The organism is Paracoccaceae bacterium (assembly GCA_033344815.1).
Lineage (GTDB): Bacteria > Pseudomonadota > Alphaproteobacteria > Rhodobacterales > Rhodobacteraceae > Roseobacter.
On the sequence record JAWPMR010000001.1, the window covers coordinates 3,455,610 to 3,512,839 of the forward strand.

The window sequence follows — 57,230 nt, forward strand, 5'->3', positions numbered from 1 at the left end:
GCACGGCGGATGGCACGTCGGTGCTGGAGGAAAAGATCTTTGAAAACCGCTTCATGCATGCGCCGGAACTGATGCGCATGGGTGCGGATATCGACGTACAGGGGGGCACTGCGACCGTAAAAGGCGTGGGTAAACTCAAGGGCGCGCCGGTCATGGCCACCGACCTGCGCGCGTCTGTCTCGTTGATCCTTGCGGGCCTCGCGGCAGAAGGGGAAACGCGCGTGGGTCGCGTCTATCACCTGGATCGCGGATATGAACATGTCGTCGCCAAGTTGCGCGGCGTCGGGGCGGATATCGAACGGATACAAGAAAAATGACGGACGCAAGTTTTGAAGACGGCCATGAGGCCCCGCTGAACCTTGGCGCGCTGGATGGTGAGGACCTGACCGTCATCTCCGCTCTGGTGCAGGACGCGGTCTTTCCGGCAACGGAAATGCGCTGGGACCGGGGGGCAAACCGGTTTGCCCTGCTGATCAACCGTTTCCGCTGGGAAGAGGGCCCGGCGCGCGCCCTGTCCCCGGAACGGGTGCAATCCCTCTTGGTATTTGAGGGCGTGCGCGGGGTGGCCAGCAACGGAATTGACCGCAAGGATGGCGATACTGTCTTGTCCATCCTGTCGGTTGCCTTTGAAGAGGTTGACGCCCCCGGTGGTCACATGATTTTGACCTTGGCCGGGGACGGTGCCATCCGCCTGTCCGTCGAAGCCCTTGAGGTGGCATTGAAAGATGTGACAAAGCCCTATGTTGCGCCTTCCAAGAAAACCCCCGGTCACCCGGAATAAAACGGTTTGGCGCGCCGTAACACTCATGTGATCTGCCAAAGGTACCGGTATGCCCGTCTTTTTAAACGCCACTGACACAGATTTCGAAACAGCCTTTCAATCCCTGCTGAGTGCCAAGCGCGAAGACAGCCCGGATGTTGATGCGACGGTGGCCCAGATCATCGCGGATGTGCGCGCACGTGGCGATGCCGCAGTGCTTGACCTCACGCAAAAATTCGACCGTTTGACCCTGACGCCTGAGAGCTTGCGCATTACGCAGGCCGAGATTGATGAGGCCACCGCGCAAGTATCGCAAGAAGAACACGCCGCCCTTGCCTTGGCCGCTGACCGCATTCGCGCCTATCACGAACGCCAGCGCCCCACGGATGCCGAATGGCAGGATGACACCGGTGCGACATTGGGTTGGCGCTGGACGCCGGTGGCCGCTGCGGGGCTTTATGTCCCGGGCGGGCTCGCCTCATACCCCTCATCGGTTTTGATGAATGCGATACCCGCAAAAGTCGCAGGCGTGCCGCGTCTGGCGATGGTGGTTCCGGCGCCCGATGGGGTGCTGAACCCGCTGGTGCTGGTGGCGGCAACGCTTGCGGGGGTTGATGAAATCTACCGGATTGGCGGCGCGCAGGCGATTGCGGCCCTCGCCTATGGCACCGAGACGATTGCGCCCGTGGATAAAATCACCGGACCGGGCAATGCCTTTGTCGCGGCGGCCAAACGGCGGGTTTTTGGCAAAGTCGGGATCGATATGATCGCCGGACCATCGGAAATTCTGGTGATCGCGGATGGGGACAATGATCCCGATTGGATCGCGCTTGACCTGCTCAGTCAGGCGGAACATGACGAAAGCGCGCAGTCTATCTTGATCACGACGGATGCCGATTTTGGCCGTGCTGTCGCGGATGCTGTGGAAAAACGCCTCGAAACTCTGAAGCGCCGGGTCATTGCGGGGCCCAGCTGGCGCGATTTCGGCGCGGTGATCAGCGTGCCCGATCTTGCAACCGCTGCCGCGCTGAGCGACCGGATCGCGCCGGAACACCTTGAGCTTTGCGTCGCGGATCCTGATAGCCTAAGCGCGCAGATCACTCACGCCGGTGCGATATTTCTGGGGCAATGGACGCCCGAAGCTATTGGCGACTATATCGGGGGGCCAAACCATGTGCTGCCGACGGCGCGTTCGGCGCGGTTTTCATCCGGGCTCTCTGTGCTCGATTTTGTCAAACGCACCACAATGGCGCGTATGACGCCACAGGCTCTGAAGACCATTGGTCCTGCGGCAGAAACCCTTGCGCACTCCGAGAGCCTTGAAGCACACGGTCTGTCGGTAACGGCACGGTTGCGTAAACTCAACGACAGCTAGAGCATTGCCCTTTTGCGCGGACCTGCGCTAAGACTTGTCAGCTTGCTGTTTTGTGTAAAGAACCTGACCCATGTCCCGTATATCCGAGATTTTCCTTGACGATTCTGCTCTGCCCCCGGCCACGCCCGAAATTGAGCAGGAACGCCGCGTTGCGATGTTTGACCTTCTGGAGGAAAACACCTTTGTGCTTCCCGAACGGGATGGGCGGACGGTGCCGGAGGGTCCCTATCATGTGGGGCTTGCGATCCGCGAAAAGCGGCTGGTCTTTGACGTCACAACTGAAAGCGCGGAAAAGGCTGCGGAGTTTCATCTGTCGCTGGGGCCCTTTCGTCAGGTGGTGAAGGACTATTTTCAGATCTGCGAAAGCTATTTCGAGGCGGTGAAAAAGCTGCCGCCCAGCCAGATTGAAACCATCGACATGGCCCGGCGCGGTATCCACAACGAAGGCTCGCGCGTGTTGCAGGAACGGCTTGAAGGCAAGGCGGAGGTGGATACCGATACCGCCCGGCGCCTGTTCACCTTGATTTGTGTTCTGCATTTCGGGGGCTGAATGGAGCACGACCTTCCTCAATCGGTTCTGTTTTGTTGCGATCATAACGCAGTGCGCTCACCGATGGCCGAAGGGATCATGAAAAAGCTATACGGCACAGGGACCTATGTGCAGTCGGCGGGCGTCACAAATGATATGGAAATAGACGGGTTTTCCATCGCCGTCTGTCAGGAAATGAATGTGGAACTGTCGCGTCATCGCAGCCGCAGTTTTGATGAAATGGAAAACTGGGGGGATGATCTGGGCTCCTTTGATCTGGTAATTGCGCTCAGCCCGGCTTCGCAACGGCGCGCGCTGGATCTGACGCGGTTTTACCATCTGGACGTCGAATACTGGCCTATTCTGGACCCCACGGGTCTGGGCGAGACCCGGGAGGCCAAACTGGTGAGCTACCGTCAGGCGCGGGACCAGATCATGGAACGCCTGATTGCTCGTTTCGGGCCGCCGACAGAAGCAATTTGAGAGGGTCTGTGAAGCACATCATCAAGCAGTATTTTGACGCCTTCAACGCCAAAGATATGACGGGCATGCTGGACTGTCTGTCACAGGATGTGGCGCATCACGTGAACGAAGGCACCGTCCGGATCGGCAAAGAGGCATTTGCTGAATTTTGCGCCCATATGAGTCGATGCTATGATGAAACACTGGTGGATATGGTGATTTTTGAAGCCCCGGATCACGGTCGTGCGGCGGCTGAATACAATGTTCAGGGCCGTTATCTCGAAACAGACGCGGGACTGCCCGAGGCAAGGGGTCAATCCTACAAGCTGTCAGCCGGTTCGTTTTTTGATGTCACCGGGGGAAAGATTACGCGGGTGACAACACGGTATAATCTGAACGACTGGATTGCGCAGGTGTCCTGAGACGATGGCGGTGAGGTTGCAACGTTTGACGGGGCGCGCTCTGTCTGAAACCCTGGACGAGATTGCCGCACTCAGGATAGCGGTGTTTCGGGAGTGGCCTTATCTCTATGATGGTGACACCGAGTACGAACGCGGTTATCTGAAACGCTATCTCGAAAGCCCGCGCGCGATTGTGGTGGGGGCGTATCGGGAGGATCGGCTGGTGGGGGTCACGACCGGCACGCCTCTGGCGGATCATGCCGGGGATTTCGGACAGGCTTTTGCAAGCACCGGGCTGGCGATTTCGGACATTTTTTATTGTGCGGAGAGTGTTTTGCTACCTGCGTTTCGCGGGCAGGGCGTGGGACATGCGTTTTTTGATGCGCGCGAAACACATGCGCAGGAGTCTGGTTTCAAGACGGTTTGCTTTTGTTCGGTCTTGCGTCCAGAGGATCACTCTGAACGCCCGCTACAGTACCGCCCGTTGGACGCATTCTGGCGTAAACGGGGATATGAACCCCTGCCGGATGTGATCGCGTCGTTTTCGTGGAAAGACCTTGGCGAGGAGGCCGAGACCAGGAAGCCGCTGCAGTTCTGGATGCGCCGTTTGTAAGGGTCCGCAAAAGGTGGCCTGAAGCCCACCCTACCCGCATGTTTCAGGATTTGGCGCAGACCGCCTGGGAGGTTTCCGCAAATCTTTGCCAGGCTTCCCAGAACCGGACATTGGAGGGGGCGCTTGACTGGCGCACGTCTTGCAACAGTGAAGGTTCGTTAAAGAACCGGGTGCTGCGGGCTTGTTGAGAGGAGGTGAGGGTGCGGTTGGCAACTTCCTGGATGCAACCGCAGCGTTGTTGCGTGGCGCTGCGACGGTTTTGCGCCAAACAAGCGGATCCGATCGGCCCGATGGCAAACCCGGCCGCAGTGTTGGTGACGACCTGGCGAACCTGCGGGTCAGACCCACGGGACCCACAAGCCGTGACCAGCAAGAAAATACTCACTGCAAAAAACCACTTTACCATTCAACTCCCCCGCCCAACGCACAGTCCCGGTCAGGCGACAATGTAGCAGGCGGGGGCGGTTTTCAATTGCATGGGCTTATGTTTTCACTGCAGGCGGCAGGGGCGTCAGAATTTCCAGCGTGCACCGATGACCATCACGTCAATGTCCTCAACCGGTGTTGTGGCTTCCTGGAACTCATAGGTCCGGTAGGCCGCATAAACCTCGAGGTTCTGATCATCAAACCGTTGCACCACGCCCAGGCCGACCGAAGAGCTTTCCGACCCGATGATGGCAAAATCATTGCCCTCATAGACGTCGATTGAAATGGCGGTCGAGCCAAAAGGCAACCAGTCGCGGATCACGCCCAGTTTCAGATAGACGAAATCGTCATCACCGCCGTCCTGCTGTGCGCCCGTGGAAAAGGCCGCATTCACGCCGGTGGGTTCGTGCAAGACGGCCAGTGAGCCAATGGCCTTCTCATCGCCGCCGCTGACCCATGCATAGCCCAGACGACCGTCGACCTTGATGTCGCCGTAATCGCGCACGTATTTAAGGCCCAGGTCGTAAAATTCGCGGTCGTCGCCTTCCGTCAGGATTTCCTCACCGGCTGAAACACTGGCCACGAAGCCATTGAAATCAGGCGTGTCATAGCGAAGGCGGAAGCGGCGCGCGCCGTCCAGATCACTGAACGTGTCACCGATGTCAATGCCGGAGGATGCGCCGCCCAACGGACGGAACGCGATGTTGCCCGCCAGATCCGACAGGGAGGAATAGGTCACAACTGTCGTGCCTGACAGATCTGCCTCGGCATAGCCATCCGTGGCCGTGCTGCCCTGACCAAAGGAGAATGTCCCCAGTGTCGGCGTGTCATAGATCACTTCGAACTTGCGCAATTCGGTGCGGCGCCAGTCAAAATCCAGACCATTGTCGTCAATGGTGACCGAACTTGATCCGGTCAGGCCAAGTGCCGATTCAAAATGGAATTTCAGCGTCGCGCCATTGGCCAGACCGGTTTCCCAGATCGCGCCGACGCGCGTGTTGGAGTTGTCATTGTCCGAGATGTAACTTTCGCTTTGCGTGCCGTCATCGGCGCTGAAAAGACCGAAGTTGAGCTGCCCATAGAATGTGAACGTGTTGTCCTGCGCCACTGCCGTTTGCGGCAGCGCCAGAATGAGACCGCCAAAAGCAGAGGCCAGAATACGGGTGTTGGAAACTTGTCTCATTGGAAGACCTTATGTTCAGGGATGAAAGAGAAGTCTAAGCGGGTGGTCTGACCCAAGCCATTGCGTTTTTGTGCACATGATCTGTTCAACTATACGCCGGGCTCCTGCGAAAATCCAATAATTTCAACCCTAGGGCGTGCTTTTCAAGGCGGAGTGTTCGTCTCGCAGCGTTTAGACGTTTGGCGGGGGTGGATGGGGGGCGGTTTCTTTGCCTCGCAGGCGGCATTTAGTCACCATTGTCCTGGTGCACCTGCGATAGCCGGGATCACGACGCGGGTGCGCAACATGCGCTGCCCGGTCCCGAATGAGTTGAGCCACCGAAAGATGCGATTTTGAAGCAGGCGATACGTTTAGTTTGATACCCCGCGCGCGAACCGAGGGGTGGAAGCGAAGCGCCCGCGTCACGCTTTGGGCGTGCTATCAGCACGACGGGGGCGGTTCGGGCGCTGCCCAATCACTGATTGGTTCGCTTGCGAACTAGAATAGTGACGATAGCAGTTCCGTAATTTTGTCTAACCTGAGTAACAAGCCGGTCCCTTTATTAATTGCGGAACCGTCGGCCTTTTTGGTCGCTTCCGCCGCCCTTTCAGAAAGGGATATTCTCTGAGATCGACCGCCTGATCTCTTTACAGCGTCTGCCTGTGCCTTGACGCCTGTCGAGGATTCAAGTGTCACGGCATCCAGTACAAATTCGGTACTCAACCGCTCTTTACTGTGACCGGAAAGAGCTTTGAATTCGGTTGCGATTGCCAGTCGTTTCTCTTCATCCAATTCTCGCAGGCGTTGCTCAACAAAGGTTTCATGTGCCTTGCGTACTTCGGGGTGATCTGCCCTGAGTTGAATTTCGTGGCGCCCCAGCGCGGAGACCAAAGCAACTAGACTATCCTCGATTTGATATTCGCCAGTGTCCAGACGGCTTTCAAGGATCTCACGTGCCAACCTGATATGCATGTGTACCGCGTTTGGATCATCCCGACAGTTTAGACGGGTATGATTTAGGTATTGGTAAGCGGTGCACATATCGCTGAAACCGCTTGTATTGTGCGAGCGCAGGGCGAGGTTAAGCGAAAAATCTAACTGACGGAAAATTCGGTCAATAATTTTATCGGAATTATCAGTCGAAGCTACGACCGCATATGTACCTTCCAGATCGCGGGTGATGGTTTCTGCTTGCGGGAGTCTATTGGCGAAGAAATCAACTTGGATTTCCTTGATGCGTTCCGCAACAACTGTCTGCCCAGCGTCCCATTCTTCATCAGTGATTTCGGTGGCGATTTTGAAGATCATGTCCCAATCCATGGGCGAACCGTTGAGAATCCCTTCGTACCACGCGATCCAAAACGACCAGTCCGCTTCATCAGCGGCCCATTGTGCCTTTAGGGCATCCCAACCGGCTTTCAGGCCTTCTGGCTGAGCGATGTCTGACCAGAGCAGCACCCAGTTTCCCGGTGACACAGAATCGAAGGTGGCGGCGGAGAAGGCGGCGGAGAAGGCGGAGTCGGCGGCGGCGGCGGCGGAGAAGGCGGCGGAGAAGGCGGAGTCGGCGGCGGTGGCGATGGAGAAGGCGGCGGCGGCGGCGGAGTCGGCGGCGGCGGCGGCGGAGAAGGCGGCGGAGAAGGCGGCGGTGTCGGGGGCGGTGGCGGCGGAGAAGGCGGCGGCGGCGGGGCTTGATAATGCCATCATCTCTGCGGCCGGACATGTGGCCGCAGCCGCAGAGATGAGACTCGCACGGCAAGTTGTAAAAGCAAGCCGGCTTGTTGTCGCATCCTTCCTGGAGCCCAGTGCCGGAAGTGCGCGCAACGCGCATCTTGTCGCAAACCAAACCTGTGTCTGATGGTCCTGCGTCTCAAGCCAAGCCTTGGCGCATTTGTCATCCATTATCTCTACTGGCTCATCCACCTTGACCGCCCCGCAAAACCCCTACATATCCACAGCATGACACCGCTTTCACATATCCGCAATTTCTCCATCGTGGCGCATATCGACCACGGGAAATCCACGCTGGCTGACAGGCTCATCCAGTCCACCAATACGGTGGCTGACCGGGACATGAAGGAGCAGATGCTCGACTCCATGGACATCGAGCGCGAGCGGGGCATCACCATCAAGGCCCAGACTGTGCGGATCAACTACACCGCCCAGAACGGCGAGGATTACGTCCTCAACCTGATCGACACGCCGGGCCACGTCGATTTCGCCTATGAGGTCTCCCGCTCCATGCGTGCGGTCGAAGGCTCGCTGCTGGTGGTGGACTCTACGCAGGGCGTCGAGGCCCAGACCCTCGCCAACGTCTATCATGCCATCGACGCGGACCATGAAATCGTGCCCGTCCTGAATAAAATCGACCTGCCAGCCTCGGATTGTGACCGCGTCGCCGAACAGATCGAGGACGTCATTGGCATCGACGCCTCAGGCGCCATTCAGGTCTCTGCCAAAACCGGGCAGGGCATCATGGAAACGCTGGAATCCATCGTCCAGAACCTGCCCGCCCCCACTGGCACCCGCGACGCCCCCCTCAAGGCCATGCTGGTGGACAGCTGGTATGACAGCTACCTCGGCGTGATCGTCCTCGTGCGCATCATGGACGGTGTGCTGAAAAAGGGCGAACGCATCCGCATGCTCTCCAACAACTCCACGCACCACGTGGATCGCATCGGCGTCTTCCGCCCCGCCATGACCGTAATCGACGAATTGGGACCGGGCGAGATCGGCTTCCTCACCGCCTCGATCAAACAGGTGCGTGACACCCGCGTCGGCGACACCATCACCCACGAAAAGAAAGGCACCGAGGACGCACTCCCCGGCTTCCAACCCGCGCAACCCGTGGTGTTTTGTGGCCTCTTCCCGGTGGACAGCTCCGAATTCGAAGAACTGCGCGACAGCATCGAAAAACTCGCGCTCAACGACGCCTCGTTCTCCTACGAAATGGAAACCTCCGCCGCTCTCGGCTTTGGCTTCCGCTGTGGGTTCCTTGGCCTCTTGCACCTCGAGGTTATCCGCGACCGGATCGAGCGTGAATATGACATCGAACTGATCACCACCGCGCCCTCCGTCATCTACCACATCTACATGAAGGATGGGGTGATGATGGAACTGCACAACCCCGCCGACATGCCCGACCTGACCCTTGTCGATCACCTCGAAGAGCCGCGCATCAAGGCCACGATCCTTGTGCCCGATGACTACTTGGGGGACGTCCTGAAACTCTGTCAGGACCGCCGCGGCATCCAGATGGACCTCACCTATGCCGGTTCCCGCGCCATGGTCGTCTATGACCTGCCGCTCAACGAGGTGGTGTTTGACTTCTATGACCGCCTGAAATCCGTGACCAAGGGCTATGCGTCGTTTGATTATGCCATGATCGGCTATCGTCAGGACCAGCTGGTGAAAATGTCCATCCTCGTGAATGACGAGCCGGTGGATGCGCTCTCCACGATGGTCCACCGCGACCGCGCCGAACAACGCGGCCGCGCCATGGTCGAAAAGCTCAAGGACCTGATCCCCCGCCACATGTTCAAAATCCCGATCCAGGCCGCGATTGGCGGCAAGGTCATCGCCCGCGAAACCTTGTCTGCGATGCGCAAAGACGTGACGGCCAAGTGCTACGGCGGAGACGCCACGCGGAAGCGCAAGCTGCTGGACAAGCAGAAGGCGGGTAAAAAGAAGATGCGCCAGTTTGGTAAAGTGGATATTCCGCAAGAAGCTTTCATATCAGCCCTCAAGATGGACGGCTAAAAGCTGTTCATTCTGGGCTGATATGAAAGACGGCGGGAGGCAGCGTATTGCAAAGCAATGCGCGTTCCCGCACGGTTGTGTCGTTCGTAACCGTGGAGAAGATGGATGGGCAGGAGAAAGTCTTTTTGCGAAACGATTGGTGATTGGCCAGTAGAGCAACGCATTGACCGCGCGAAAGATTTAACAAATAAGCTGACTTACCGTATTCAAGATGTGATTCAAATTCACGCAGCAAATGAAATAGTTCTGTATTCAAGCGAACTAAGTAAACAGATTCCAAAATCTCTAGCTACGCATGCTTTCAATGTTTTTAGGGATTCACAGTTTAAATTCGAAATCATCAGATTAGTCGCGTTGTGGGACAAACCAGGTGATAACATCGTCTCTATTCCAACAGTTATTGCTTTGATAGATGATCCAGATGTAATTGAAAAACTAGTCACAGAGACATTTCAAGTACATGTTAATCGTAAGGTCGCCGACTTGAATCCACATCATGACCCAAAAATCGAAAAAACTGTTGATGAATTGATAGACGAAAATCAACGGGAGTTTGCCAAAAAACAGTGCGATAAATGCCGAGCAGTTCTAGGCATATGTATACAGACATTTCAGGACACACGCGAAGCAGAAAAGACACGATCAATACGGAACCTGAGAGATTATGCTGCCCACTCGTTTACGAAATCACGTCGAGACGCCGGCTCACCCTTTGCAAAGACAAAATATGGAGAAGAAACGCAGCTTTTTCACAAGACAATTAAGCTGATCGAAGACCTTTATTGCTGGGTAAATGGGACAAGTTTTGATATCTCTGGGGATTGCGTGGATCAGGCCAAAGGTCGTGCGGAAGAACTTTGGAATAACTGCCATTTTGATATCCCCAAGCGATAGTGGCTTGTCACAGGGCAAGTTTAACTTTTGATGGGATAAACCAATTGCAAATCCAAAGGATTTGCAGCGCCCGAACCGCCCCCACGGGGCGGGCGCTTCGCTTCCCACCCCTCGGTTCGGACGCGGTGGACCTAACTGATTGCATCGCTTGCATCCCCGGCCCGATCCTCGCGGATCGTGCGTTCGGCACTTAAAACAGTTCCCCGGACTGTTTGATCCGGCTGCGCCGGACCGTGCCTCACTCCCACACGATGCGGGCGCTTCGCTTAATCCTGCGCCTCGGTCCGGGCGCAGGTGGTTCCGATTGAGGGCAACGCGTTACGACTATGCCTCCCGGCGCATTTCTTGCGAAATCCGCGTTCGATACTTCAAAAGGTCCCCCGGACCTATTGATCGGGGCAAGCCTCGACCGTATCTCCCCCCCCCACACGATGCGGGCACGTAGGTGCGATAGCATCTGCGGAGTCGACGCGGCTCCAAGCTAAACGACCACCACCCAAATCCCAGACGCATTTCGCGCAAATTCCGCGTTCTACACTTTGACCCAAATCAAGGAAGCAACCGCAACCCGCGCCTACAACCTCCCCATCCCAATTTGGAGACATCTGATGCCGCGCCTCATGCTCGTTCTCATTTTACATATCTTCATCGGTTCGACCCTCGCAGGCTCCGCCGTGATTGCTGCTTTGTCGATCGGCTATGACACCCTGACCCCAATCCTGATCGCCGCCGCCGTTGGTTTCGTCGCGGCCTTCCCGATCAGTTGGTATGTCGTGAAACGGATCACCGGGGCGGCGTAAGCCATCGGCGTCCGCCAAACCCCGTTTCCCCCAAATCATACAAATCGGTGTACGGGCTGTGTACAGCCTGTGTACAGGTTGTGCACACCGCTTTTCCCTTCGAATTGGCCTTTTCGCGCCGCCAAAAGGATCACAGTCTCTACCCGGGGCCCCAGTTGTGAACCGCGCTCATGCACAGGGTGGAGTTGACCCATATCAAGGCTGGATTGTCGTGATTTGATATCCTGTTGGCACCAAAACAGGAGATGCGCTATGGATATCGCCATTCAAAAAGTAACTCTGTTGGCCCGTCGCAAAGATCTGATAGGCATGATGCAGAAAATTGAAAATAGCCTGGACGAAACGCCTTCAAAGGACTGGGAAGACCGTTCATCTGAGCGACAAGGTGATGAAGTTCTGGAGGTCATCGGGCTCGAGGATCAGGCAGAGCTTAAACGCATCGACGCAGCCTTGGATCGTATAGAAAAGGGCACTTACGGGTCCTGTATGACCTGCGGAGCGGAGATAGACAGCGCGCGTCTGTCACTTGTTCCAGCGACACCATTCTGCCGTTTTTGCATGACTTAACAAGCGCTTGACTGGTGTTGGCGGTCTAGGCGATCCAGCCAAAAACCTGGGCTGGATCGCAATTGGAAATGGTTCGGCTGCATTTGGCCAAAGCGGTGTTTTTATTCGACAGCGTTTTCCAAAGCTTCACCGGCGTTTTGGACATCACGGCCCACGCCTTTGGTTGTTTCACAGGCCGCCAGAGCCAACAGGACGGAGAGCAACGCAACAATTCTCAACATGAGTCTTCCTCTTGATTTTATTTCGATTGGTGATCCAAGCATCTGATGGGGTTGAATATCTTGAAAAGCCGGACCCACACAAGAGCAACGATATACACTCAATGCGGGGACGTCGATTGCTAAGGTGCGCGGTAAAAGAGATATCTTTCCGGGTCAATTGTGACCGGTCCTGTGACTTGCGTGAAGCCAACCAGGGGCTGTTGACTGACCACCAGACCACCCGACCGCATCAGTGGAAGGATCAAAGGTGACAAACGCTCGCCTTCTTCAACATCCAACGCCTTGATTCCAAAGCCAAAATCATAGTGAGCCAAGGCCATCTTTGCATCCTTTGAGGCCAGATCTACCAGCACTTGATCCGCTTCTCCCAACAGTAAATCATCTGCTGGCGGGACGCAGGAAGGATGCGATTGTAACACACGGTCAATTACCCAAATGCGACGCTGAGGCAGTTTTTCCCGCAAATGATCATAAGTGCGCCCATTCCCAAGTCCCAGTTCCAGGACATCCCCGGGTAAATCGGCAATGAAATCCGCAGCCCAATTCAGCCCATCGATCTGGGCAGAAAGACGGCGGCGCATTGACTCTAAACGGCTCATTCGATCTCCTTCAGTACGGATGCCAGAGACGTCGGTTTTGCAACGCCTTCCAGCAATTCATTGAGAAAAGCGCGGGAAAAGTCCCAGATGGGAGACGTGTGCACTAGATGGTGGGTCAAGTAGCCAAACGGTTCTGAATTGTCAGCCCGCCCTACACGCCGCGTCTTGAGCAGTTCAACCGCAGTTGCAATGATCTGATCGGGATCCAAAAGATCCCGTGTGCCGTGCCAATCGATCGGATCCAGATGTGTGTTTACTTGAAGCAACCCGGGTGCGGCCATTGCCGTGCGTCGTGGTTGAAAGGCAGATACCATTTGGTAACCCACATCCGAAAGAATTTGCAGGTTCGAAGAATGCAACCTGTTCCAGGGCGGAACAAACACGCGCACTAAACGCGTGTCAAAAACCGACAGCATTTTTGTAAGTGCCTGCTCCAATTCCGCTTTTGAACCGGAACGTTGATGGTCAAATTCAGATTTCTTTGCGCCGATGGGTGCGGTGTTGCGGTGTGCCCACCCGTGAATGATCGGAATGAATACCGATTGCGTACACACCGCATCGCGTAGTGAATTTTCGACAGCATCCGGGATCACTGCCAAATGAATCGGCAGACCCAAATCATCCGACAGCCTGGAGAGTTGCTCAAGCGCAGAGGTCGCGGCAATTGCGTCATCATCTCGCCACCACAGTGGCAGGGTTAGCCGATGCGCCCGCCATAAGGCGAGCTCGCGACGCAAAGGTGACCAGTCAGCGTTCATGCTTCAGGGCCTCCACTATTCCCACCGTTTTGGCCGCTCCATCCATGCCCTTTGTTTGGGGTAGCCTTGGGATGGCCCTGGTGACCTTTCTTACGTGCTCCAACAAGGCGGCCCCGGTTAAATCGGCGTTCGTTAAAACGCTTATGCCCGGCAATTTGGCAAGCGCTTGGGCGCGTAATGTCTGCTCGACCTCATTGCCCGCGTCAAAGGGGACCAAAACCGCGGGCGTACCTGTTTGCAGCACATCAAGGGCTGTGTTGTACCCTGCCATGGAAACGGATGCACAGGCTGTTTTCAACAACTCTCGAAAATCCGGGCGTGCAGGTTCAACGACAACATTTGCAGGCGCGCGCGCTTGTAAATCACTCACGTTTTCCCGTGCCTGACGGCCGCCAACCAGCAGGTGCCATCGTCGCATTGGATCAAGCGTTGCAGCCGTAAGTGCCGCACAAAAAAGCTCTGCGCCAACATCGCCTCCGCCAGCACTGATCAGCACAGTGTTTGATCTTTGTCGTTTTGATTCAGGTATCGGCGGGGCAACGAAACCGGTGTAGTGGAGCAGGGGCGCTAGACGTCTCGTGACGGGCCAGCTGATCTCCAGCGGTGTAACCTCCGGGTCCGAATGCACAAGCACCGCATCATAATAGGTCGTGATCATATTCTCGGTTGCCTGTGCTTTGGCAGGCTTGGACGGCGGCGCCAGAATGTCTCGGATGGAGGCACAGATGAGCGGCGGCATCGGCAATTTGCAGGCTAAATCGAGCAGATGGCGGAATTCTGTGGCCAGCACCCGTCGCCCAAATGGAAAGAGTTCCGTGATCAAGACGTCCGGTTGAATATCGCTCAAAGCGCGTTCTAGCATTTGTGCACGCGCGCTCATCGTATCCTGCCCGGCCTCGTCACCCTCCTCGGTCAAGAGACGTGTGAAGTTAACTCCATCCGAACGCAGAGAGGGCAACTGCAGAAGGTTCAATCCAGTGCTGCTCAGTTGAGGAGCAGGCGTACCGCCAGAGACGACGGTAGCGTTATGCCCGGCGGCTTTGAAGGCATTGGCGATTGTAAGCGCCCGCGACAGGTGGCCCGTGCCCAGCAAATGGGTGACAACGATCATGACCTTCATGAAGTGCGTTCCGATAATCGAACCGACGCATTCTCGGCGGACCAGTCTCGATCTGTAACGGTGATGACGAACAGGCGGTTGCGTTTGATCTGGAACGGGGCGGGTCCCGCAAAATCCCAGCCTGTGGCCTGTGCCATCAAGACCCGCATGATGCCGATATGGCAGACCACCACGACATCCCCGCTCAATGATTGGACCCATGGGCGCAACCGGGTGCGCAGATCGGCAGGGCTTTCGCCATTTGGCGGTCGATAGTGCCAGCCCCATTCCTCGATATCGCGAAATCCGGAATTCGGGTCAGCCCGAAGGATCGCGCCTTCTTTGCCTTCCCAGTCACCCCAATCCATTTCAATCAGAGCCGGATCTGTTTTCGGGCGTTGATCCGATACCAATTCGGCAGTTCGTATGGCGCGTTTTAGGGGACTGGACCAAAGGGTTGCTCCTTGCCATTGCTCGGGCAAAACCAACCGACTCAGTTGCTTCTCGGCGGCGTCATCCAATGCAATATCCGTGCGCCCCTGAATGCGGCCCTCACGGTTCCATGGCGTATGCCCGTGACGCAGCAAGGCCAGCCGTATCATGTGAGCGCCTCAGCAATGGCACCGCAAAGCACATCGCTGGCCCCGGTGATCAGGTGATGTGCCGCGATGTGCTCACGCGCAGCCTGACCGCGGCGGATCCGTTCGCAGCGATCCTTCAGGAGCAAATCCAATTCCACGGCAAGTGCCTCTGCGCCTTCTTCCGGAAGTGGATAGGTGCCCGGCGCCAACACATCAATCACGCCAGGTCGGTGTTGTGCAACGACGGGCAAACCGGCGGCCTGTGCCTCCAGATAGGTCACGCCAAAAGCTTCGTTCACGCCGGGCCAAAACAGCAAGCTGGCCTCGCCATATGCCGCAGACAGCGCCTCCGCGTTCAAAGAACCGCGCAGTTCCACCTGATCGCCAAATCGATGCATCATGGAAGCGACGGCACTCAGGGCTGGCCCATCACCTGCGATGACCAAGCGCCAGTCTGCGGTCTTGAGCAGATCGAGAGTATCAGCGATAAGTTCATAGGACGCAAATTTGTCGCCATGACGCAACATGCCGACGCTGAGCATCGCGCCATTGCTTGGACTGGCAGGCGGCAGTACTGCGCGGGCCAGGAAGGGCCGCAGATGAATGATCTTTTGATTTGGCCGTTTGTACGCATACAAGGCTTCTGCATCTCGGCGCGTCAGATGAAAAATTGCATCCGCCGCATCACTGGCGGCTTCGGCGGCCTGCGCAAATGCCGCCCATGGTCCGGTCAACCGCTTGCGCGCGCGCGTCGCTTCAATTTGGAAGTAGGGCAAGTTTAACCCCGCCGCGACTCTTGGGCCAACGAGATCAGGCGCTTTATAGTAACTGTGATAGGTGATCCAAACCTGCCAGTCTGAACGACGTCCCTGTTCGATCAAGCGTGATGCTTCGGCCTCTGCTGCGGCGAACAGGCGCTCTTGCGTTTGCGCGTTGCCCTGTTTGTCCACGGTTTGCAGCGTTGAAACCAGATCGGCCTGGATGTTGCCATACCTGAGGGCTTGCAGAATGGCCCGACCCATGGCGCGGTCCCCAGAAGGCACCGGGTGCGTCGGGGGTTTCATGGGCGCATAAAACGCGACATTTGTCATCGTGGGTTGTCCAGCATGTGCGTCAGTCGTTTTTTCAGATGCGCGATCCCCGGTGGCATCTGGAACTCGGAGATCAAACGCTCAAAGGCCGCATCAGCCATCTTTCCCGCCTTGTCCGGATCCTGCGCGAGCATCTCTATTTCGCGCGCGATACTGGCAGGATCGTCGTCACTCAAAACACCGTGGATCCCAGTGTCAATAAACTCCGGAATGGCAGAGACCGGTGTCGATAAAATGGCAAGTTTCTGACTCGCCGCCTCCATCAACACGTTAGGCAATCCGTCGCGGTCCCCATCAGACGCAATACGACTGGGGAGCACAAAGAGATCAGCTTCGCGCATCGCCGCAATGACTTCAGGCTGATCACTTGGTCCACGCCACGTGATGCGATCAGAAACACCAAGTTGTTGTGCCAGGGCCTGCAAGTCGTCTTTCAATGTTCCGCCACCAATGTGGGTCCAGTGCCAGATCAGCGTCTCGGGGAGAAGCGCAAAGGCCTTGATCAACCGGTCAAATCCCTTTTTCTCAACCAGACGGCCCACTGAAATGAGCGCAATGGGATCACCAGATTTGCGAGGCTCTCGCAAAGGTGGTTCGGGGAATCTGGTCAGGTCCAGACCGTGATAGACCAGATCGACGCGGTCCGGTGTATCCGCGAGTGATTGCAAATGTGCGGCGCCAAATGCCGTACAGGTTGCCCCAAACGTCGCCCCGTGACTTTTTGCACAGAGTTTTTCGCGCAACTCCCATTCTGGAGAGGTCCAAATGTCTTTGGCATGGGCCGAAAACGACCAGGGCAAATCGCGCAACATCGCAGCATATCGCGCCACAGAGGCAGGAGTATGCAGAAAATGGGCATAGAGCCCATCCGTTTGCGGCGGTAATTCCCGCGCAAGGACACAGGCCTGCCCAAACCGACGCGCTCGATTGGGGGTGCGGTCGCGCTTATAATCTGCTCTTATGGCGCGCCAAGCCTCCATGAACCCTGGGCGTTTTATCGCATACAGAAATCCTCGCAAAACCCGCACAGGCTCGTCTTTGAGGTATTCCGGTAGATAGTGTACCCGCGCACGCAGACGATCGTGCAAAGGATGGGTTTTTGTGTCCGTCGGATGGCGCAGAGACCAGATTTCAAACCCCACACCGGCCTCTTCAAGAGCAACAAGTTCCTGCGCGATAAAGGTTTCCGACAGGCGCGGCCAGCCTTTGACGACCACGCCGAGGCGCGCATGATTTGAGTTCATTTATCCGCCATCAAAAGCGCGGCGCGGGCCACCACCACATCCAACCCGTCCAGCAACCCATTTGCACCTGCATGTGAGGGTTTCTTCTGTGACGGCAAGGCGCGAATGAAATCGATCATGGTCTGCGCGGTCATGCCATCGCGATGCTCATCCAGCATCCGGATAAGCCCAAGTTCTTCGGCGCGCGCGGCGCGGATCCACTGTTCCATCCGCGGGACGGTGCGCGGCACGATCACGGCGCGTTTGTCAAAGGAGAGCACTTCACAAAACGTGTTGTACCCGCCCATGCAGATCACCCCTTCGGCCCCGGCAAAAAGCGCTTCGATCTTGGAATCAAATCCAAGTGCGGTAACGCGGCCGTTCAGCTTTGCCACGCGCGCATCAAAGGCCTCTCTGACTTCACCGGACAGGAAGGGGCCATAGACGAGCACGGCATCCGGCTTGAGCGTGGGATCGGTTTCATAGGCCTTGATGGCAAGGTTTACCATGGACTGCCCATCGCCCCCACCGCCGGGTGTGATCAAAACATAAGGCGTTTCCGGGATCTCGGCCGCATCCGTGACTTCACGGCGCAAGTACCCCGTCCAGTAAATCCGCGCACGCGTTGCATCAGAGAGGCGCAACCCTTCTGTCGGGTCATAAACCGCGCGGGGTCCATAGACCCAGATCTGATGGTAAAAGCGTTCTGTCGCTTCAACAGCGCCTTTGCGGTCCCATTCAGCGGCCAGCACCGCGGGTTCGTCCAACACATCGCGCAAACCCAGAACACATTGTGTTGTGCCGCGCTTTTCCAGCCATTCCAGAGTCGGGAGCAATTCGCCGCGAAATCCGGTGGGTTCTTTGTCTACGATCAACAGGTCGGGTTCGTATTGCTCGACGGCCGTTTGTATCAGACCGGAGCGCATCTTGGTGGTTTCATCGATATCCAATCCCAGCGTCTGACTGACATAGGAACCGTCGGGAAGCTTGGTGACGCCGGGCAGGCGCATGTGATCCACCCGCTCGGGGAAAGTGAACCGGCCCGCAACCGGAGAGCCGGTCAAGATGATCGCCGATGCGTTTGGATCAGCCGCAGTAAGCGCCGTTGCAAGAGCACGGGATCTGCGAAGATGCCCCAAACCGAATGTATCATGGCTGTAAAGCATAACCCGCAAAGAACGTTTGGGTTCTGTGCTTGCGTCCCGTTCGGACGGCGAATCCAATTCCCGAAACACGTTCATGATGGTCGTCCGCCTGTTCCACAGTTGTCGTCGGAAAAGGTGCCGGATGGTGTAATTAGTCGCATGTCAGCCGTCGCGCAAAGTAAAAATTCAGGCACATCGGCCAGTCCTTGGATTGGTCGAAAACTCGTGATTTCCCGTTCCCAGTGACTGTTTGGCATAAAAGTGAACCATGTGCAAAACACCAGTGCTCGCGCCGACGTGCTTGGATGTGCGATTGCAATGGACCATGCGGTCCCCTACCGTCAAACACCAATTGCGTTTTGTTTGGAATTTCCTCTATGCGTGCCTCTATTTTTGCCTTGTTGATGTGCTTTGCGACGCTTTTTATCTTTGGGTTTCAATCCACTGCACAGGCGCAGCCACTGGGGTCTCTGTTCGGACCAGCCGCGGATTCCAGTGATGCAGCTGACGATAATATTTCGGAAATTATGCGGCAGGCCTCCGAAAACGGCGTTGGTGTGATTGTCATAGACTCTCAAGGTACCGTTCTGAGCGAGCCTGCGCCCGCCACCGTACCCGCCTCGGAGGGTGTCGAGGGGTCGAGCCTGATGAAGGCGCAGGATTCGGTGGTTCGATTCAGAACCGCCTTGATTGATCGCATGCTTGATTTGCCCAATGCTTTCAACGAAGTGATCTATATTCTCCGCGCTACCAGTCCGGATGGCACGATCTGGGCCTTTGCGTGGGCGCTGATTATTTCCCTGTGGCTCTTTGCGATGGGTATGGTCTTTGAGACCCAGATCTATGGCAAGCGGATCGTCAAAAACTTTGTGGTTTCGCGGATCAAGGAAAATCCGGTCGGGTACGCTGAGAAAATGCCCTTTCTGGTGTTTCGGTTTTTCATGGGTGTGATCGGTATTCTGGTGTCGATGTTGGTTGCCTACCTGCTGGGCGCGTTGCTTTTTGGGCCCTTGGATGACAAGGCGATGCAATTCACCGTCAGCGTGATCAATACCGCCTACTTCGCCTGTCGCCTGGTGGCGAACCTGTGGCGCATGGTGCTGTCCCCTTACCTGGAGCAATACCGCCTTCCGGTTATGTCCTCGCGCGATGCCAAGCGATTACACGCGTGGCTCTGGACACTGGGGACGGTTGATGTCTGCGCCATTTTGTTTGGCATCTGGATCGGCGAACTTGGCCTGAACTATGACGTGTATGCGTTCTTGTCCTCCCTGATGTCGGCCATTGTCGTGTCCCTGAACATCCTGATGGTGCTGGTCAATCGCAGTGCGATTTCCAATGCCATGCGGCAGGGCAAATCCGCCACTGAGGTCAGCTGGAATCTGAAGGTCATGACAACCATCTGGGCGCCGCTGGTGATCGTCTATGTCATCTTTGCCTGGATGGAACTGACCTATGACCTGGTCCTTGGAAACCCCTCCTCGATCCCGCTGATCGCGGGCGCATATATGATCCTGATGTCGATCATCGTGGTTTACGGTGTGATAAACTTCACCATCGAGCGCAGCTTTCAACGCGCGCGGGCCTTGCGGGATCTGAATGCGACGCGGGCCTCGGATGAACCGCTTGAGCAGGCGGTGATGGACGCGGAAGATATGACGCTGGTGCGCCCGCGCCACGCGCTCAATTCCTTCGAGGCACTGGCACGACGCGTCGCCGGGATCCTCGCCTTTGTTGCTGGAATATATGCATTTTTCTACATCTGGGACAATAATTCAGCGCAGATGGTCGAGGGGTATGCCACGCAACTGCTCGACATCATGGTGATCTTTTTCCTTGGCTATATTGTCTATCACACCTTCCGGATCTGGATCGACAACAAGATCGCCGAAGAGCAGGGTGACCTTATCGAAGAGGAGGTTGGTGGTGACGGCGGTGGCACCGGGGCCACCCGGTTGGCAACGCTGCTGCCACTGTTTCGAAACTTCATCCTGATCGTTGTTCTGGTCACGATCTCCCTGATTGTGCTGCTGGAAATGGGCGTCAATGTCGGACCGCTTTTTGCAGGTGCGGGTGTGGTTGGTGTGGCCGTGGGCTTTGGCTCTCAGGCGCTGGTGCGTGACATCTTTTCGGGCGGGTTTTTCCTGTTTGATGATGCATTTCGAAAGGGCGAATACCTCGACATTGGCGGGGTCAAAGGCACCGTTGAAAAGATCTCTGTGCGTTCTTTTCAACTGCGTCACCACCTTGGCGCGCTGCACACTATTCCGTTCGGTGAAATTCAGGTCATGACCAATTACTCACGCGACTGGGTGATCATGAAACTGCCCTTGCGGGTGACCTATGACACCGATGTGGAGAAGGTGCGCAAGCTGATCAAGAACCTCGGCGTGGCGCTGCTTGATGACCCGGTGATCGGGGAGAATTTCATCCAGCCGCTGAAGTCACAAGGCGTCATTGAAATGCAGGATTCCGCGATGATCATCCGCGTGAAGTTCATGACCAAACCGGGGGATCAGTGGCTCGTGCGCAAGCGTGTCTATGAAGAAATCCGCATCCTCTTTGAAAGCGAAGGCATCCATTTCGCACATAAGGAAGTCACGGTACGTCTGAAGGATGGCAAGGTCGATGAACTCTCAGAGGATGACAAGAAAGCGGTCACGGCAGCCGCCCAAGCCTCCATTGAAGACGACCTTCTGGACGGTGAAGAGGCGGGCGGGGACGACCGTTAGCAATCGGTGCTCGCAACGCGCGGTGACTGTGCACAGCGTCGCGATTGCCGCGGGACCGGACCCGCGCCGTTAACCCCTGTGTGCCATGAAAAATCCGGATTGTGACATCCGTACACATCCCGTACACAACCTGTACACCGGGTGGCGTACAATTTGGGTTGGCGGGCAGGGTTAACAGCGCGGTCGGGGTGAAAAAGTTAAGGGTTTGCACCGCCTGCGCGCGTAAATCCCGTGTCCATTCAAGGCCCCGATCAGACATTCATTTTTGAAGGCCTGCGACAGCAGATAACGAAACCCACATTCGTTTTTGGATGTCTGTCTTAGGGGCACAATACGCAAGCCTTCCTTTTGGCGCTGCCAAGGAGAAAAGATCCGCCCGGGAGCAAATAACGCCCGGGGTGCTTCAGGCCAAAAAAGGACGCGGTATGCTATGCGGGTTGAATGTCTTTTTGATCACTCCACGGCGGCAAGCACGTCATTGCGATCCCGTACAGGGCCGCAAAACTCGCGCAGCCAATCCTCTGACAGGTTTCCCTGCTGAATGCCGCAGGCAGGGAAGCGGGTCTGCGCGTTGGCGACTGCTGGAGTGATCAACAGAGTGTGCAGGCGCTTCGCCCAGGCATCAGGTGAGAGATCGCTCTGCAAGTGGATCAACCCACCGGCTTGTTCCGCAAGACCATCAACACCTGAAACCAACACGTTCCGGCCTGCTGCCTGAGCCTCCTGAGCGACAAGCCCGAAGGCTTCCCACCGGGATGGCATCGCGACGATATTTGTTTCGGCATAGGCGCTTGGCAGGTCCGTGCAATGACCGCGGAATGAAATGCGGTTGTCGTATCGGGCCAGAGCCCCAAGCCGGGCCCGTTCGCTGCCCTCGCCGAAAATGACCAGCCGCGCGTCGCGAAGTGGACAGAGGTGGAAGGCTTCGATCAGAATATCAAAGCCTTTTTGCGGCTCCAGACGTCCAAAAGCACCGATGACATTCCGCGTCGGTTCAGGAGGTGCGATGGCCTCAAATTGAGAAAGGTCGACATGTGGCCTGATCACGCTCAACGCCCGATCCGTTACCAGGTTGCGCTGTAACAGCCATTCAGCCTGACCTTTGCTCACAGCAATCACACCGTCAAACAACGCATAGGATGTGCGAAGCATCGTGTGAAAGCGTTTTTTGTTGGGTACGTTCAAGGCGGTGAAGGCACGGGTATAGCTGTGCTCTACATGCAAAACTCTGGTGTCCGGGTTCATGGCGCGCAGTGCCATCAGCGCGGGCAGAGACCGCCAGCTCAACGCAAGATGGGACACGATAACATCTGCATCATGCCGCCCGATCGACCATTCGGACTTTTTCACAAGGCAAACAGACTGGTGCGTCCGCCCCAGAAGCCCGGGCAGTGACATGAGGTGGTCGAGCATGCGCATAACGCCACCGGGCGTGGTGTCGTCGACAAGATGAATAACACGAATGGACGTCATGGACGGATACTCTTTCAGCTGATTGCGCGTTTTGCGATGAGGTTGCGTAGGTGTTTGACAGGTGTCTCGCCACAGACCCGCAACAGGCCTGCCGCACAGAGTGTTGTCGCTGTTTTTGCAGGCTCGTGTATCAGCGGGTGACGCGAGCAGACCATGGACTTGACCACCATGTCCCAGGCTGTCCCACCATCCAGGCTGCTGACAGCGCGGCGCGCCAGATAGCGCAGCTGATACGCGCGTGCCGCGTTTTCGTGCCGCGCAAAAAATGCCGGACTGTAGGGGCGGAGTTTGGTCACCATGCGCTCCCAGGACATCAGTTGACGTTCGGTTGCCGCAGAAAGACCGCCACTGCTGATCCGATATCCCGTCAGCAGGCCGGGTACGCCTTCGATTTCCCAATCCGTGCAGAGAAGCAAACGCATCCAGCATTCAATATCCTCGGACTGACGGAAGGTTTCGTCGAAAACCCAATCGTGCGATTTTTCAAACCAGGGGCGTTGTGCAATGTCGCGCAGCGCGGCGCGCCGGATAACCGCGGCCGATCCGTTGCCAACCGGATTGCGACGCAACACGTCTGCTGCGGAGATTTTGCGCAGTTTGGGGCGCTGGTTCACCCCGGTCGGGCGCGAGGCTTCGTCGATCAGCCGGGATCCTGCAAAGCTCAACCCGACGGTCTGTGCCGTCTCAAGATGATGGACGTGAGCGGCGAGTTTTTCGGGCATCCAGATATCATCAGCGTCACAAAATCCGATGAAATCGCCGCGTGCAGCATGGATACCTGCATTGCGGGCACCGGCAAGGCCACGGTTGCTCTGGCTGACGATACGGACGCGCGCGTCTGATGCATAGCCGCGAGCCACTGTCAGCGTGCCGTCTGTGGAGCCATCATTTACAATGATGACTTCGAAGTTGCGACAGGTCTGGGACAACAGTGCATCCAGAGTTTCGGGCAGCGTCTTTTCCGAATTGAAGGCGGGAACAACGACAGAAGCGGTTGGCATGTTGGAGATCCTGTTTTAGCGGGCAAAAAGTGAGTGGCGCATCGCGAGGGGCAAGATCGGTGCGATGAAAGCGGCAAGTGTGGTGAGGCCGCCACGGCGAAGCGGATGCATGAAGGCGCGCGGATCACGGGCAAGCCCGGCTTTGGTGAAGTGCAGCGCATCTCGCGGATCATGGCCAAGGCGCAATGACCGACGCGCCAGATAACGCATGTAGATCGCCTCCTGCGCAGGGGTGGTCTCGACGCCATAAGCGCGTGCAGCGGTGATCGCGCATTCGCGGCCGGTGAACATGGCGGCCAGATTTGACGACAATCCACGTTGGCTTGTGCGGTACCAGACATGCAGCCTGTCCAAACCCTCGATACGATGCCCGGTGCCAATAAAACGGATCAGAAACTCCAGATCTTCATTGTGGATCATGCTCGGGTCGAGCCCACCACTGCGCTGGAATCCTGCTGCCGAGACTGTGAGGTTTGACATTGTGCAAACCGGATTTTCGCCAAGCAGGTCTGAGATCGTCAGGCATTTGCCCGGAACCGTTGACTGACTTGTGGCGTCGTCGGGGCGGTCGCGAAAAAAGGCGACGCGCCCAAAAAGCCCGTCTGCCCGCGTCTCGCGAAAGGCCGCGTTGAGATCGGACAGACGGTGCGGCGTCCAAAGATCATCCGCATCGCAAAATGACAGATAGGTGCCAGTGGCATTCTGCGCTGCAACGTTTCGGGCATTGCTCGGACCGACGCCCACATTTTTGCGCAGCACGATCCGGTGATCGCATGCGGCATACCGGCTGACGATCCGGTCGGAGCCATCGGTGGAACGGTCATCAACGCATATGGCCTCCCAGTCGTCAAAGGACTGTTCCTGCAGGCTTTGCAAGGTGGCATCCAGCGTGTCTGCGGCATTATGAAAAGGGATGATTACCGAAAAACGCGGCATTTCAGGTACTCCTGCGCAAGGAAAACGTTTGAGCTGGCAGCAACCAGAGGCTCGCGCCCAGCATGATCACCGTCGAGATGACGAGATATCCGGAGGCAACCGCCATGAGGCCGAATGGGGCGAGCACTGCGGCGTTCAGTGTCAGTGAGGCGGTCAGCAGGCAATTCACGCCAAGCTCGGTTGCCGGACGACCCTCGGCGCGGCACCACCCTGATGTCGCGGACCACAGGACGGCAGGCAGTGCGGCGAGACACAGCACCGAGACAACATGTGATACTGCCTGCCAGTCAGGACCCAGCAGCAATGGCACATAGAACGGGGCCAGAAGCGCCTGCAGCACAACGATCGGCGCAAGCAGAAGAATACAGTTGGCAAGCCCGTCGCGCAGCGCGCCGAGACGATCCTGGGCCGCACATAAGTAAGGGAAAAGCACGACGGAGAAAGCCTGGGCAAAGGAGGTGGCCAGACCGAGGCCCGCATTGAAGGCCATGAAGTAATACCCGAGCACTTCTGCGCCCAGCAGCGCGCCGACAACCAGTTTGTCAGCCTGAAGTCGGGCGACCTTCACGACTTCGATGCCAACGACGGCCCAACCGTAAGACCAGAAGGGCGCAACCCGGCAAAAGCCCTGGTCGGGTCGCGCATGCCAGGGGCGCAGGCGCCGCATCAGAACAAGCCAGACCGGGGCTGCAATAACGCGCGGCACAATCATCGCGAAGGGCGAGGCCCAGAGCAGCGCAAGGGCTGCGGTTGTCAGGTTTGCGCCAACAACCTGCGCGCCGCTGATCACAGCGGTCTGGTGCAGCTTGCCTTCGCGCATGGCCAATGCGGCCTGTACAAGACCGGCGGGCATGAACAGGTATTCCAGCGCCAGTATCGCGAGGAGCCACCCTGATGTTTCATAACCGCTGATCAGCAACTTGGCCGCGATGGCGGACTGGATTATGAAGAGGCCAAGGCACCAGCCCCAGAAAATTCTGTGCGCGGTATTGCACGTCTGCGCCAGTGTGTCCTCTGCCGCCAGAATGATGCGCTGTCCAGCACCGTTTTCCGTAAAGGACTTCAGTATGTCACCCGCGGCCAGAGCCGCCGCGGCGATGCCGATGGCTTCTGCATCCATCATGCGCGCCACAACCACAACGACAACCAGTCGCGACGCCTTCCCGGCAACCTCAGAAGCTGCATAGGATAGTAACTGTCCGACAAATCCGGTTTTTGGCAATGATCTCTTAAACATTCGGTCAACCTGTAGGAACTGGGGTTGCGGTCGTGTTTAGCGAGCTGCGCTGAGGGCGTCCTGCGCACGGCTGGACAGTTTTCCAGGGCGTTTGTGCGTTCGGCTATCCGAAAGGATGGGTTGTCATCCTGATGCCCGGCTTATCCAAAATGTCGTTATGCACTACCCCGTTGGCATACCAAGTGAATGGAGTAATCATGTCCAAAGCCGTGAAAAAACACCTTCTGTGCGCAACCGCTGCCCTCTCTTTGACGGCCTGCACAAGCATGCAGAAGCCTGCCAACCTCGAACCGGTTGCAAGCGGCGGTGGCTATCAGTCACAGTACCGCGACACATCGGTGAGCCGAAACGAAATGAGTTTTCTTCAATCGCCGTCATTGAATACGGCGACCTGCCTGCCCGAAGCAGGCGGCGCGCGGCAGGCAAGCACCGGCAAGTGGAGCGGCGCCACACTCGATCCCTTGCTGGGAGAGAAGCTTTCCCGCAATGATCTGGTTCAGGTCACGATAGACGGGGATGAAACGCTCAGCGGTGACTTTGTCGTTTCGCGCGATGGCACTCTCAAACTGCCCTACCTTTCCTCGATATCAGCTCAGGGTCGTACCAGTGAGGAGGTCGAAAAGCTGCTGAGTGATGCACTCCTGTCCGCTGAGTTCTACAGCCATCCTCCACGGTTGACGGTGCGGGTAAAGGACTTTGCCTCGGTGGTCGTCGGCATCAAAGGTGCGGTGTTTGAGCCGCATGCGGTTGAGGTCGGCGGCACCGCTGGCGATGCTGTTGATGCATCGCGACAGCAGGCTTTCGGTGCTTCCACGGAAGGGCGCAACCTGGCTGCTGCTCTGCGCGCAGCCGGAGGTGTGCGACCGGACGCGGATCTGTCCGCAGTTGAATTGCACAGGGCGGGTCGGGTGCATCGGATGGATTTGCGTGGCATCTTTGATGGCACGGACCCCACCGACATAATGATGCTGACGGGTGATGAGATTGTTGTCAAAAGCCGGCACTGTTTCCAGGATGATCTGATGAAGCCCGGGCCAATCAGCCCGCCAGGTGTATCGCTCTTTCTGTCAAACCTTACCCAACCTGCGGCGAGCAATGCGGGTTCTGGCATTGGACGTGACGTGCGTGAAATGCCATACGGTACGCGATACCTGCAGGCGCTTGTTGATGCCAATTGCGTTGGAGGAACCAAGACGACAAATGCCAACCGCAAGGCGATCCTGTTTTCGCGTAACCCCATCACTGGCGTATCGGCCGTAATCGAGCGCGATATCGAGGACCTCATGCGCCGGGGCAACCGCGATGACTTTGACCCCTACCTGCTGCCCGGTGATGCGATTGCCTGTTACGACAGCACCGTCACAAGCGTTACTGAGATCGGACGTTCAATTGCCATCCTCGGAGCGGGATTGGTACTGGCCCAGTGACGTTATGACCTGACAGGCAACCGTTTTCGGGCGGTTGCCCACAGACCTTTCGCCCGGTGCGTCAGTAGGGTCAGCTCGTCATGCGCACTCTGCTCGATGGCATTTTCGGTCTGGATCAGAACCTCTCGGAGGCTTTCCAATCCGAAAAGGGCGGCGCTGCCCGCGATGCGGTGACATTCCATCTTGAGGGCCTGCTGGCCATCATGCTGCCAGGCTGCTTTCTTCAACTGGCCCATGAGCGCGTCGGTCTGATCCACGAATTCAGATAACAACCGGTCAAAGGTGGCCTCTCCAAGGTCCGCGCGCATCTGTTCAAGCGGTGCAACTTCCGTCTCTGCATCAAAGCCGCCGACACCGTGACTTGTGACAATCCGCAAGGCTTTGCGCAGATTCGCGATATCAATGGGTTTGCTGACAAACGCATTCATCCCCACATCATGGAATTTTTCGACCGCATCAGGCAGCACATTTGCCGACACCGCAATAATGGGCGCTTCAGCAGAGAGCCCTGCGCCCTCGCGAATGCGTCGCGTCGCCGTCAGACCATCCATCACCGGCATGCTGATATCCATCAGGACCGCGTCAAAGGCGTGCGCCCCGGCAAGCTCTACCCCGGAGCGCCCGTCGGAAGCGGTTGTAACGCGGTGCCCCTCCTGTTCGAGCATTTTCTGAATGACAAGACGGTTGATTTCGTTGTCCTCGACAACGAGCAGATCCAGCGCAACTTCGGCATCGTGTGCTGTGGTGCCGGTGTACGACTTCTCCATCGGTTCAGAGGCTGCAAGGGGCAGATGCACCCAGAATACGCTCCCTTCGCCCGGCACGCTTTCGACCCCGATGTCGCCCCCCATTGATCGCGTGAGACGGCGCGCAATGCCAAGACCCAGACCGGTGCCGCCCGATGTCCGGTTCAGCGACGTGTCCCCTGTCTGGAAATCCTCGAACACGGTTTCGAGCTCCCCCTCTGACAGGCCGACACCTGTATCGATCACACGAATCTCGTAAATCGGTTTGTCCGGGCCGACGCTTTGGCCGGTCACTTCAATTTCCACTGTCACCTGACCACCGTGCGTGAATTTGATTGCATTGCCGACGAGGTTCAGAATGATCTGCCGCACTCTGTGCGCATCAGCCTTGACCCATGGCCGTGCGTCACCAACCCACTGCCAGCGCAACACGTTGTTGTTCTGGGCAGCATGGCCGCCTTGGCTGTCAGAGATGTCTTGCAGAAGCACACTGAGATTGAGCGCCTTTTCTTCCAGAGACAGCTTTCCTGATTCATACCGCGCAACATCGAGTACGGAATTGACGTGATTGAGCATGACCTCGCCGGAAATTTCCATATTTCTGGCGAATTGCTTTTGGTCTTTGGTCAGGCGCGTGTTCTTGAGGAGGCTGAGATTTCCCAGAATGCCATTCAGTGGCGTTCTGATTTCATGGCTCATCACGGTCAGGAATTCGTCTTTGGCCTTCTGACCGGCCAGCGCTTTATCACGGGCGTTGATCAGTTCCTTTTCGTCAGACACACGGCGTGAGATATCGCGAATGAAGCTGATGATGATTTCGTAATCGCCATCTTTTGCAAATTGCAGCGCCAGTTCCACTGGAAAGATTTCACCATTGGCGCGCATGGCTTCCAACTGAACACGTCCCTTGCCGACAACATGCATTTCTCCGCCTTGCCGCATCCTTTCCATGCCGGCCTGATGTGCATCGCGCAGGTGCTTCGGTACAATCAGATCACCAATGGGCCGCCCCATCACCTCGTCGGCCCTATACCCAAAAATGGCTTCGGCGGCGGGATTGAAGGCAAGTACATCACCGGATTTGTCCGAGACGATCACCGCATCCAGCGACGTTGACAGCACAGTGTTCATCCGTTGATTGACCTGCGCCAGACTTTCGCTGCCGCGCCGGATCTCGCGATTGACGAACAGCAGATAGATACTCGCCGCGGTAAGCGCGAGCAGCAAAGCACCCGAGAAGGTGGCAAGCTGAGCAAGTGTGCGGGCTGTATCCGCGCGGCGGTCATCTGATTGCTGTGCGAAGTAGCCCAGCCCGGCCACCGAAAGAGCCCGCACATCACCGCGCAGCGCTTCACCGCGTTGCAAGATCGCGTCACTTTGAGACGATAATGTGCCATCATCCGCGTCGATCACCGGCACGGCGTCTTCCAAAAAGCCGGAAACGGCCATCAGCGGGCCGCTGAATTCCGGTGTTTCCCGCAGGCTGCGGAAAAGCCGCGCAGATCGCAATGTATCCACGCGACTGTAGAAAATATCGAAATCACGCCGGATTTCACCAAGCTCGGCCGGCTGTCCGACCTCCTCCGTGATATGTTGCAGATGCTCCAGAGTATTCAGGAAGGACAGATATTCGACTTCTACCTGCGTCAGCGTCCATTGCACGTTATCGGAATTTGCGGATCTTTGGTGTTCAAGATCCGAGAAAACTTGGCGCCCCAGAAAAACCGTGGCGATCAGTGTCATCAAAACGCCAAAGCCGATGAGCCAAATAGCCCACCGACCCACCCCTTGCAGGTATGCCTGACCTGATGCCACTTCAGCCCTCCGGATTAACTTGCATTTGCAACAGACTACCTCGTGACCTCCAGACGATCCAACTGCCAGATGCTGCGCGAATACACCAGCTCGGATCGGTATTCCGCGTCGCTGTCATAGGGAAAAACGATCCAAAGTGGTCCTTTTTGCCGCCGCGACATTGGGTTCCCGTCCCTCTGATAGGCAATGATTGGCGCGTCACTCTTTAGCGAGTCAACCGGCATTTCGACGGAGTAGTCGTTGATGGCCGTGGCGCGCAGTGTCCCCGCCTCAACGCCCAGGAACTCCAACACATGCCTGAGCGGCACACCAACGAAGCTGTTTTTGCCTTCCGTCCAGATGGTGGTGGTTTCAAATTGCTTCACAGGCATCGCTTCAAGCATTGCCATATCAAAAGCTGCCGCATCACGCGTATTTGTAATCTCGATATCACCGGTTACCGTCAGGACAACATCACCATCCGGCGCAGCCAGCGGTCCCGCCGCAACACATCCGGTGCTGAACAGAAAAAATACGAAAACAGGGGCAAAAAAGCGGCGCATGGGATCCTCCGTAGATGCTGAACACTCTATGGTCGCAATTGCCCGCTGCCGACAATCAGGCATGCGGATAGAGACCTATCCTTTCGGATAGTCCGGCGCGCTAGGCGGCATGGGTGAGGCAGGTTGTTTCAGAGGCGAATAACCCGTCAAGATCACGCCTGTCCTGCGCAAAGGCCATTGTCGCTTCCAGATGACCACGTACAGAACCGCAATCGAAACGCTGCCCGTCGAATACATATCCATCAACCCCGGTCTCATCCAGTTCAGCGGCGATTGCATCGGTAAGCTGGATTTCACCACCTGCGCCGGGGGCCACAGTGGCCAGCCTGTCGAAAATCGACGGCTGAAGGATATAGCGCCCCACAATACCGTAGTGCGATGGCGCTGTGCCCGGAGCCGGCTTTTCGACCAATCCGCGCAGGTGCTGAATGGCGCCGGTTTTTTGACGGATATCCACAACGCCATATGTGGACAGGTTTTTCTCGGCCACTGGTTGTGTCGCGACCATATGCCGACCACTTCCATCGACGGCTCTCATCATTTGTGCAAGTGCCGGAGTGGCAGCCCTGATCACATCATCTGGCAGAATTACCGCGAAAGCCGCATCACCGACAGCGTGTCGCGCAAGTGACACCGCATGGCCCAGTCCCTTCGGTTGATCCTGACGGATAAAACAGGCCGCCCCCGCCGCGAGATTGGAATGCTGCAGAGCTGCGAGCGCGTTGCTATTGCCTTTTTGAGCCAGCTTCTGTTCGAGCTCTGGCATTTCGCTGAAGTAGTTTTCCAGCGCCCCCTTGCCCGACGAGGTGATGAAAATGAACTCTTCAATACCAGCCGCATGGGCTTCATCGATCGCATATTGAATAAGCGGGCGGTCAATGAGCGGCAGCATTTCCTTGGGAACTGATTTCGTAGCGGGCAGAAAGCGCGTGCCAAGGCCGGCAACGGGGAAAACGGCTTTACGGACAGGTTTCATGTTCAAACTCCAGGGTTTTCAGGTTCAGTAAGCACCGCGCCCGGTAGAAACAGCGCGGAAAGTGAGCGCAATGAGCAGGATGTCCAGCAGCACGGAGCGCGACTGCACATAGGCCAGATCCATATCCACCATCTTGTCAAAGCCGATATTGGCACGCCCGGACACTTGCCATATGCCCGTGATTCCGGGCCTGGTTTGCAGGCGTTCAAGAGCATATGCGGGATAGGCCGCGACCTCTTCAGGCAGCGCAGGACGCGGCCCGACGATAGACATGTGCCCTTTGAGAACATTGATGAGTTGGGGCAGTTCGTCCACTGACGTGCGTCTGAGCACGCGCCCGATGCGAGTCACGCGCGGATCAGTGCGCGATTTGAAGCAAATCCCCTGGCGATCAGACGTCGCAAGAAGGCTGTCGCGTTGTGCTTCGGCATCAATGCGCATGGAGCGGAACTTGAGCATCTCAAACGGCTTTCCGTCATGGCCGATCCGCGTCTGGCGAAAAAGAGCGGGCCCCTTGCTGTTTACCCGGATCGCTGCGGCAATGCACAGCATCGGCAGACCCACCAGGACAAGAGCCGACGTCGAGATGCCAATGTCGAGCGCCCTCTTCTGCACATCGGCCAGATCGGCATTGCGCGCTGCATCAAGGCTGGCGTGTTTCAAAAAGACCGCGTTGCCGACAATGTAACGCTTCGCAAGTCGCGCAGGCTCCATGGCCAGACGCCAGATCCATTCCATTCTGGCACGGCGCACGATTTCAGGCGCACGTCGCACATTACCTGCGAGGAAATCAAACAGAGCGCCGACGCCCAAGACGAGCTGTGCATCGATCTGTTTCCGGTTGCGGTCAATCCACAACTCTTGCAGCGGCACCCCCATTGCGACCAGCACAATATCCGCTTTGGACGCATTGATCCCGGCGACCGCGGCGACCTCATTCCGGGTTTGTGCGTAGCCATCACGGGTGCCTGCAATCTGCAGGCCCGGTATCTGAGAACGAAGAGCCTCTGCCGCTTTGACTGCCGTGCCGGGCTTGCCGCCTAACAGGTAAACCGAGAGCCCCTTTGATGCAGCCTCGCGCAACAACAACGGCACAAAATCCGTTCCGTTCAGGTTGGCGGAGAGTTTGCGTCCACGCATTCTGGCAGCCAGTTCCACGCCAACCCCATCAGGCAATACATACTCGGCGCGCGCCATAGCCGCTCTGTAAGACCGATCACCGGCACTCACATTGGCACAGTGCGCATTGAGGAAAAAGACCGACGCCTTCTGGCCTGACAGCAAATGCCGAGCGACATTTTCGGGCAGTTCATCCACCAACGGCAAACCAAGGATTCTTTGCCGTCGGATGTCTGGAAACGACGTTTTCTCAGCACCCGAAAACATGTGTTCCTCTGATATGTATTGCACTTTTTGTTCCTGTCCCGTTTGATTGTTGTTGAGCAGGAATATGAGCCGAGCTTGCACATCGGGACAGATGCGCGATGGGACAGGAACGGGTTCATCTGGTTTGCTGGCGTATCTCAGAGGAGCAGTTCCCGCGCACTCAGCCACAAGAGCTATCCTTTTGGATAGAATGTCCTGTCCGGTTGCTCCTATTATGACTTTTAGGAAAACGGGTTATTCCGGGAAGCCTTTAGTGCGAATCGCAGCCGGAGTGAGACATGAGAGTATTGATTGCTGATGACCATGAGTTGGTCCTGGACACTCTGGTGGCCTATATTGAAGCCACTGGTGGGATAGAGGTGGTCACGGCGCCCGATTTTCAGACCGCCCGGAAAAAGATTGAAACTGAAGCAGCATTTGACCTCGTTCTTCTGGATCTCAACATGCCGGGCATGAACGGCATGGAAGGGCTGCAGACGGCAATCGGCATGGAAGGTGCAACGCGTGTTGCGCTGATCACCGGCGAGGCGTCCCGAGATCTGGCGGAAAAAGCCCTTGAGCTGGGGGCTGCCGGTTTCGTCCCCAAAACCCTTCCGGCGAAGTCGCTTGTCAATGCGATCCGCTTCATGGCGATGGGCGAGAAATACATACCTGCCGGCTTTATGTCGGGCGCGGAGGCGCAGAACGACCACCCGCTTGCCAAAAAGCTCACCCAGCGGGAGATGCAGGTGCTGAAGGGCCTGACCGAGGGCAAGTCGAATAAGGAAATCGCCCGGGATCTGGATCTGTCCGAACCAACCATCAAACTGCACGTCAAAACGCTTTATCGCAAAGTGGGCGCCAGCAATCGGACGCAGGCGGCGCTGACCGCAAAAGAAGCCGGATTATTCTGAAGCAGACTATCCGAAGGGATAGCTCGGCGGGCAAATGCGTCCGCTGTTATCCGTCAGGAACACGTACAGCGCCGCGATGACGGCATATCAGGTGACCAGTTCACGAGGTATGTTATGTTTGACCACATTTTCTCAAGTAAGCAGCCGGTAATTCAGCCAAGATCACTTGGCTGGCTCGCCATAAAACGGCAGCCGCTCAGGTTGTTGGGCTGGCGCCGCCTGATTGTCGGGGGGCAATTGACCGATGCCGGTCGATTGCCGCGATACTTTGCGGTGTTTCTGCTCGGTGTCAGCGTCCTGTGGGCCCCGATCCTGGGCTATCTGGCAACAGCCCCGCTGCAATACACGTCGCAGTCTTCGCTTATTTTACCGGGATCAGGAGCGTCAGGCTCGGTCAATCTGAACAACATCGGACAGGCATCATCCTTCGCCAACTCCGCTTTCGCGAATGGATCCATCAGTCCCACGGAAACATACAAACGCCTGATCGGCGCCGACCGCATCCTGACTGCCGCCGCGCAGGAAGTGGGCGTTTCAACCAAGGCGTTTGGCAAGCCACGCATCTCTCTGGTGGATCAGACCAGTCTGATCCATCTGGAATTGCGCGGAGGCACGCCTGAAGTGGCGCAGCAGTATGCGACAGCGTTAATCACTGCTTTCTTTGCGGAAATTGATGCCCTGCGCGCAGATGAGATTGCCACACGTGAAAACAGCGGGCAAAGCGCGATCGCCGAATACAAAAAAGCAGTTGGTGAAATCCGTGCTGCGATTTCCGAGTTGCAGGCGCAAAGTGGTCTAGTCACGAGCGCGCAATACACCGAACAGCTCGCAGCACATGAGCGCATGAAAGAGCAGTTTTTCAAACTACAGGCGGACGCGACTGATCAGGCTGAAAAGGTCCGGGCACTTGAGACCGCACTTGGTCTGCCACCCGAGACGGCAGCCTTGACGCTCAAACTCTTTGCAGATCGTCAATATCTGACACTGATCGACGACATCGCTCAGAATGCCACCCAACTGGCACAGGCACAGGCCAACTTCGGGCCGCGCCATCCCAATTACATCAGTGCTGATGATGCGTACAACAGCGCGCGTCGTGCGGCGCGCTCACATGCGTCGAGCATCACAGGGCTTCCGGTACAGGCGCTGTCCGGACTTGACCGCGCCCCGGAAGGGGAACGCGCCGCACTCTTGAGCACCCTGGTCCAGGAACACGCCAGACGCTCAGGCCTGCACGAAAAGGTCGCAACACTGGAACGGCAGATCAAAGAAGAGGGCACAAGGCTGAATGCGTTGTCGCAACTTGCTGCCGAACTTGAAGATAAGCAACGTGATTTCAAGGTGGCAGAAGCTGTGTTTGCCTCTGCAATCGCGCGCTCAGAAGCCAAAAAGACCGATGTTTATGCGTCCTATCCGCTGGTTCAGGTCCTTGAAGATCCCTCGCTTCCGAATGCGCCCTCGTCCCCGCGCCGCAAACTGTCAATTGCTGCGGGTGTCGCTGCGACGATCCTCTTTCTGATTGGCCTGGCAATTGCGTGGGTTCGCCAGTCGATCATCTTGCGCCTTCTGCAAGATCCGTCCAAGCGCGCCCCGGCATGACCGTTTCACCCGAAAACCCCGCCGAGGTCATTGTCTGGAAAACACTTACCTGGACGTGGCCGTTTTATACCATTGGAGCCCTCTATGTCGTGGGGCCGGTGCTGGCATGGATTCTTGGCGCTCTGGCGGCATTGTCGCTCTATCTGGGCCCGGCCATTCGTCCCGATCTGCGCCCCACCGGGACCGTCCCGTGGGTGATATGGCTCTGGTTCGCGGGAATGGCAGTGATGCTGGTCGCGCTTTGGGTCGGGCATATGGATTGGGGGCTTGGGCTTACCAAGACAATCAAGTCGTCCATCGGTTGGGCAAAGGGATGGGCCCTGATCGCGCTTTTTCCACTTGCAGGTGCAGTATTGCCCATTCGTCGCGAGATCTTGATCCGGGCGCAATGCATTGTTGGGCTTTGGACGCTCATTCTGGCGCCGCTTCTGCTGGCTTCCCCGTTTCTCGGGTTTCCGGGGCAGATATTCACCTCTCCGCTGAAAGCCGTTGGTGGCCCCGGACCGGAATATTTCACCGTGTTTCTCTACACATTCGATCCGGCAAGCTGGACGGCACGCTGGCAGTTTTATGCCCCGTGGTCTCCCTTCGCAGCCATCCTCGGTATTCTGACGGTGCTGTTTGCGCTTGAAGAGCGTCATCCAAAGTGGATGCTCATCGGCCTGTGCGCCGGTGTTCTTATGATCCTCGCGTCAAAGTCGCGCATGGGGCTCGTGGGGTTGGTGGCCTGTACCATGGGGCCGCGGCTTTTGCCTGTGGTTGCCAAGTCATCAGCCTGGTTCGCTTTTGCCGCACTCGCTTCCAGTCTCGCTATCTGGGGTGCTTACGCGCTGGACCTCATTCAATCCGGTATTCAGCGCTTCAGGGGGGCACGCGCTGACAGCACACGTGTGCGCGAAACACTCCAGCGTATCGCCTGGGAAAGGTGGCAGTCAGATGCAGTCTGGTTTGGTCATGGCACGGTGCAGCCGGGCCCGCATCTGGTTGAGTACATGCCCATCGGCAGCCATCACACCTGGTACGCGCTTTTATTCGTCAAAGGCATCACCGGCTTTATGGCCTTTTTCATCCCGTTTTGGGTGCACTTTGCTGTCGCCGCACGGGACGCTGTTCAAGCGCCGCGTGGCCGGCTGCCGCTTGGTATCCTGCTCACATTTTTGTTGCTGTCTTTCGGTGAAAACATTGAAATTCAGGTCTATCTGATGTGGCCCGCATTGATTGTGTTAGGGTGCCACCTGAGAGAAATCTCCGACGCGGCCCAAAGCGATTGAAACGGGCGAAAGCTGATGATTTGAAAAATGCGGCAAATCCTGGCGTATTCCGGGGGTCGTCGAATTGCGCGCGATGGTTTGCGTGTGTTCAACATCGGACAAAAAGGAAACGGCAACAGACAGCGGTTTTGCCCGCCGCCGGGTGGCCGCACCGGGGTGTCGCTCAGCTTTTGTACGGATCCAGTGAGGCGCGCAACCCGTCGCCGAGGAAGTTGAAGGCCAGCACCACAAAGATGATCGGCAGCATCGGGATCGCTGTCCAGGGGTAGATTTCAATGCTGGCGAGGTTTTGTGCGTCATTCAGCATCACCCCCCAACTGACCGCGGGCGCGCGCAACCCGAGGCCAAGGAAACTGAGCGCGGTTTCCCCCAGGATCATGGCCGGGATCGACAGGGTGGCCGAGGCGATCAGATGGGACATGAAGTTGGGTAACAAATGTCGTCGGATCACGCGCCCCGGTTTCGCGCCCATCATTTCAGCGGCGCGCACGTATTCCTCTTCCCGCAGGGACAGGAATTTCGAGCGTACCGCCCGCGCCAGACCGGGCCAATCCAATATTCCCAGAATGATCGAGATCACGAAAAATACCGAGACCGGACTCCAGTTGGATGGCACAGCAGCAGAGAGCGCCAGCCAGAGCGGGAGTTCGGGCAGGGAGCGCAGCACTTCGATCACGCGGTTGATGATCCAGTCGGTCTTGCCGCCGAAATAGCCCGCGATGGAACCGAAAAAGATACCAAGCGCAAAGGAGACGGTGATCCCGATGAGGCCCACCGTGAGCGAAAGTTGCGCGCCATAAAGGATGCGGCTGAAGACATCCCGGCCCAGCCGGTCCGAGCCCCAGAGGAAAACGGTGGCGCCTTCAGGGGCGCAAAACAGGTGGGTGTTGGAGCGGATCAGGCCAAAGAGTTTGTATTCATTGCCCTGGCAGAGGAATTGCAGGGGCATCGGGCGCGTCGTGTCGGTCTCATAGGTCCATCGGTAATTCACCAGGTCAGCCGTGGCCGTGGTGGGGTAGACAAAAGGCCCGATGAATATGCCGTCATGCCAGAGGTTGATGGATTGCGGGGGCGCATAGAGGTAATCCGCGCTGCGCTCATTGGGCGTATAGGGCGCGATGAACCCGGCCACGGGCAGCATCAGGTAGCTGAACAGCAGGAACAACCCCGAGATCAGCCCCAGTTTATGGCGTTTGAATTTGCGCCAGACCAGCACCCAGTTGGGCGCATCCATATCCGAGCGTTCCAGTGCGGAAAGATCCACATTGTCGTAATAGGGGGCGTCGTCCACATAGCGACCGTCGGGGAGTTGTGCCATCAGCCGCGCGCCCCGTATCGAATGCGCGGATCCAGCAGGACCAGCAGCAGATCAGAGATCATCGTCCCGATCAGGGTCAGAAGCGCGACGAACATCAGCACGAACCCGGCAAGGAACTGGTCCTGTGATTTCAGCGCGGTCAGCAGGGACGGCCCGATGGTTTGCAGACCCAGCACGACCGAGACCAGAACCGAGCCGGATACCATGGCGGGCAGCAGGTTGCCGATGTCCGCCACGAAGGGGTTGAAGGCCATGCGCAGCGGGTATTTGGCGAGGAGTTTGGAGGGCGCGAGACCCTTGGCCTTGGCGGTTTCCACATAAGGCTTACTGAGCTCATCCAGCATGTTCGCGCGCAGACGCTGCATCATCGCCGCAGCGCCCGACGTGCCGATTACGAAGGTCGGGACAATGAGGTGCACGAGGATGGATTTGACCTTGTCCCAGGACATCGGTTCGCCCTCAAACTCGGGCGACATCAGCCCGCCAATGGGCAGATCGAAGTATTTGTTGCCATAGTAAAACAGCATCAACGCCAGCAAGAAATTCGGCGTTGCCAACCCCAGATAGCCGACAAAGGCGGCTGTATAATCCACCCATGTTTCTGATTTCGCCGCGGCGATGACGCCGAGCGGCAGGGCGACGAGATATACAAACAGAACGGCGGCGAGATTGACCAGAACGGTGAGCCAAAGCGCGTCCCCGACGATTTCGGAGACGGGGCGGTCAAATTCAAAAGACCAGCCGAAATTGCCCTGAATGAGGCCGTACCAGCCCTGAGGCCCCGGTGCCATGCCGACCCAGATCAGGTATTGTTCCCAGATGGGCCGATCCAGCGCGTATTCGCTGCGCAGAAATTCCGCCTTGGCGACCCCTTCGGCCTGTCCCGTGGCGCGCAGTTCCGCGATCTGATTGGACAGATAATCCCCGGGCGGCAGGTTGATGATGATGAAGATCAGCAACGATACTGCCCAGAGCGTAAGCAGCATCGTGATGAACCGAAAAAGGGCGTAGCGCAGGAACATCATTGGGTTTGGGTAAGCTGCTGAAATGGTTCGTCATAATAGAACTCATCGACACGGTGGATGCCGAAATGCGCGCCCGGATCCCAGGCCCATTTGGCGACCTCGGGCACATTGCGCAATCGATCCGAGACGACCACGGGTTGCGGGGCTTCGGCGAGGATGCCGATCCCGAATTGTTCATCTGCGTGGATCGCCAGCATTTCGCGCCAGATCGCAGCACGTTCTTCGGTGTCGATGGTGTGATCCCAGTCCCAGCTCAGCTGCATCAGGCGCTGGGCGGCGGGCATGTCAGGTTTTTCGCCGACCTCGCCACCGGTCTGGTAATACTGCCCCCATTTCGGCCAGGCAAAGAATTCCTGATGGGTCGGTGCAAGATATTCCGGCGGGGTATAGGCCTGCGGCAAGCCGTTGTCCCAGCCAAACCAGACGGCGGACATCGACAACCCGGAATAGACCCGGTTGCGCAGGATATCGCGGTCCAGCGGGCGCATGATCAGCTTGATGCCAATCTCGCGCCATGTATCGGTGACGATGGCCAGCGCGTTTTCGACCTCTTGCCGTTCCCCGGCGGTTTCGATCACGAATTCCATCGGCCGCCCGTCGGGCAGCTTGCGAAACCCATCGGCCGTGCGTTCCACCAATCCCATCTCGTTCAGCAGGGCATTGGCCTTGGCAGGATAATAGATCGACCATGAAAACAGGTTGGCCGGGTCAAAAAACGGGCTTTTGGCGAGCGCCGTCATGCCGCCCTCTTTGGCGAGCCCGAAATAGAGGGCACGGTTGATCATGCGTCGGTCAATGCCCAGCGATAGTGCGCGACGGAAACGCACATCGCGGATCACTTCACGCCAGACCGGATCGGCAAAATTGAGATTGGGATAGATCGCAATCTGGTTGGCCGCGCCATTGGCCCAGAGCAGGGTCCTGTAGCCCGCCCCATCGGTTTCGCCCTTTTTCAGGATCGAAATGTCCGGGAAATCAAGGCCGCGGGCCTGCAAATCAACCTCGCCCGCATTGGCCTTGGCGGCAATCAACCCGCCGCCAACAATCGTCATCTGCACAATGTCGATATAGGGCAATTGCACACCCCTGGCGTCCATGCGGTGATAATAGGGATTGCGTACAAACAGGTGGCGGCTCGATTTTGTGCCGGTTGCATTCATCCACGGCTGCAGGGTCGGCAATTCAGGATTGTCGAACTTATACATGTTGTCGCGGTCGTTGTGCAGCGGGGCCCAGGCACGCAGACGGGCTTTTTTGATCGCGCGTTTCAGCGTCTTGGCGTCGGTGAAATCGGCATGGAACTGTTTGAGGTAATGCGCTGGGCGATAGATGAAGAACGGGCTTGCCTGCGCCAGCAATTGCAGGAATTGCGGGTTCGGCGTGGGCCATTCGATCACGACGGTATGTTCATCCGGAAACGTCATATCCGCTAGAACGCCATCGACGATCATGTTCTGGGACGGGCCTGCGGGGCTGAGTTCGGGGTTCTGGGCGACATGTTTCCACCAGTATTCGAAATCGGCGGAGGTAAAGGGATGCCCGTCGGACCAACGGTGCCCTTTGCGCAGATGCAGGGTGAATTTGCGTCCCTCAACCACCTCAACGTCGCGCAGGATGTCCGGTTTCAAATTGTAATTCTGGTCATATCCAACAAGGCGGGCGTAGCCGTAAACCACCATCTGGCGCACGTCCTTGGAGCGCGACACAAGGGTGCGCAACGTGCCGCCCTGTTCGCCGAACTCGCGACCTTTTCCGACCAAATCCACCACCAGCGGTTCGCTGGGCATGCGCTGGGTGACTGCAGGCAGATTGCCGCTTGCGACCTCTTTCTGCCAGAAGCTGCTTTCCTGCGGGGTCTGCGCACTGAGCGCCGGGGCGAGGAGGATGCAAAGGAGGGCAAGTATTCTAACCATGGCAACGTACCTTATGTCCGGGTTCCATTTCCCTGAGCGCAGGGGCCGCAACGCCTTCAAACCGAAAGGCGTCCGGCCATGTGGTCGGCATCCCGGCTCCCTTGGCGACCAGCGTCAGATCAATCGGCCGGTTCACGTCAGGTTCAGGCTGCGCCGCAATCAGGGCTTTGGTGTAGGGGTGGCGCGGGTTGTAAAACAATGTGTCTGGCGGGGCCTGTTCGACCACCACGCCCTGTCGCATCACAGCGACCTCATCCGCAATACGCGCGACCACAGCGAGGTCATGGCTGATGAACAGGTAACTGAGCCCCATACGGTCGCGTATGTCTTCCAGAAGGGTCAGGATCTGTTCCTGTACGGACACATCGAGTGCGGAGGTTGGCTCATCACAGACAAGCAGGACAGGGTCCAGCGTCAAGGCACGCGCAATCGACAAACGCTGGCGCTGGCCGCCTGAGAAGGCATGCGGATAGCGGCTGAGCATGGAAGGATCGAGCCCCACCCAGCGCAGCATTTCGCTAGCCTTGTCACATCTGTCCCGATGCGATCCAAGGTTGTGGATTTCCATCGGTTCGGTCAGCGCCTGTTGCACCCGCATGCGAGGAGACAGCGATGAATAGGGGTCCTGAAATACCATCTGCGCCTGCCGTTGAAAGGACACGCGTTCAGGTTTCGTCATGGCGTGGATCTGCACCGGGTCAGCCCCGGTTTCAGGGCGGAAAAGCACTTCGCCACCCTCATCAGGGAGTTCAGCCCCCAGGGCGATGCGGGCGCAGGTGGTCTTGCCCGAGCCGCTTTCCCCGACCACCGCCAGCGTTTTGCCGCGTTGCAGGGACAGATTGACTTCATGACACGCAGTGATCTGCGTCGGTTTGCTCCAGCCACCTGCGCGCATGGTGTAGGTCTTGGACACATTGCGCATTTCAAGGATCAGGTCGTCATTTGTGGCGGCGCGGGCGGGGGCTGCGACTTCGGGGATCATCGGGGCGGCGGCAAAGAGCTTCTTGGTATAGCCATGCGCGGGCGCGCCCAGAACCGCCGGCGCGGGCCCGGCTTCCATGACGCGGCCTTTGTTCATCACCACGACGGATTCGGCCATATTCGCCACCACACCCAGATCATGGGTCACAAGGATCACAGCCATGCCGGTGTCTTTTTGCAGGTCTTTGATCAGGCCAAGCACCTGCGCCTGCGTGGTCACATCAAGGGCGGTTGTGGGTTCATCCGCAATCAAGAGGTCGGGTTTGGCCACCATTGCCATGGCGATCATCGCGCGTTGTCGCATGCCCCCGGACATCTCGAATGGATAGGAGCGCCAGACCCGCGCGGGGTCCGGAAACCCGACACGCTCAAAGGTTTCCAGCACGGTTTTTTTGGCGTCACCCTTGGACAGGTCACTGTGCAGGTGGAGGACTTCGGAGACCTGATCCCCCAACCGGTGTAACGGCGAGAGGGAGCGCATAGGTTCCTGAAAGATCATGGAAATCTGATCACCCCGAATGGCGCGCATGCCGCGTTCTTTGAGCGTGAGCAGGTCCATCACCTGGCCCTTGCAGTCGAAATTGATCGTGCCGCCCCGGATTTCTGCCGCGTCCGGAAGGATGCGTAAAACAGAGCGACAGGTAATGGTTTTGCCGGATCCGCTTTCACCCACGAGTGCCAGGGTTTCACCGGGCATGACCTGAAAACTGACGTTGCAGACGACGGGTGCTGCAGACCCAAAGCCAATGCTTAAATCCTGTACATCAAGCAGAGGGGTTGTCACGTTTTCTGTCTCTTCCTTACAGGAGTTCGGTGCAGATCATTGGATCCCGGTGGGCACAGTGAACTTGATTTCTTGCCCCACGTCCAGCGCACAGATGGTACGGCGGCTTTGTGCTACCATTTTTTAATCAAATCAGGCATGGGGACGACAGACTTCTGAAAGGATATGCCCATGAGCCGTCTGGACCTCTTTATCGACCGTATGGTGTCCCAACGCGCGTGCCTCAATCACGCTGCTGCCCTGACCGCAGACCTCGGCGGGCCGGTATTCGAACTGGGTCTGGGCAATGGGCGGACCTATCATCACATGTGCGAGATCGTTCCAGCGCGCGATATCTATGTGTTCGAGCGCGCCGTGGCCTCGCACCCTGACAGCACGCCGCCGGAGGATCGCGTGTTGCTGGGTGATGTGTTTGAAACCTTACCTGCCGCTTCTGAGAGGTTTGGCGCAACAGCGCGATTGATCCATGCGGATTTGGGTGGGCACAATGCCGCTAAGAACGATGATTTCGCGCGTCGGGTATCCCCGGTGATCGCGCCGCTTCTGGCACCGGGCGGGCTGATGGTATCCAGCGACCGAATGTATTTCGAAGATCTACAAGAAGTCTCCTTGCCGCCGGACGCAGTGCCGGGACGCTGTTTTATCTACCAACGTTAAATTCCTAAATCTCCATTCGGTCAAGCTCACAGCGCCAGCGCTATGTTTTTCGTTGCGCGTAAAACGGGTGTCGGATAGCCATAGATACACATAATGAAATTTAGTTTCGCTATGCAAAACAAGAAATCTGGGAGGATTTGTAATGTTCACCGTCAAAACCGTGGTTTGTGCGTTTGCTTTTGCGGGGTTAGGGGCTGGCGCGCAGGCTGAAACCAAATTGATCCACGCCGAGGCAGGCCCGAATCGCGGGGCGCGTGCTGCTGCGTTGCAGTGGTTCGCGGATGAGGTGGGCGAACGTTCAGCAGGCGAATTGTCGATTGACATCCAGTGGGGCGGGGCGCTGTTCAAGGCCAATGCCGCGATGCAATCGGTGGGGGACGGTGTTGCGGATATGGGGTCAGTGATTGCGGTTTATTATCCGCAGGAAATGGCGGCTTATGGCATTGCTGATCTTCCGATGGACAACCCAGATGCTTGGGTGGGCATGCGCGCGACGGACGCTTTGATGCGCAGTTCTGATGCAATTGCCGCCAATCTGCGGGACAAGAACCTTGTTTATATCGGCACGTGGACCACCAGTCAGGTCAACATTGGGTGCAAAGGCGCTGCGATCCGCACGGCCGAAGACATCGACAGCCTGAAAGTGCGCGGCGTCGGCGCCTATGGCAAAGTGTTCGGCGAAATGGGCGCGAATATGGTGCGCATGTCGATTTATGACGCTTATCAGGGGCTTGATACCGGGCTGATTGATTGCTCCCAAGGTTATAGCTACGCAGTGGCTGCGTTAAAGCAGGCCGAAGTGATGGACAGCTATACCTTGCTCAATTGGGGACAGGTCGGCGGTGTCGGCATGTTCATGAACGGCGACAGCTATGATGCCCTTACGGAAGATCAACAAGCGCTGCTGAACGAGGTCGGTGCAGATATGGCCGATGAGTTTGGCCGCATGATCACCGCCGCCAATGAGGGTGCGATCACAGCCATGAAAGAAGCCGGTGTCGAGGTGATCGAACTGCCCGCCGCCGAGCGCGCCAAACTGGTTGATAAGGGTGGTAAGTTCATCGCCGAATGGGTCGGCACCGCAGAGGCCTCCGGTTTGCCGGGGGAGGCGTTATTGGCCGAATACCAAGCCCTGATCGCGCAGTATAGCGCGGAACGGGACGCCGAAGGCTACCCTTGGGAGCGGGCGTCCAACTGAGCCGGTCTGGTGCAAAGTAAGCTCGAAAACCTGCTGCTGGCGCTGGGCGCGATTGCGGTTCTGATGCTGGGCGTTGTGATCACCACCAATGTGATTGCGCGCGCCGCTTTCGGGTCCGCCGTGCCTGACAGCGTGACGATTGTGCGCGAATTGATGTTGGCGGCGATCCTGTTGCCGCTGGCGGCCACTACGGCAGCACGTGCCCATATCGGCGTTGATTTCATTTCTGATCGGTTTGGGGCACGGTTGCGGTCTTGGCTGATCGTGCTGGGCTCGGTGATGGGCATGATTGCGCTGGGTGCGCTGATCTGGGCAGGGTCGCGCGATCTGAGCAAAGTCTGGGCCTCTGGCAGTTTCTTTTACGGTGATCTTAATCTGCCGAAATGGCCGGGGCGTTTGATTTTCGTGATCGGCATCGGCGCATGCTGGTTGCGTCTGGCGGAGCTGGCCTGGCGCGACACCCGCACGATCTTGCGCGGTGGTTCCGTCTCTGATGCACAGGGACACGGCTGATGGATCCCGCGACAGTCGGTTTGATCGCCTTCGGCGCGGTGCTGGCATTGCTGGCGTTGCGGGTGCCGATTGCCTTTGCCCTGGCCTCGGTGGCGACCACCGCGACCTTCTTTATTTTCGCATTTCGCACCGGTGAATTTTTACCCGAACGGGCGATCCGCGCGACCACCTCCATGGTGTTTTCCAATTCTTTCGATCTGATCCATTCTTATGATCTGTCGATGATCCCGCTGTTTGTCGCCCTTGGGCATATCGCCTACCGCGCCGGGATCACCACACGGATTTATGATGCGGCCAAGGTTTGGCTGACGCGCCTGCCGGGCGGTGTGGCCATGGCAAGCGTCATGGGATGTGGCGGATTTTCCGCCATCACCGGCAGTTCCATCGCCTGTGCCTCCACCATGGGGCGCATCTGCACGCCGGAGATGTTGCGCATGGGCTATGATCCACGCCTTGCCACCGCCAGCGTGGCGGCAGGTGGGACGCTGGGCTCGCTGATCCCGCCGTCGGTCTTGTTCATCATCTACGGGATTTTCACCGAAACCTCGATTTCCGCGCTTTTTCTGGCGGGCATCTTGCCGGGCCTGTTGACGCTCGCGGGTTTCGTTTTGGTCATCGCTTTGTGGGTCTGGCGCGCGCCTGAGATTGCGCCCGCCACGGATCAACGGTTTTCCGGAGTGGAGAAATGGCAAGCCGCCCTCAGCGCTTGGCCTGCCGCCCTGCTGTTCGTGCTGATCATTGGCGGGATTTACGGCGGCATTTTCACCGCGACTGAGGCCGCCGCTGTTTGTGTGAGCGCAGCTGTGGTGATTGGATTTGCGCAGGGGCAGTTGGACGGCGCGGGCCTTTGGGCCTCGGTCAAAGAAACCTGCGTGCAGACCTCTGCGATCTTTTTCATTGCCGCCGGTGCCAAGATTTTCGTGGCCTTCATCGCGCTTACCGGGGTCGCCCCGATGATTGTGGAAACCGTGACACAGGCGAACTTGTCGGTGGTGGTTTTGATGATCGCGATTGCATTGATATATCTGTTGCTGGGCATGTTTCTCGATCCGATTGGGATCATGGTGCTGACCCTGCCGCTGATGATCCCGCTGGTGGAAAGTTATGGGTTGAACCTGATCTGGTTCGGGGTTGTGGTGATCAAACTGCTGGAGATCGGGTTGATCACGCCGCCTGTCGGGTTGAACGTGTTCGTGATTGCCAATGTTGTCGGCAAGGACGCCCCGATTGACAGGATTTTTGCGGGTATCGCGCGGTTTTTGAGCGTAGATGTGATCGTGTTAATCCTGATCATGAGCTTCCCGGCGATATCCCTGATGATCCCGATGGCCGCGCGATGAACAAGCCCACCACAGATCGTAAGTTTGCCAATACACTGGCGCGGGGCCTCAGCGTTTTAAGCGCGTTTCGTGCCAGTGATGATGGGCTGAGCCATGCCCAGATTGCACAGCGCACGGGCCTGCCGAAACCGACGGTGTCGCGCCTGACCTATACGCTTTGCGCGCAAGGGTTTCTGACACACGCGGGCCGCAACGAGCGGTTCCGATTGGGCCCGGCGGCGATTGCCATGGGGTCGGTCGCCACGATTTCGGCCTCTTTTATCGACCTGATTTCGGATGCCATGCAACAGCTTGCCAATCAGACCGGCACCTTGGGGTTAATCGCCGTGCGCGATCACGACCGGATGATGCTGGTGAAAACATGGCGCCCGGAAGGAGCGGCGGCGATCTGGCTGGAGCCGGGGCATCGCATCCCGCTTTATGGGTCTTCCTCAGGGCAAGCGACATTGGCCGTGCTGCCCGATGAACGTTTTGACGCGTTGAAGCCTGACGCGGAAATGCGCAGATTTCGCCAGGATGGTTATGCACAATTGCTGGCGCAGGGCTTTGTGATTGCGCCGGAACCGACCCGCTATGCGCGCACCGTGAACGCGGTAAGCGTGCCCTATTTTGCGCTGGAGTTCGGTGCGCCGGTCAGCATTTCCTGCGGAGCACTGCCCGAAATGCTGAGTGATGCGCGTATGCTCGCGGACGTCGGCCCGGCGCTGCGCGATGTGGTACGCGATCTGGAACAGAGAACCGGCCATGCGCCCGCTTTGGCGCGTCGGGGTTAAGAGGAAAAGAGAGAGATGATGACAGATTTGATAGCCTATGCGCGCCACGGTGATGTTGCCGTCCTGCGGTTGCAGAACCCTCCGGTCAACGCCCTGAGTCACGCCGTGCGCCAGGGGTTGATGGCGGGTATGGATCGCGCTGAAGCCGATGTGGGGGTCAAGGCCGTGTTGCTGGTCGGAGCGGGACGCGCGTTTATCGCGGGCGCAGACATCAAGGAATTTGGCAAAACCCCGTTGGAGCCGCATTTGCCGGACGTGTGCAATCGGATCGAAGCCTCGCCGCTGATCGTGGTGGCCTCAATGCATGGGGTGAGCCTTGGGGGTGGGCTTGAGGTTGCGCTGTCGGCGCATTACCGGATTGCGCAGCCTGATGCGCGGGTCGGCCTGCCGGAGGTGCATTTAGGGCTTTTACCGGGCGCCGGGGGGACACAGCGCCTACCACGCGTGACCGGCGTGCCAGCGGCGATTGATATGATCACCTCGGGGCGTCATGTGAAAGCGCCAGAAGCGCTGGAGATGGGCGTGGTTGATCGAATTGAAGAGGGTGATCCTGAAACGGTCGGACTTGCCTATGCAAACGCCTTGTTGGCTGATGGGGTTGCGCGCCGTCCCGTGAGCGAAATGCCTGCACCAGAGCCGGTGGATTGGGATGCAACATACGATGCCGTATTGAAAAAAGGACGCGGTCAGATATCCCCTGCCCAAGCGGTGCGCGCGGTGCAGGCCAGTGTCGAGTTGCCTTTTGCCGAAGGGCTGAAGGCGGAACGGCAGATGTTTTGGGACCTTATGAAAACCGATCAGCGCCAAGGCATGATCCACGCCTTTTTCTCAGAGCGCGCGGTCAGCAATTTGCCCGACCTCAAGGATATCGCCCCGCGCGCGGTCACCGGAGTCGGGGTCATCGGGGGCGGCACAATGGGGGCCGGGATCGCCACAGCCGCGCTGTTGTCAGGCTTGCAGGTTGTTTTATTGGAAATGACAGATGAGGCGGCAGAGCTCGCGCGGGGGCGCATCACGAGCAACCTCGCAGGTGCGCTGAAACGCGGTAAAATCGGCCAAGACGCACATGATTCCATGTTGACCAGCGCGCTCGTGATAGCCACAGAATATGACGGTCTGAAAGACGCTGATCTGGTGATTGAGGCGGTGTTCGAGGAGATGGACGTCAAGAAAACCGTGTTCAGACAGTTGGATGCGGTGTGTAAGCCGGGTGCTATTCTGGCCACCAATACGTCATACCTTGATGTGAATGAAATTGCCGCCGAAACATCGCGACCCGGCGATGTGATCGGGCTGCATTTCTTTTCGCCGGCCCATGTGATGAAGCTGTTGGAGGTGGTCGTGGCAGACCATACGATACCGGATGTTGTGGCCACGGGTTTCGCGCTGGCCAAGCGGATGGGCAAGATCGCAGTGCGTGCAGGTGTCTGTGATGGGTTCATTGGTAACCGGATCCTCAGCACCTATCGCACCGCTGCGGATCACATGATCCTGGACGGGGCCACGCCGTTTCAGATTGATGCCGCGCTGACGGGTTTTGGTTTTGCCATGGGTCCCTATGCGGTGGCCGACCTTGCCGGGCTGGACATTGGCTGGGCCATGCGCAAACGCCTCGCCCCAACCCGTGATCCGCGTGAAAGAGTTGGGCGGTATCCGGATAGGCTCTGTGAAGCCGGGCATTTCGGGCAAAAGACCGGTACCGGTTTTTACGTCTATGAAAAGGGCAAACGGGGTGGCACGCCGAACCCTGACGTGATTGAGTTGATTGACGCAGAACGCGTTGAACGCGATATCACGCCTCGCGATTTCAGCGACGCCGATATCATACGCCGTTACATGGCCGCGATGGCAAATGAAGCTGCCCGTGTGGTGGGCGAGGGCATCGCGCGTCGCCCGCTAGATGTGGATATGGTGTTGCTCTTTGGTTATGGGTTTCCGCGCTTTTGGGGTGGGCCGCTGAAATGGGCGGATCTCGTGGGATTGCCCTCGCTTTTGGCGGATATCAATAGATTTGCGGAAGAGGACGCGTATTTCTGGCGACCCGCGCCTTCGCTAGAAAAATTGGTGGCTGAGGGCCGCACATTTGATGATCTGAACAAGGAGGCCTGAGCCATGAAACAAGCCGTTATCGTCTCTGCCGTGCGCACGGGGTTGGCCAAATCCTTTCGCGGTTCGTTCAATCAGACCCACGGTGCGACCATGGGCGGGCATGTGGTGGCCGCAGCCGTGGCGCGCGCCGGGATTGCGCCGGACCAGATCGAGGATTGCGTCATCGGCTGTGGTTTTCCCGAAGGCGCCACAGGCCAGAACATCGCGCGCCAGATCGCCCTGCGCGCAGGGCTGCCAGTGACGACATCGGGAATGACCGTAAACCGCTATTGTTCGTCCGGATTGCAGAGCATCGCGCTGGCGGCCAATGCGATCATTGCCGAGGGGGCCGGGGCGATTGTCGCGGGTGGTGTGGAGAGTATCTCGCTGGTCCAGCCCAAGACGCAACCCACCCCCGAAGACTGGATCAAAGAGCACAAGCCTGACGTTTACATGGCGATGATCGAAACGGCGGATATTGTGGCCGCACGTTATGGCGTGATGCGCGCGGCGCAGGATGAATACGGTTTGCGCAGTCAGCAGAGGATCGCGGCTGCACAGGACAGCGGTGTTTTTGAGGATGAGATTGTGCCGATGCCCGCGCGGATGGCCGTGCAGGACAAAGAAACTAAAAAGATCACGATGCACGATGTCACAGTGGATAGGGATGAATGCAATCGCCCTGGCACCACGCTGGAAGGGCTTGCGGGACTGAGCGCCGTGCGCGAAGGCGGATACGTGACAGCGGGCAACGCCAGCCAACTTTCCGATGGTGCAGCGGCCGTCTTGGTGATGGAAGCATCGGACGCAGAACGACAGGGGATCACGCCGATGGGGGCGTTCAAAGGGTTCGCAGTTGCTGGCTGTGAACCTGATGAAATGGGCATCGGACCGGTGTTTGCGGTGCCGCGACTGTTGGAGCGCCATGGATTGAACGTCGATGACATTGACCTGTGGGAGCTCAACGAGGCCTTCGCAAGTCAAGCGCTTTATTGTCGCGATCGTTTGGGCATTGATCCCGAAAAGTTCAACGTCAATGGCGGGTCGATTGCGATTGGTCACCCATTTGGCATGACGGGCGCGCGTATGACCGGGCATTTGCTGCGCGAGGGGGCGCGACGGGGCGCGAAACTGGGTGTGGTGAGCATGTGCATCGGTGGCGGCATGGGCGCTGCGGGCCTGTTTGAAATCTATAGCTGAGGGGCGGATATGGACCTGAGATACAGCGAAGACGAACTGGCGTTCCGCGATGCGGTAAACGCATTTCTGCGCGATGAATTGCCCGTCGATTTATCGGACAAAGTGCGCAGCGGTGCCGCCCTGAGCAAGGCGGATCATGAACGTTGGCACGCGATTTTAAATGGCAAAGGATGGTTGGCGCCAAACTGGCCTGCGGAATTTGGCGGCGCGGCCTGGAACGCGGTGCAGCGCCATATTTTCGAGGATGCCTGCGCCATGGCCTATGCGCCGCGCATCGTGCCTTTTGGGTTGTCGATGCTGGGCCCGGTGTTGCAGAAATTCGGGTCCAAAGCACAGCAGGACCATTGGCTGCCACGCATTCTGAGCGGGGAGGATTGGTGGTGTCAGGGCTATTCTGAACCCGGTGCCGGGTCTGATCTGGCCTCGCTGATTTGTGCGGCGGTGCGCGAGGGGGATCATTACGTGGTCAATGGCCAGAAGACGTGGACGACGCTGGGCCAGCACGCCAATATGATCTTTTGCCTTGTGCGCACGGACCGCGATGCCAAGCAGCAAGAGGGGATTTCGTTTCTGTTGATCGATATGGACACACCGGGTATTGAGGTGCGCCCGATTGTGCTGCTGGATGGCGGTGCGGAGGTCAATGAAGTGTGGTTCACGGATGTGCGCGTGCCGGTGGAAAACCTCGTGGGCGAGGAAAACAAGGGCTGGACCTATGCCAAATATCTGCTGACGCACGAGCGCACCAACATCGCGGGCGTCGGATTTTCACAAGCGGGGCTGGCCGCGGTCAAACGCATTGCGCGCGCCGAGATGGCCGGTGGGAAGCCATTGAGTGAAAACCCGCATTTCGCGGCGCGCCTGGCGCAGGTGGAAATTGACCTGATGGCCATGTCCACGACGAACCTGCGGATCATTTCAAAGGCGGCAGCGGGTCAGGCGCCGGGTGTGGAAAGCTCAATGCTCAAGGTCAAAGGCACGATTATACGTCAGGAAATCAACGATCTGGCGCGCCGCGCGGCGGGGATTTATGCGATGCCCTTTGCCTCAGAGGCCGTGGAGGGCTCAAATGATACGCCCCCCGATCCCTTGCAGGCCGGGCCGGTTGCAAAGCAGTATTTCAACAATCGCAAACTGTCGATCTTTGGCGGGTCAAACGAAATTCAACGCCAGATCATTGCCAAGACCACGCTGGGAGGGGCCAAATGAACTTTGACCTGACCGAAGAGCGGCAAATGTTGCAGGATACACTGCGCCGGTTTCTGCGGGAACGCTACACGACCGAAGTGCGCAACGATATCCTGAACAGCGAGACGGGCATGTCGGCGCAGATCTGGCAGGAGCTGGCAGATCTGGGCGTGATCGGTGCCTTGTTTGATGAAAGCGTCGGTGGTTTTGGCGGACGGGGCTTCGATCTTGCCGTTGTGTTTGAGGAATTGGGCCGGGCGGGCGTTGTGGAACCTTTTCTGGATACGGGCGTGTTAGCGGGCGGATTGATTGCCGATCTGGGCGATAACGCGCAACGCCCTTGGGTTGAGCGTATCATTGCGGGATCTGCACAGGTGGCTTTTGCGCATTCTGAACCCACTAGCCGGTATGATCTGAACCGCGTGGCGACCACTGTCTCGACGCAGGGTGACACAATCGTCCTGAATGGACGCAAGGCGGTGGTGGTGAACGCTGAGGCCGCGGACATGCTGGTGGTTTCGGCGCGCGAGGCGGGCGATGTGGATGACGCAGCGGGGATTTCGTTGTTTCTGGTGCCTGCGGGTGCGTCTGGCGTGAGCGTTCAAGGCTATGCGCTTGTTGCGGGCGGGCGCGCGGGAGAGGTCATTCTGGAAGATGTCGCCCTTGCATCAGACGCGCGTTTGGGTCCTGCAGGCGCTGCGTTTGACGCGATCGAAGCGAGGATGGCTGCGGCCTGTGTTGCGCAATGTGCTGAAACGTTGGGCGCGATGGAAACAGCAACTGCTTTGACGCGGGACTATCTGATGACACGCAAACAATTTGGCCGCCCGATTGGCAGTTTTCAGGCGCTGGCGCACCGCATGTCGGATTTGCTGATCGAAATGGAGCAGGCGCGTTCCGCGGTGATCAACGCTGCCGGGCACCTTGAAAGCGACCGAGTGAGCCGCGAGCGTCACGTGGCAGCGGCAAAAAACCTGATGGCGCGCGCTGGGCGATTGGTCGCGGAGGATAGCATTCAGATGCATGGAGGCATCGCCATGACGCAGGCGTATGAATTGGCCCATATCGCCAAACGCATCGTGATGGCCGAGCACAGGTTCGGCGATTGTGATCATCATCTGGAGCGGTTCATTGCCCTCTCCGCCTGAATTTCCCGTCAGCGGCGCGCAAGGATTGATCGGGTATGACGTCAATCTGGATCGTACAACCGGGCGGGCCGAGGTGTCACTTGAGATCGCCCCGCAACACCTTAACCGCAACGACAGCCTGCATGGCGGGATCCTGGCGATGATGCTGGATTCTGCCGCAGGTTTTGCTGCCTCGCTGAGCTTTGGCGGGGAAACCTTGTCCGGCGTAGTGACCGTTTCATTGACCACGCAATTCGTCGCTGCCGTCAGCGCGGGCCGCGTGGTGGCGACTGGTAGTGTGTCTGGGGGTGGGCGAAAGATCGTTTACGCAGATGCGGAATTGCGCGACGCGAACGGCGATTTAATCGCCAAGGCCTGCGGCGTTTTTAAAAGGGTTTCGTAATGGCAAGGATTGAAGATAAGGGCGACCGCCTGATCATTTGGAACGGCAATGCCGCGCGACGGGGCGCATTGACGCCCGAATTATATGACTGCATTGCGCGGGCCATGGCGCAGGCCGAAGACCCGCGCATCCGTGCTGTGATCCTGACCTCGGAAGGGGATTTCTTTTGTGCAGGCGGGGATTTGAACGTCCTGATTGAGCGTCGCAACATCTCAGAGCCGGAACGACGTGAGAAAGTTGATGATTTGCATGGGTTGATCCGAGCGATGCGGGCTTGCCCGGTTCCCTTGATCGCCGCTGTGCAAGGGGGTGCGGCAGGGGCCGGGCTGTCACTGGCGCTGGCCTGTGATCTGATTGTTTCTAGCAAGGATGCTATGTTTACAGCGGCCTACGTAAAGGCGGGTCTGGTGCCGGATGCAGGTTTGACGGCGTCATTGGCACGCAGTTTACCGCGCCCCTTGGCGATGGAAATGTGCCTCTTGGCGCATCCCGTTTCGGCCCAGAGAATGGCCGATCTGGGTGTAATCAACGCGGTGGTTGGTACCGGTGCAACGTTTGCAGCGGCGTCGGATCTTGCCGATGCCTTGTCTCGGGGCCCGCGTAAGGCCCAAGGCATGATCCGTCGTCTTGTAGCCGATGCCTATGAAACCACCGAAGCTGCGCAGCTGGATGCAGAACGCGACGCTATGGCGCATGCGGCAGGGGGCGCGGAAGCCGGCGAAGGGATCGCGGCGTTTCTGGAGAAACGCTTGCCCGAGTTCGGCGCATGATCTGGGACACGGAACTCACCCGCCGTCTGGGCATAGAGCGCCCGATCGTGGCCGGCGGATTGCAGTGGCTGGGTGATGCGCGCTACGTCAGTGCCGCCGCAAGCGCGGGCATCATGGGTTTTATCACGGCGGCGAGTTTTCCAGACCCACAGGCGTTGCGCGCCGAGATTGCGAGCGCCCGAACGGCCTGTGGCACGCGGCCCTTTGGTGTCAATGTGTCGATGCTGCCAAAGCTGGTGCCTGGCGATCAGGTCGAGGATGTTTTCAGGCTGATTGCGGATGAGGGCGTGCGGGCAATCGAAACATCCGGGCGCAATCCCGAACCCTACATCCCGCTGCTGAGGGACCTTGGCCTGACGGTTTTGCACAAGGTTCCCGCCGTGCGTTACGCGATCAAGGCGCAAGCGGTTGGCGTGGATATGGTCTCCATTGTGGGGGCCGAATGCGGCGGGCATCCCGGTCTTGATATGATTGGGTCATTCGTCAATGGCGCTATGGCGGGCGAAGCTTTGGAGATTCCGTTTCTGATCGGTGGTGGGGTCGGGCACGGCAGCCAGTTGATTGCAGCACTGGGCATGGGCGCGGCAGGTGTGGTCATGGGCACGCGTCTTTTGGTGGCAGAGGAAATTTCCGCGCACCGAGGGTACAAACAGGCGCTGGTGACGGCGAGTGAACGGGATACGGCGCTGACCATGAGTTCACTGCGCAACACGGTGCGCACGCTGGCTAATGAAACCACGGCGGAGGTTTTGCGCATGGAGGCCGAGACGCCGGACATCACGATTGGTGATCTGATGCCGCTGGTGTCGGGAAAGATCGGACGCAAGGCCTATGAGTCGGGTGACGTCAGCCGGGGGCTTCTGTCGGCGGGTCACGCGCTGGGCCTGACGGATAAGATTGAGCCGATGGCCGATATTATTGAGCGCATTGAAGTTCAGGCAGTGGCGGCGCAACAACGTTTGGCGGGCGTTTTGCCTGTTGCGAAGGCAGCGGAATGAGCGCGCGCGTCGATGACTTTCTGACGGATCAGGTCGCGGCGCGCGCAGACGCGCGGGCGATGTGCGACGAGACGGGTGCCGACTGGTCATGGGCTGATTTGCAAGCGGCCAGTTTCGACGCGGCGGAATGCCTGAAAACACGCGGGGTTAAGTCAGGGGACAGAGTGGTTATTCTGTGCGAGAACTGCGTGGCGGTCGTTGCCTTCCTGTTTGCCTGTTGGCAGATCGGTGCCATTGCCGTGCCGGTTAATGCACGCCAATCCGCATCAGAAGTTGGTCGCATTCTGGAACATGCCACGCCTGCCTGTGTGGTTTTGACCCCACGCGTTTCGACGGATGCGGAGACCCATGGCACACAACTAGGGGCGAGTGCATGTGCCGGAAAGTTTGGTGATGTGGCCGTTGCCACGCCCTATGCGTCCAATCCTGAAGAGGACGCGCGTATCGCCGTTTTACTTTATACGACAGGGACGACGGGTGTACCCAAAGGGGTGATGCTGAGCCATGAGAACCTGCGATTTGGCGGCATGGCATCGGCCAATTTACGTGAAATGACGGCGCGGGATGTGATTTACGGCGTCTTGCCGGTCACTCATGTTTTTGGGTTAGCCTCCATTGTCACCGCTGCCGCCTGCACGGGCGCTGCGATCCGGTTTGAAGCGCGGTTTTCTGCAGCAAAGCTTTACGAGGCGCTGCGCGGCGGCGTGACCTTACTGTCGGCGGTGCCGCAAATGCACGCGCTGTTGATGCAGTATACGGCCGAGCAAGGGTACGCGCAGTTGGGTTCGCCTGATTTGCGATATGTGTCCTCGGGCGCGGCTCCATTGGATCCTGCCTGGAAGCGGAAAGCGGAAGCTTTTTACGGCGTGGCACTGCAGAACGGGTACGGCATGACGGAAACCACGGCGGGGGTGTCGATCACCAAAAGCTCGTTGGGATCATCGGATATTTCGGTGGGCCCCCCCTTGCCGGGCGTCGAGGTGCGCATTGATGAAACCGTGCCCGGTGGCGGGGACGGCAGCGGAGAGGTGCTGACCCGCGGAGGCCATGTCATGTTGGGATATTTCCGCAACCCGGATGAAACCGCGCGCGCGCTGGATGCGGAGGGCTGGATGCATACCGGTGATCTGGGGCGTCTGGATTCGGCGGGGCGTTTGCATATCCTGGGCCGTTCAAAAGAGCTGATTATTCATGGCGGTTTCAATGTCTATCCGCCGGAGGTCGAGGCCGCCATCAACGATCATCCGCTGGTGATCCAATCTGCGGTCATCGGGCGGATGCATGCGGGAGACGAAGAGGTTTTGGCTTTTGTGCAGGTCGCACCCCAGAGTAACCTGACCGTTGAGGCCTTGCGCGTGTTTCTCAAGGAACGGTTGACGGGTTACAAACGACCAACTCGAATTGTCCTGGCGACTGAACTGCCCGCCGCACCGACGGGCAAGATACTGAAACACAGGCTGCTTGAGGCCTTTGCAGAAAGGCTTTGAAGGGGTAAAGGTGGCCTGAAGCCCACCCTACCCGCGCGGGCTGCGTTTCCTTCAGATATCAGACGTAGGTACCATTTGCAGCGTCGCGGATCGCGCGGATGTTTGTGCCGTAGGGTGCAGGATCAGAGACCGATCCGCCCCGGAACACTGCCGAGCCCGCGACCAGAACGTCCGCACCGGCCTTGGCCACCAAGGGCGCGGTTGTCGGATCCACACCGCCGTCGATTTCGATGTGCACGGGGCGATCACCGATCATGGCGCGCAACTGGCGCACCTTGTCGATCTGGCTGTGAATGAACTTTTGCCCGCCAAAACCGGGATTCACTGTCATCACACAGATCAGATCGACCATATCAAGCAAGTACTCCACGGCACTTGCCGGGGTGCCGGGGTTCAGCGCCACGCCAGCTTTGGCACCGGCGTTGCGAATGGCCTGAACGGTGCGGTGGATGTGCGGGCCAGCTTCCACATGGGCGGTGATCACATCAGCGCCAGCTTTTGCAAAGGCGTCGATATAGGGATCCACAGGCGCAATCATCAGATGCACATCCATCACGCCCTTGATGTGCGGACGGATCGCGGCACAGGTGGCGGGGCCAAAGGTGATGTTAGGCACAAAATGCCCGTCCATTACGTCGACATGGACCCAATCCGCGCCTTGTGCCTCAATCGCTTCGCACTCGGCGCCAAAATTGGCGAAGTCGGCAGCGAGGATGGAGGGAGCGATTTTCAGCGAGCGGTCAAAGGACATATGCGAACCTCAGCAGGTGTCAGGGTTGGGGCCGCTATAGCCTTGGGGCAGGGAGAGAGGCAAGAGGCGGTCTTGCAGCTTTGGCTGGCTGGGGTAATGTTTGATCAAATGCGCAGAGGTTTGGGAGAACACCATGTTGAAATTCAATCGCCGCCAAAGCATCGCAACACTCGGGGCCGCAGCGGCTGTGGGGCTGGCCGCGCCAGCCTACGCGACGGGC

54 protein-coding genes (2 of these 54 cut by a window edge) are annotated in these 57,230 nt (G+C 57.9%); 30 read left to right on the plus strand and 24 right to left on the minus strand.

The window, feature by feature from the left end; translation table 11 throughout:
• The 7 genes from murA to R8G34_16015 form a co-directional block, all read left to right on the plus strand.
• Positions 1–317 carry the end of a UDP-N-acetylglucosamine 1-carboxyvinyltransferase gene (gene murA, locus R8G34_15985; protein ID MDW3224353.1) on the plus strand. 952 nt of this gene lie to the left of the window's left edge, so only the last 317 of its 1,269 coding nucleotides appear in the window; its start codon lies beyond the left edge, outside the window; it ends in the stop codon at positions 315–317.
• The gene (locus tag R8G34_15990; GenBank protein ID MDW3224354.1) at positions 314–781 is read left to right on the plus strand and encodes a DUF2948 family protein; all 468 of its coding nucleotides are present in this window, start codon (positions 314–316) and stop codon (positions 779–781) included. Before murA ends, R8G34_15990 begins: the two co-directional genes overlap by 4 nt.
• A gap of 49 nt (positions 782–830) precedes the next feature.
• Positions 831–2,135 carry a histidinol dehydrogenase gene (gene hisD / locus R8G34_15995; GenBank protein MDW3224355.1) on the plus strand — a complete coding sequence of 435 codons (1,305 nt, stop codon included), beginning with the start codon at positions 831–833 and terminating at the stop codon, positions 2,133–2,135.
• 70 nt (positions 2,136–2,205) lie between these two features.
• Complete coding sequence (locus tag R8G34_16000; protein MDW3224356.1) at positions 2,206–2,685, plus strand: UPF0262 family protein; 480 nt, start codon at positions 2,206–2,208, stop codon at positions 2,683–2,685.
• Positions 2,686–3,147, plus strand: coding sequence for a low molecular weight phosphatase family protein (locus R8G34_16005; protein ID MDW3224357.1), 462 nt, complete (start codon positions 2,686–2,688; stop codon positions 3,145–3,147).
• Positions 3,148–3,155: 8 nt separating this feature from the next.
• Positions 3,156–3,548 carry a ketosteroid isomerase-related protein gene (locus R8G34_16010; protein ID MDW3224358.1) on the plus strand — a complete coding sequence of 131 codons (393 nt, stop codon included), beginning with the start codon at positions 3,156–3,158 and terminating at the stop codon, positions 3,546–3,548.
• 4 nt (positions 3,549–3,552) lie between these two features.
• Positions 3,553–4,140 (plus strand): GNAT family N-acetyltransferase, encoded by a 588-nt coding sequence (locus R8G34_16015; GenBank protein MDW3224359.1) that lies wholly within the window; start codon positions 3,553–3,555, stop codon positions 4,138–4,140.
• Between the two features lie 43 nt (positions 4,141–4,183).
• On the opposite strand, the gene R8G34_16020 is transcribed toward R8G34_16015, so the two are convergent.
• From R8G34_16020 to R8G34_16030, 3 genes are all read right to left on the minus strand, one after another.
• Entirely contained in the window at positions 4,184–4,546 is a 363-nt protein-coding gene (locus R8G34_16020; protein MDW3224360.1) for a hypothetical protein, read from the minus strand.
• A 105-nt stretch (positions 4,547–4,651) separates the two neighbouring features.
• A complete protein-coding gene (locus R8G34_16025; protein MDW3224361.1) occupies positions 4,652–5,749 on the minus strand; it encodes a porin in 1,098 nt (365 codons plus the stop codon).
• Positions 5,750–6,226: 477 nt separating this feature from the next.
• Positions 6,227–7,648 carry a hypothetical protein gene (locus R8G34_16030; protein MDW3224362.1) on the minus strand — a complete coding sequence of 474 codons (1,422 nt, stop codon included), beginning with the start codon at positions 7,646–7,648 and terminating at the stop codon, positions 6,227–6,229.
• A gap of 36 nt (positions 7,649–7,684) precedes the next feature.
• Between R8G34_16030 and lepA the strand changes: the two genes are divergently transcribed.
• The 4 genes from lepA to R8G34_16050 all read left to right on the plus strand — a co-directional run bounded on the left by lepA (position 7,685) and on the right by R8G34_16050 (position 11,745).
• On the plus strand, positions 7,685–9,484 hold the full coding sequence (gene lepA / locus R8G34_16035) for a translation elongation factor 4 (protein ID MDW3224363.1): 1,800 nt from the start codon (positions 7,685–7,687) through the stop codon (positions 9,482–9,484).
• A 105-nt stretch (positions 9,485–9,589) separates the two neighbouring features.
• On the plus strand, positions 9,590–10,378 hold the full coding sequence (locus tag R8G34_16040; GenBank protein ID MDW3224364.1) for a hypothetical protein: 789 nt from the start codon (positions 9,590–9,592) through the stop codon (positions 10,376–10,378).
• A 608-nt stretch (positions 10,379–10,986) separates the two neighbouring features.
• Positions 10,987–11,178, plus strand: coding sequence for a CTP synthetase (locus tag R8G34_16045; GenBank protein MDW3224365.1), 192 nt, complete (start codon positions 10,987–10,989; stop codon positions 11,176–11,178).
• A 252-nt stretch (positions 11,179–11,430) separates the two neighbouring features.
• Complete coding sequence (locus R8G34_16050; GenBank protein ID MDW3224366.1) at positions 11,431–11,745, plus strand: TraR/DksA family transcriptional regulator; 315 nt, start codon at positions 11,431–11,433, stop codon at positions 11,743–11,745.
• A gap of 101 nt (positions 11,746–11,846) precedes the next feature.
• Here R8G34_16050 and R8G34_16055 read toward each other — a convergent pair whose 3' ends face one another.
• From R8G34_16055 to R8G34_16090, 8 genes are all read right to left on the minus strand, one after another.
• Positions 11,847–11,966, minus strand: a complete 120-nt coding sequence (locus R8G34_16055; protein ID MDW3224367.1) for an entericidin A/B family lipoprotein — start codon at positions 11,964–11,966, stop codon at positions 11,847–11,849.
• 119 nt (positions 11,967–12,085) lie between these two features.
• A complete protein-coding gene (locus R8G34_16060) occupies positions 12,086–12,565 on the minus strand; it encodes a class I SAM-dependent methyltransferase (protein MDW3224368.1) in 480 nt (159 codons plus the stop codon).
• A complete protein-coding gene (locus R8G34_16065) occupies positions 12,562–13,323 on the minus strand; it encodes a polysaccharide deacetylase (protein ID MDW3224369.1) in 762 nt (253 codons plus the stop codon). Before R8G34_16065 ends, R8G34_16060 begins: the two co-directional genes overlap by 4 nt.
• A complete protein-coding gene (locus tag R8G34_16070; GenBank protein MDW3224370.1) occupies positions 13,313–14,443 on the minus strand; it encodes a glycosyltransferase in 1,131 nt (376 codons plus the stop codon). The genes R8G34_16065 and R8G34_16070 overlap by 11 nt, the downstream gene beginning before the upstream one ends.
• On the minus strand, positions 14,440–15,024 hold the full coding sequence (locus R8G34_16075) for a histidine phosphatase family protein (protein MDW3224371.1): 585 nt from the start codon (positions 15,022–15,024) through the stop codon (positions 14,440–14,442). Before R8G34_16075 ends, R8G34_16070 begins: the two co-directional genes overlap by 4 nt.
• A complete protein-coding gene (locus tag R8G34_16080; protein ID MDW3224372.1) occupies positions 15,021–16,094 on the minus strand; it encodes a glycosyltransferase in 1,074 nt (357 codons plus the stop codon). Before R8G34_16080 ends, R8G34_16075 begins: the two co-directional genes overlap by 4 nt.
• Entirely contained in the window at positions 16,091–17,338 is a 1,248-nt protein-coding gene (locus R8G34_16085; protein MDW3224373.1) for a glycosyltransferase family 4 protein, read from the minus strand. The genes R8G34_16080 and R8G34_16085 overlap by 4 nt, the downstream gene beginning before the upstream one ends.
• A complete protein-coding gene (locus R8G34_16090) occupies positions 17,335–18,483 on the minus strand; it encodes a glycosyltransferase (protein ID MDW3224374.1) in 1,149 nt (382 codons plus the stop codon). The genes R8G34_16085 and R8G34_16090 overlap by 4 nt, the downstream gene beginning before the upstream one ends.
• A 356-nt stretch (positions 18,484–18,839) precedes the next feature.
• Between R8G34_16090 and R8G34_16095 the strand changes: the two genes are divergently transcribed.
• Complete coding sequence (locus R8G34_16095; GenBank protein ID MDW3224375.1) at positions 18,840–21,194, plus strand: mechanosensitive ion channel family protein; 2,355 nt, start codon at positions 18,840–18,842, stop codon at positions 21,192–21,194.
• Between the two features lie 453 nt (positions 21,195–21,647).
• Here the strand turns inward: R8G34_16095 and R8G34_16100 are convergent, their stop codons facing one another.
• Genes R8G34_16100 through R8G34_16115 form a run of 4 tightly spaced genes read right to left on the minus strand, consistent with a single transcriptional unit; the run spans position 21,648 to position 25,841 of the window.
• A complete protein-coding gene (locus R8G34_16100) occupies positions 21,648–22,667 on the minus strand; it encodes a glycosyltransferase family 4 protein (protein ID MDW3224376.1) in 1,020 nt (339 codons plus the stop codon).
• A 14-nt stretch (positions 22,668–22,681) separates the two neighbouring features.
• Complete coding sequence (locus R8G34_16105; protein ID MDW3224377.1) at positions 22,682–23,668, minus strand: glycosyltransferase family 2 protein; 987 nt, start codon at positions 23,666–23,668, stop codon at positions 22,682–22,684.
• A 15-nt stretch (positions 23,669–23,683) separates the two neighbouring features.
• A complete protein-coding gene (locus tag R8G34_16110) occupies positions 23,684–24,604 on the minus strand; it encodes a glycosyltransferase family 2 protein (GenBank protein ID MDW3224378.1) in 921 nt (306 codons plus the stop codon).
• 1 nt (position 24,605) lies between these two features.
• A complete protein-coding gene (locus tag R8G34_16115) occupies positions 24,606–25,841 on the minus strand; it encodes an oligosaccharide flippase family protein (protein ID MDW3224379.1) in 1,236 nt (411 codons plus the stop codon).
• 266 nt (positions 25,842–26,107) lie between these two features.
• On the opposite strand from R8G34_16115, the gene R8G34_16120 reads away from it, so the two are divergent.
• Positions 26,108–27,268, plus strand: coding sequence for a polysaccharide biosynthesis/export family protein (locus R8G34_16120; GenBank protein MDW3224380.1), 1,161 nt, complete (start codon positions 26,108–26,110; stop codon positions 27,266–27,268).
• Positions 27,269–27,270: 2 nt separating this feature from the next.
• Here the strand turns inward: R8G34_16120 and R8G34_16125 are convergent, their stop codons facing one another.
• From R8G34_16125 to R8G34_16140, 4 genes are all read right to left on the minus strand, one after another.
• On the minus strand, positions 27,271–29,757 hold the full coding sequence (locus R8G34_16125) for an ATP-binding protein (protein MDW3224381.1): 2,487 nt from the start codon (positions 29,755–29,757) through the stop codon (positions 27,271–27,273).
• 107 nt (positions 29,758–29,864) lie between these two features.
• A complete protein-coding gene (locus R8G34_16130; protein ID MDW3224382.1) occupies positions 29,865–30,371 on the minus strand; it encodes an oxidoreductase in 507 nt (168 codons plus the stop codon).
• Positions 30,372–30,471: 100 nt separating this feature from the next.
• Positions 30,472–31,347, minus strand: a complete 876-nt coding sequence (locus tag R8G34_16135) for a UTP--glucose-1-phosphate uridylyltransferase (GenBank protein ID MDW3224383.1) — start codon at positions 31,345–31,347, stop codon at positions 30,472–30,474.
• Between the two features lie 24 nt (positions 31,348–31,371).
• Complete coding sequence (locus R8G34_16140; protein ID MDW3224384.1) at positions 31,372–32,757, minus strand: WecB/TagA/CpsF family glycosyltransferase; 1,386 nt, start codon at positions 32,755–32,757, stop codon at positions 31,372–31,374.
• 254 nt (positions 32,758–33,011) lie between these two features.
• Here R8G34_16140 and R8G34_16145 point away from each other — a divergent pair, with 254 nt between their 5' ends.
• The 3 genes from R8G34_16145 to R8G34_16155 all read left to right on the plus strand — a co-directional run bounded on the left by R8G34_16145 (position 33,012) and on the right by R8G34_16155 (position 36,496).
• The gene (locus R8G34_16145; GenBank protein MDW3224385.1) at positions 33,012–33,626 is read left to right on the plus strand and encodes a response regulator transcription factor; all 615 of its coding nucleotides are present in this window, start codon (positions 33,012–33,014) and stop codon (positions 33,624–33,626) included.
• Between the two features lie 114 nt (positions 33,627–33,740).
• Positions 33,741–35,225, plus strand: coding sequence for a hypothetical protein (locus R8G34_16150; protein ID MDW3224386.1), 1,485 nt, complete (start codon positions 33,741–33,743; stop codon positions 35,223–35,225).
• Complete coding sequence (locus R8G34_16155) at positions 35,222–36,496, plus strand: O-antigen ligase domain-containing protein (GenBank protein ID MDW3224387.1); 1,275 nt, start codon at positions 35,222–35,224, stop codon at positions 36,494–36,496. The genes R8G34_16150 and R8G34_16155 overlap by 4 nt, the downstream gene beginning before the upstream one ends.
• Before the next feature lie 163 nt (positions 36,497–36,659).
• On the opposite strand, the gene R8G34_16160 is transcribed toward R8G34_16155, so the two are convergent.
• Genes R8G34_16160 through R8G34_16175 form a run of 4 tightly spaced genes read right to left on the minus strand, consistent with a single transcriptional unit; the run spans position 36,660 to position 42,517 of the window.
• Positions 36,660–37,814, minus strand: coding sequence for an ABC transporter permease (locus R8G34_16160; GenBank protein MDW3224388.1), 1,155 nt, complete (start codon positions 37,812–37,814; stop codon positions 36,660–36,662).
• Complete coding sequence (locus tag R8G34_16165; protein ID MDW3224389.1) at positions 37,814–38,839, minus strand: ABC transporter permease; 1,026 nt, start codon at positions 38,837–38,839, stop codon at positions 37,814–37,816. The genes R8G34_16160 and R8G34_16165 overlap by 1 nt, the downstream gene beginning before the upstream one ends.
• A complete protein-coding gene (locus R8G34_16170; protein ID MDW3224390.1) occupies positions 38,836–40,752 on the minus strand; it encodes an ABC transporter substrate-binding protein in 1,917 nt (638 codons plus the stop codon). The genes R8G34_16165 and R8G34_16170 overlap by 4 nt, the downstream gene beginning before the upstream one ends.
• Positions 40,745–42,517, minus strand: coding sequence for an ABC transporter ATP-binding protein (locus tag R8G34_16175; protein MDW3224391.1), 1,773 nt, complete (start codon positions 42,515–42,517; stop codon positions 40,745–40,747). The genes R8G34_16170 and R8G34_16175 overlap by 8 nt, the downstream gene beginning before the upstream one ends.
• A gap of 171 nt (positions 42,518–42,688) precedes the next feature.
• On the opposite strand from R8G34_16175, the gene R8G34_16180 reads away from it, so the two are divergent.
• The 13 genes from R8G34_16180 to R8G34_16240 all read left to right on the plus strand — a co-directional run bounded on the left by R8G34_16180 (position 42,689) and on the right by R8G34_16240 (position 56,259).
• Positions 42,689–43,174: a class I SAM-dependent methyltransferase gene (locus tag R8G34_16180; GenBank protein MDW3224392.1), complete on the plus strand. Its 486-nt coding sequence runs from the start codon at positions 42,689–42,691 to the stop codon at positions 43,172–43,174.
• Positions 43,175–43,316: 142 nt separating this feature from the next.
• Complete coding sequence (locus tag R8G34_16185) at positions 43,317–44,372, plus strand: C4-dicarboxylate TRAP transporter substrate-binding protein (protein ID MDW3224393.1); 1,056 nt, start codon at positions 43,317–43,319, stop codon at positions 44,370–44,372.
• A 9-nt stretch (positions 44,373–44,381) separates the two neighbouring features.
• On the plus strand, positions 44,382–44,885 hold the full coding sequence (locus R8G34_16190) for a TRAP transporter small permease (GenBank protein ID MDW3224394.1): 504 nt from the start codon (positions 44,382–44,384) through the stop codon (positions 44,883–44,885).
• Entirely contained in the window at positions 44,885–46,225 is a 1,341-nt protein-coding gene (locus R8G34_16195; protein ID MDW3224395.1) for a TRAP transporter large permease, read from the plus strand. The genes R8G34_16190 and R8G34_16195 overlap by 1 nt, the downstream gene beginning before the upstream one ends.
• Positions 46,222–46,998 carry a helix-turn-helix domain-containing protein gene (locus R8G34_16200; GenBank protein MDW3224396.1) on the plus strand — a complete coding sequence of 259 codons (777 nt, stop codon included), beginning with the start codon at positions 46,222–46,224 and terminating at the stop codon, positions 46,996–46,998. The genes R8G34_16195 and R8G34_16200 overlap by 4 nt, the downstream gene beginning before the upstream one ends.
• 18 nt (positions 46,999–47,016) lie before the next feature.
• Complete coding sequence (locus R8G34_16205) at positions 47,017–49,107, plus strand: 3-hydroxyacyl-CoA dehydrogenase NAD-binding domain-containing protein (protein ID MDW3224397.1); 2,091 nt, start codon at positions 47,017–47,019, stop codon at positions 49,105–49,107.
• A 3-nt stretch (positions 49,108–49,110) separates the two neighbouring features.
• Positions 49,111–50,286, plus strand: coding sequence for an acetyl-CoA C-acyltransferase (locus R8G34_16210; protein MDW3224398.1), 1,176 nt, complete (start codon positions 49,111–49,113; stop codon positions 50,284–50,286).
• Between the two features lie 9 nt (positions 50,287–50,295).
• Positions 50,296–51,495, plus strand: a complete 1,200-nt coding sequence (locus tag R8G34_16215) for an acyl-CoA dehydrogenase family protein (protein ID MDW3224399.1) — start codon at positions 50,296–50,298, stop codon at positions 51,493–51,495.
• The gene (locus tag R8G34_16220) at positions 51,492–52,622 is read left to right on the plus strand and encodes an acyl-CoA dehydrogenase family protein (protein MDW3224400.1); all 1,131 of its coding nucleotides are present in this window, start codon (positions 51,492–51,494) and stop codon (positions 52,620–52,622) included. The genes R8G34_16215 and R8G34_16220 overlap by 4 nt, the downstream gene beginning before the upstream one ends.
• On the plus strand, positions 52,606–53,004 hold the full coding sequence (locus R8G34_16225) for a PaaI family thioesterase (GenBank protein MDW3224401.1): 399 nt from the start codon (positions 52,606–52,608) through the stop codon (positions 53,002–53,004). Before R8G34_16220 ends, R8G34_16225 begins: the two co-directional genes overlap by 17 nt.
• Positions 53,004–53,774: an enoyl-CoA hydratase family protein gene (locus tag R8G34_16230; GenBank protein MDW3224402.1), complete on the plus strand. Its 771-nt coding sequence runs from the start codon at positions 53,004–53,006 to the stop codon at positions 53,772–53,774. Before R8G34_16225 ends, R8G34_16230 begins: the two co-directional genes overlap by 1 nt.
• Entirely contained in the window at positions 53,771–54,772 is a 1,002-nt protein-coding gene (locus tag R8G34_16235; GenBank protein ID MDW3224403.1) for a nitronate monooxygenase, read from the plus strand. Before R8G34_16230 ends, R8G34_16235 begins: the two co-directional genes overlap by 4 nt.
• Positions 54,769–56,259, plus strand: coding sequence for a class I adenylate-forming enzyme family protein (locus tag R8G34_16240; protein ID MDW3224404.1), 1,491 nt, complete (start codon positions 54,769–54,771; stop codon positions 56,257–56,259). The genes R8G34_16235 and R8G34_16240 overlap by 4 nt, the downstream gene beginning before the upstream one ends.
• Positions 56,260–56,317: 58 nt before the next feature.
• On the opposite strand, the gene rpe is transcribed toward R8G34_16240, so the two are convergent.
• Positions 56,318–57,010 (minus strand): ribulose-phosphate 3-epimerase, encoded by a 693-nt coding sequence (rpe, locus tag R8G34_16245; GenBank protein ID MDW3224405.1) that lies wholly within the window; start codon positions 57,008–57,010, stop codon positions 56,318–56,320.
• Positions 57,011–57,143: 133 nt separating this feature from the next.
• On the opposite strand from rpe, the gene R8G34_16250 reads away from it, so the two are divergent.
• Positions 57,144–57,230 carry the 5' portion of an ABC transporter substrate-binding protein gene (locus tag R8G34_16250; GenBank protein ID MDW3224406.1) on the plus strand. It continues 933 nt past the right edge of the window, so only the first 87 of its 1,020 coding nucleotides appear in the window; it begins with the start codon at positions 57,144–57,146; its stop codon lies off the right edge, out of view.

What these genes read in the sequence shown, in the direction of transcription:
- R8G34_15990 (MDW3224354.1), top strand. Translation starts at nt 314, where the DNA reads ATGACGGACGCAAGTTTTGAAGACGGCCATGAGGCCCCGCTGAACCTT.
- hisD (MDW3224355.1), top strand. Translation starts at nt 831, where the DNA reads ATGCCCGTCTTTTTAAACGCCACTGACACAGATTTCGAAACAGCCTTT.
- R8G34_16000 (MDW3224356.1), top strand. Translation starts at nt 2,206, where the DNA reads ATGTCCCGTATATCCGAGATTTTCCTTGACGATTCTGCTCTGCCCCCG.
- R8G34_16005 (MDW3224357.1), top strand. Translation starts at nt 2,686, where the DNA reads ATGGAGCACGACCTTCCTCAATCGGTTCTGTTTTGTTGCGATCATAAC.
- R8G34_16015 (MDW3224359.1), top strand. Translation starts at nt 3,553, where the DNA reads ATGGCGGTGAGGTTGCAACGTTTGACGGGGCGCGCTCTGTCTGAAACC.
- R8G34_16020 (MDW3224360.1), bottom strand. Translation starts at nt 4,546, where the DNA reads ATGGTAAAGTGGTTTTTTGCAGTGAGTATTTTCTTGCTGGTCACGGCT.
- R8G34_16025 (MDW3224361.1), bottom strand. Translation starts at nt 5,749, where the DNA reads ATGAGACAAGTTTCCAACACCCGTATTCTGGCCTCTGCTTTTGGCGGT.
- lepA (MDW3224363.1), top strand. Translation starts at nt 7,685, where the DNA reads ATGACACCGCTTTCACATATCCGCAATTTCTCCATCGTGGCGCATATC.
- R8G34_16040 (MDW3224364.1), top strand. Translation starts at nt 9,590, where the DNA reads ATGGGCAGGAGAAAGTCTTTTTGCGAAACGATTGGTGATTGGCCAGTA.
- R8G34_16045 (MDW3224365.1), top strand. Translation starts at nt 10,987, where the DNA reads ATGCCGCGCCTCATGCTCGTTCTCATTTTACATATCTTCATCGGTTCG.
- R8G34_16050 (MDW3224366.1), top strand. Translation starts at nt 11,431, where the DNA reads ATGGATATCGCCATTCAAAAAGTAACTCTGTTGGCCCGTCGCAAAGAT.
- R8G34_16055 (MDW3224367.1), bottom strand. Translation starts at nt 11,966, where the DNA reads ATGTTGAGAATTGTTGCGTTGCTCTCCGTCCTGTTGGCTCTGGCGGCC.
- R8G34_16060 (MDW3224368.1), bottom strand. Translation starts at nt 12,565, where the DNA reads ATGAGCCGTTTAGAGTCAATGCGCCGCCGTCTTTCTGCCCAGATCGAT.
- R8G34_16065 (MDW3224369.1), bottom strand. Translation starts at nt 13,323, where the DNA reads ATGAACGCTGACTGGTCACCTTTGCGTCGCGAGCTCGCCTTATGGCGG.
- R8G34_16070 (MDW3224370.1), bottom strand. Translation starts at nt 14,443, where the DNA reads ATGAAGGTCATGATCGTTGTCACCCATTTGCTGGGCACGGGCCACCTG.
- R8G34_16075 (MDW3224371.1), bottom strand. Translation starts at nt 15,024, where the DNA reads ATGATACGGCTGGCCTTGCTGCGTCACGGGCATACGCCATGGAACCGT.
- R8G34_16080 (MDW3224372.1), bottom strand. Translation starts at nt 16,094, where the DNA reads ATGACAAATGTCGCGTTTTATGCGCCCATGAAACCCCCGACGCACCCG.
- R8G34_16085 (MDW3224373.1), bottom strand. Translation starts at nt 17,338, where the DNA reads ATGAACTCAAATCATGCGCGCCTCGGCGTGGTCGTCAAAGGCTGGCCG.
- R8G34_16090 (MDW3224374.1), bottom strand. Translation starts at nt 18,483, where the DNA reads ATGCTTTACAGCCATGATACATTCGGTTTGGGGCATCTTCGCAGATCC.
- R8G34_16095 (MDW3224375.1), top strand. Translation starts at nt 18,840, where the DNA reads ATGCGTGCCTCTATTTTTGCCTTGTTGATGTGCTTTGCGACGCTTTTT.
- R8G34_16100 (MDW3224376.1), bottom strand. Translation starts at nt 22,667, where the DNA reads ATGACGTCCATTCGTGTTATTCATCTTGTCGACGACACCACGCCCGGT.
- R8G34_16105 (MDW3224377.1), bottom strand. Translation starts at nt 23,668, where the DNA reads ATGCCAACCGCTTCTGTCGTTGTTCCCGCCTTCAATTCGGAAAAGACG.
- R8G34_16110 (MDW3224378.1), bottom strand. Translation starts at nt 24,604, where the DNA reads ATGCCGCGTTTTTCGGTAATCATCCCTTTTCATAATGCCGCAGACACG.
- R8G34_16115 (MDW3224379.1), bottom strand. Translation starts at nt 25,841, where the DNA reads ATGTTTAAGAGATCATTGCCAAAAACCGGATTTGTCGGACAGTTACTA.
- R8G34_16120 (MDW3224380.1), top strand. Translation starts at nt 26,108, where the DNA reads ATGCAGAAGCCTGCCAACCTCGAACCGGTTGCAAGCGGCGGTGGCTAT.
- R8G34_16125 (MDW3224381.1), bottom strand. Translation starts at nt 29,757, where the DNA reads ATGACACTGATCGCCACGGTTTTTCTGGGGCGCCAAGTTTTCTCGGAT.
- R8G34_16130 (MDW3224382.1), bottom strand. Translation starts at nt 30,371, where the DNA reads ATGCGCCGCTTTTTTGCCCCTGTTTTCGTATTTTTTCTGTTCAGCACC.
- R8G34_16135 (MDW3224383.1), bottom strand. Translation starts at nt 31,347, where the DNA reads ATGAAACCTGTCCGTAAAGCCGTTTTCCCCGTTGCCGGCCTTGGCACG.
- R8G34_16145 (MDW3224385.1), top strand. Translation starts at nt 33,012, where the DNA reads ATGAGAGTATTGATTGCTGATGACCATGAGTTGGTCCTGGACACTCTG.
- R8G34_16150 (MDW3224386.1), top strand. Translation starts at nt 33,741, where the DNA reads ATGTTTGACCACATTTTCTCAAGTAAGCAGCCGGTAATTCAGCCAAGA.
- R8G34_16155 (MDW3224387.1), top strand. Translation starts at nt 35,222, where the DNA reads ATGACCGTTTCACCCGAAAACCCCGCCGAGGTCATTGTCTGGAAAACA.
- R8G34_16160 (MDW3224388.1), bottom strand. Translation starts at nt 37,814, where the DNA reads ATGGCACAACTCCCCGACGGTCGCTATGTGGACGACGCCCCCTATTAC.
- R8G34_16165 (MDW3224389.1), bottom strand. Translation starts at nt 38,839, where the DNA reads ATGATGTTCCTGCGCTACGCCCTTTTTCGGTTCATCACGATGCTGCTT.
- R8G34_16170 (MDW3224390.1), bottom strand. Translation starts at nt 40,752, where the DNA reads ATGGTTAGAATACTTGCCCTCCTTTGCATCCTCCTCGCCCCGGCGCTC.
- R8G34_16180 (MDW3224392.1), top strand. Translation starts at nt 42,689, where the DNA reads ATGAGCCGTCTGGACCTCTTTATCGACCGTATGGTGTCCCAACGCGCG.
- R8G34_16185 (MDW3224393.1), top strand. Translation starts at nt 43,317, where the DNA reads ATGTTCACCGTCAAAACCGTGGTTTGTGCGTTTGCTTTTGCGGGGTTA.
- R8G34_16195 (MDW3224395.1), top strand. Translation starts at nt 44,885, where the DNA reads ATGGATCCCGCGACAGTCGGTTTGATCGCCTTCGGCGCGGTGCTGGCA.
- R8G34_16200 (MDW3224396.1), top strand. Translation starts at nt 46,222, where the DNA reads ATGAACAAGCCCACCACAGATCGTAAGTTTGCCAATACACTGGCGCGG.
- R8G34_16205 (MDW3224397.1), top strand. Translation starts at nt 47,017, where the DNA reads ATGACAGATTTGATAGCCTATGCGCGCCACGGTGATGTTGCCGTCCTG.
- R8G34_16210 (MDW3224398.1), top strand. Translation starts at nt 49,111, where the DNA reads ATGAAACAAGCCGTTATCGTCTCTGCCGTGCGCACGGGGTTGGCCAAA.
- R8G34_16215 (MDW3224399.1), top strand. Translation starts at nt 50,296, where the DNA reads ATGGACCTGAGATACAGCGAAGACGAACTGGCGTTCCGCGATGCGGTA.
- R8G34_16220 (MDW3224400.1), top strand. Translation starts at nt 51,492, where the DNA reads ATGAACTTTGACCTGACCGAAGAGCGGCAAATGTTGCAGGATACACTG.
- R8G34_16230 (MDW3224402.1), top strand. Translation starts at nt 53,004, where the DNA reads ATGGCAAGGATTGAAGATAAGGGCGACCGCCTGATCATTTGGAACGGC.
- R8G34_16235 (MDW3224403.1), top strand. Translation starts at nt 53,771, where the DNA reads ATGATCTGGGACACGGAACTCACCCGCCGTCTGGGCATAGAGCGCCCG.
- R8G34_16240 (MDW3224404.1), top strand. Translation starts at nt 54,769, where the DNA reads ATGAGCGCGCGCGTCGATGACTTTCTGACGGATCAGGTCGCGGCGCGC.
- rpe (MDW3224405.1), bottom strand. Translation starts at nt 57,010, where the DNA reads ATGTCCTTTGACCGCTCGCTGAAAATCGCTCCCTCCATCCTCGCTGCC.